General features: G+C 40.6%; 47 protein-coding genes, 2 tRNA genes and 1 rRNA gene (1 of these 50 running past the window's edge). 7 read left to right on the forward strand and 43 right to left on the reverse strand.

All coding sequences use genetic code 11. The features are described 5' to 3' along the window. Positions 1 to 209: 209 nt before the first annotated feature. From BM739_RS15435 to BM739_RS15520, 18 genes are all read right to left on the reverse strand, one after another. Positions 210 to 285 (reverse strand) — tRNA-Ala (locus tag BM739_RS15435). Positions 286 to 423: 138 nt separating this feature from the next. Further along, a tRNA-Ile gene (locus BM739_RS15440) sits at positions 424 to 500 on the reverse strand. Positions 501 to 700: 200 nt separating this feature from the next. Further along, positions 701 to 2,173, reverse strand: a 16S ribosomal RNA gene (locus BM739_RS15445). 592 nt (positions 2,174 to 2,765) lie between these two features. Beyond that, on the reverse strand, positions 2,766 to 3,761 hold the full coding sequence (locus BM739_RS15450) for a lipopolysaccharide assembly protein LapB (RefSeq protein WP_254843564.1): 996 nt from the start codon (positions 3,759 to 3,761) through the stop codon (positions 2,766 to 2,768). Between the two features lie 53 nt (positions 3,762 to 3,814). Further along, positions 3,815 to 4,786: a type II secretion system F family protein gene (locus tag BM739_RS15455; RefSeq protein WP_076542197.1), complete on the reverse strand. Its 972-nt coding sequence runs from the start codon at positions 4,784 to 4,786 to the stop codon at positions 3,815 to 3,817. A 1-nt stretch (position 4,787) separates the two neighbouring features. Beyond that, positions 4,788 to 5,765 (reverse strand): type II secretion system F family protein, encoded by a 978-nt coding sequence (locus BM739_RS15460; RefSeq protein ID WP_076542199.1) that lies wholly within the window; start codon positions 5,763 to 5,765, stop codon positions 4,788 to 4,790. Positions 5,766 to 5,774: 9 nt separating this feature from the next. After that, positions 5,775 to 7,103 (reverse strand): CpaF family protein, encoded by a 1,329-nt coding sequence (locus tag BM739_RS15465; RefSeq protein WP_076542200.1) that lies wholly within the window; start codon positions 7,101 to 7,103, stop codon positions 5,775 to 5,777. A 3-nt stretch (positions 7,104 to 7,106) separates the two neighbouring features. After that, positions 7,107 to 8,354, reverse strand: a complete 1,248-nt coding sequence (locus BM739_RS15470) for a pilus assembly protein CpaE (protein WP_076542202.1) — start codon at positions 8,352 to 8,354, stop codon at positions 7,107 to 7,109. A gap of 71 nt (positions 8,355 to 8,425) precedes the next feature. Continuing rightward, positions 8,426 to 8,860, reverse strand: a complete 435-nt coding sequence (locus BM739_RS15475; RefSeq protein ID WP_076542203.1) for a TadE/TadG family type IV pilus assembly protein — start codon at positions 8,858 to 8,860, stop codon at positions 8,426 to 8,428. Beyond that, positions 8,857 to 9,330, reverse strand: a complete 474-nt coding sequence (locus BM739_RS15480) for a TadE/TadG family type IV pilus assembly protein (RefSeq protein ID WP_076542205.1) — start codon at positions 9,328 to 9,330, stop codon at positions 8,857 to 8,859. Before BM739_RS15480 ends, BM739_RS15475 begins: the two co-directional genes overlap by 4 nt. A 9-nt stretch (positions 9,331 to 9,339) precedes the next feature. Continuing rightward, a complete protein-coding gene (locus BM739_RS15485; RefSeq protein ID WP_076542207.1) occupies positions 9,340 to 10,644 on the reverse strand; it encodes a pilus assembly protein TadG-related protein in 1,305 nt (434 codons plus the stop codon). Positions 10,645 to 10,665: 21 nt separating this feature from the next. Next, entirely contained in the window at positions 10,666 to 10,953 is a 288-nt protein-coding gene (locus BM739_RS15490) for a hypothetical protein (protein ID WP_076542209.1), read from the reverse strand. Positions 10,954 to 10,968: 15 nt separating this feature from the next. Further along, a complete protein-coding gene (locus BM739_RS15495; protein ID WP_076542211.1) occupies positions 10,969 to 12,426 on the reverse strand; it encodes a type II and III secretion system protein family protein in 1,458 nt (485 codons plus the stop codon). A 50-nt stretch (positions 12,427 to 12,476) separates the two neighbouring features. Further along, entirely contained in the window at positions 12,477 to 13,316 is an 840-nt protein-coding gene (gene cpaB, locus BM739_RS15500) for a Flp pilus assembly protein CpaB (protein ID WP_076542217.1), read from the reverse strand. A gap of 44 nt (positions 13,317 to 13,360) precedes the next feature. Further along, entirely contained in the window at positions 13,361 to 14,701 is a 1,341-nt protein-coding gene (locus BM739_RS15505) for an AAA family ATPase (protein WP_175609536.1), read from the reverse strand. Position 14,702: 1 nt separating this feature from the next. Beyond that, positions 14,703 to 15,275: a prepilin peptidase gene (locus BM739_RS15510; RefSeq protein ID WP_076542219.1), complete on the reverse strand. Its 573-nt coding sequence runs from the start codon at positions 15,273 to 15,275 to the stop codon at positions 14,703 to 14,705. 93 nt (positions 15,276 to 15,368) lie between these two features. Continuing rightward, positions 15,369 to 15,569: a Flp family type IVb pilin gene (locus BM739_RS15515; RefSeq protein WP_076542221.1), complete on the reverse strand. Its 201-nt coding sequence runs from the start codon at positions 15,567 to 15,569 to the stop codon at positions 15,369 to 15,371. A gap of 532 nt (positions 15,570 to 16,101) precedes the next feature. Then, positions 16,102 to 17,652, reverse strand: coding sequence for a L,D-transpeptidase family protein (locus BM739_RS15520; protein ID WP_083698194.1), 1,551 nt, complete (start codon positions 17,650 to 17,652; stop codon positions 16,102 to 16,104). Positions 17,653 to 17,941: 289 nt separating this feature from the next. Here BM739_RS15520 and BM739_RS15525 point away from each other — a divergent pair, with 289 nt between their 5' ends. Together BM739_RS15525 and BM739_RS15530 are read left to right on the forward strand one after the other, a co-directional pair. Continuing rightward, positions 17,942 to 18,322 carry a hypothetical protein gene (locus BM739_RS15525; RefSeq protein ID WP_076542223.1) on the forward strand — a complete coding sequence of 127 codons (381 nt, stop codon included), beginning with the start codon at positions 17,942 to 17,944 and terminating at the stop codon, positions 18,320 to 18,322. 32 nt (positions 18,323 to 18,354) lie between these two features. Further along, a complete protein-coding gene (locus BM739_RS15530; protein ID WP_076542225.1) occupies positions 18,355 to 20,454 on the forward strand; it encodes a sulfatase-like hydrolase/transferase in 2,100 nt (699 codons plus the stop codon). A 180-nt stretch (positions 20,455 to 20,634) separates the two neighbouring features. Here the strand turns inward: BM739_RS15530 and gmhB are convergent, their stop codons facing one another. Then, a complete protein-coding gene (gene gmhB / locus BM739_RS15535) occupies positions 20,635 to 21,189 on the reverse strand; it encodes a D-glycero-beta-D-manno-heptose 1,7-bisphosphate 7-phosphatase (protein ID WP_076542227.1) in 555 nt (184 codons plus the stop codon). A 156-nt stretch (positions 21,190 to 21,345) separates the two neighbouring features. Here gmhB and BM739_RS15540 point away from each other — a divergent pair, with 156 nt between their 5' ends. Together BM739_RS15540 and BM739_RS15545 are read left to right on the forward strand one after the other, a co-directional pair. After that, on the forward strand, positions 21,346 to 22,017 hold the full coding sequence (locus BM739_RS15540; RefSeq protein ID WP_076542229.1) for a GntR family transcriptional regulator: 672 nt from the start codon (positions 21,346 to 21,348) through the stop codon (positions 22,015 to 22,017). 87 nt (positions 22,018 to 22,104) lie between these two features. Then, positions 22,105 to 23,178: a ketoacyl-ACP synthase III gene (locus BM739_RS15545; protein ID WP_076542233.1), complete on the forward strand. Its 1,074-nt coding sequence runs from the start codon at positions 22,105 to 22,107 to the stop codon at positions 23,176 to 23,178. A gap of 96 nt (positions 23,179 to 23,274) precedes the next feature. Here BM739_RS15545 and BM739_RS15550 read toward each other — a convergent pair whose 3' ends face one another. The 4 genes from BM739_RS15550 to BM739_RS15565 form a co-directional block, all read right to left on the reverse strand. Next, complete coding sequence (locus tag BM739_RS15550) at positions 23,275 to 23,952, reverse strand: exonuclease domain-containing protein (protein WP_076542237.1); 678 nt, start codon at positions 23,950 to 23,952, stop codon at positions 23,275 to 23,277. Between the two features lie 73 nt (positions 23,953 to 24,025). Then, on the reverse strand, positions 24,026 to 25,876 hold the full coding sequence (locus BM739_RS15555) for a DUF294 nucleotidyltransferase-like domain-containing protein (protein ID WP_076542239.1): 1,851 nt from the start codon (positions 25,874 to 25,876) through the stop codon (positions 24,026 to 24,028). Between the two features lie 245 nt (positions 25,877 to 26,121). After that, entirely contained in the window at positions 26,122 to 27,840 is a 1,719-nt protein-coding gene (locus BM739_RS15560) for a sodium:solute symporter family protein (protein ID WP_076542241.1), read from the reverse strand. Between the two features lie 10 nt (positions 27,841 to 27,850). Continuing rightward, positions 27,851 to 28,117 (reverse strand): DUF4212 domain-containing protein, encoded by a 267-nt coding sequence (locus BM739_RS15565; RefSeq protein ID WP_076542242.1) that lies wholly within the window; start codon positions 28,115 to 28,117, stop codon positions 27,851 to 27,853. A 445-nt stretch (positions 28,118 to 28,562) separates the two neighbouring features. Between BM739_RS15565 and BM739_RS15570 the strand changes: the two genes are divergently transcribed. Beyond that, positions 28,563 to 30,683: a diguanylate cyclase gene (locus tag BM739_RS15570; protein WP_083698195.1), complete on the forward strand. Its 2,121-nt coding sequence runs from the start codon at positions 28,563 to 28,565 to the stop codon at positions 30,681 to 30,683. 65 nt (positions 30,684 to 30,748) lie between these two features. On the opposite strand, the gene BM739_RS15575 is transcribed toward BM739_RS15570, so the two are convergent. After that, positions 30,749 to 32,194: a carboxylesterase gene (locus BM739_RS15575; protein WP_076542246.1), complete on the reverse strand. Its 1,446-nt coding sequence runs from the start codon at positions 32,192 to 32,194 to the stop codon at positions 30,749 to 30,751. Between the two features lie 118 nt (positions 32,195 to 32,312). Between BM739_RS15575 and BM739_RS15580 the strand changes: the two genes are divergently transcribed. Beyond that, complete coding sequence (locus tag BM739_RS15580; RefSeq protein ID WP_254843565.1) at positions 32,313 to 32,900, forward strand: hypothetical protein; 588 nt, start codon at positions 32,313 to 32,315, stop codon at positions 32,898 to 32,900. Positions 32,901 to 32,933: 33 nt separating this feature from the next. Here BM739_RS15580 and nadE read toward each other — a convergent pair whose 3' ends face one another. The 9 genes from nadE to BM739_RS15625 form a co-directional block, all read right to left on the reverse strand. Then, positions 32,934 to 33,764, reverse strand: a complete 831-nt coding sequence (gene nadE / locus BM739_RS15585; RefSeq protein WP_076542248.1) for an ammonia-dependent NAD(+) synthetase — start codon at positions 33,762 to 33,764, stop codon at positions 32,934 to 32,936. 191 nt (positions 33,765 to 33,955) lie between these two features. After that, the gene (locus BM739_RS15590; protein WP_076542250.1) at positions 33,956 to 35,260 is read right to left on the reverse strand and encodes an inosine/guanosine kinase; all 1,305 of its coding nucleotides are present in this window, start codon (positions 35,258 to 35,260) and stop codon (positions 33,956 to 33,958) included. Positions 35,261 to 35,509: 249 nt separating this feature from the next. After that, positions 35,510 to 36,154 carry an adenylate kinase gene (gene adk / locus BM739_RS15595; RefSeq protein WP_076542252.1) on the reverse strand — a complete coding sequence of 215 codons (645 nt, stop codon included), beginning with the start codon at positions 36,152 to 36,154 and terminating at the stop codon, positions 35,510 to 35,512. Positions 36,155 to 36,274: 120 nt separating this feature from the next. After that, entirely contained in the window at positions 36,275 to 37,147 is an 873-nt protein-coding gene (locus BM739_RS15600) for a tetratricopeptide repeat protein (protein ID WP_076542254.1), read from the reverse strand. A 74-nt stretch (positions 37,148 to 37,221) separates the two neighbouring features. After that, positions 37,222 to 39,135, reverse strand: a complete 1,914-nt coding sequence (htpG, locus tag BM739_RS15605; protein ID WP_076542256.1) for a molecular chaperone HtpG — start codon at positions 39,133 to 39,135, stop codon at positions 37,222 to 37,224. A gap of 296 nt (positions 39,136 to 39,431) precedes the next feature. Beyond that, on the reverse strand, positions 39,432 to 40,031 hold the full coding sequence (gene recR, locus BM739_RS15610) for a recombination mediator RecR (protein WP_076542258.1): 600 nt from the start codon (positions 40,029 to 40,031) through the stop codon (positions 39,432 to 39,434). A gap of 281 nt (positions 40,032 to 40,312) precedes the next feature. Next, a complete protein-coding gene (locus BM739_RS15615; protein WP_076542259.1) occupies positions 40,313 to 40,543 on the reverse strand; it encodes a helix-turn-helix transcriptional regulator in 231 nt (76 codons plus the stop codon). Further along, positions 40,536 to 41,033, reverse strand: a complete 498-nt coding sequence (locus BM739_RS15620; RefSeq protein ID WP_076542336.1) for a hypothetical protein — start codon at positions 41,031 to 41,033, stop codon at positions 40,536 to 40,538. Before BM739_RS15620 ends, BM739_RS15615 begins: the two co-directional genes overlap by 8 nt. Positions 41,034 to 41,146: 113 nt before the next feature. Further along, a complete protein-coding gene (locus tag BM739_RS15625; RefSeq protein WP_076542261.1) occupies positions 41,147 to 41,542 on the reverse strand; it encodes a GFA family protein in 396 nt (131 codons plus the stop codon). 308 nt (positions 41,543 to 41,850) lie between these two features. Between BM739_RS15625 and BM739_RS20035 the strand changes: the two genes are divergently transcribed. After that, positions 41,851 to 42,363 (forward strand): DUF3127 domain-containing protein, encoded by a 513-nt coding sequence (locus BM739_RS20035; RefSeq protein WP_083698196.1) that lies wholly within the window; start codon positions 41,851 to 41,853, stop codon positions 42,361 to 42,363. A gap of 357 nt (positions 42,364 to 42,720) precedes the next feature. On the opposite strand, the gene BM739_RS15635 is transcribed toward BM739_RS20035, so the two are convergent. From BM739_RS15635 to BM739_RS15680, 10 genes are all read right to left on the reverse strand, one after another. Then, positions 42,721 to 43,647, reverse strand: a complete 927-nt coding sequence (locus BM739_RS15635) for a DUF4861 family protein (protein WP_076542262.1) — start codon at positions 43,645 to 43,647, stop codon at positions 42,721 to 42,723. Positions 43,648 to 43,680: 33 nt separating this feature from the next. Then, on the reverse strand, positions 43,681 to 45,330 hold the full coding sequence (locus BM739_RS15640; protein ID WP_076542264.1) for a glycoside hydrolase family 88 protein: 1,650 nt from the start codon (positions 45,328 to 45,330) through the stop codon (positions 43,681 to 43,683). Positions 45,331 to 45,754: 424 nt separating this feature from the next. Next, a complete protein-coding gene (locus tag BM739_RS15645) occupies positions 45,755 to 48,769 on the reverse strand; it encodes a TonB-dependent receptor (protein WP_076542265.1) in 3,015 nt (1,004 codons plus the stop codon). Between the two features lie 514 nt (positions 48,770 to 49,283). Then, complete coding sequence (locus BM739_RS15650; protein WP_076542268.1) at positions 49,284 to 50,654, reverse strand: NAD(P)(+) transhydrogenase (Re/Si-specific) subunit beta; 1,371 nt, start codon at positions 50,652 to 50,654, stop codon at positions 49,284 to 49,286. A gap of 9 nt (positions 50,655 to 50,663) precedes the next feature. After that, positions 50,664 to 50,939 (reverse strand): NAD(P) transhydrogenase subunit alpha, encoded by a 276-nt coding sequence (locus BM739_RS15655; protein WP_076542271.1) that lies wholly within the window; start codon positions 50,937 to 50,939, stop codon positions 50,664 to 50,666. Further along, positions 50,939 to 52,177 carry an NAD(P) transhydrogenase subunit alpha gene (locus BM739_RS15660; RefSeq protein ID WP_083698197.1) on the reverse strand — a complete coding sequence of 413 codons (1,239 nt, stop codon included), beginning with the start codon at positions 52,175 to 52,177 and terminating at the stop codon, positions 50,939 to 50,941. Before BM739_RS15660 ends, BM739_RS15655 begins: the two co-directional genes overlap by 1 nt. A gap of 143 nt (positions 52,178 to 52,320) precedes the next feature. Then, positions 52,321 to 53,151 (reverse strand): 5-dehydro-4-deoxy-D-glucuronate isomerase, encoded by an 831-nt coding sequence (kduI, locus tag BM739_RS15665; protein WP_076542274.1) that lies wholly within the window; start codon positions 53,149 to 53,151, stop codon positions 52,321 to 52,323. 189 nt (positions 53,152 to 53,340) lie between these two features. Next, the gene (locus tag BM739_RS15670) at positions 53,341 to 55,761 is read right to left on the reverse strand and encodes a glycoside hydrolase family 2 TIM barrel-domain containing protein (RefSeq protein WP_254843566.1); all 2,421 of its coding nucleotides are present in this window, start codon (positions 55,759 to 55,761) and stop codon (positions 53,341 to 53,343) included. A 7-nt stretch (positions 55,762 to 55,768) separates the two neighbouring features. After that, the gene (locus BM739_RS15675; protein ID WP_076542277.1) at positions 55,769 to 56,542 is read right to left on the reverse strand and encodes a glucose 1-dehydrogenase; all 774 of its coding nucleotides are present in this window, start codon (positions 56,540 to 56,542) and stop codon (positions 55,769 to 55,771) included. Positions 56,543 to 56,593: 51 nt separating this feature from the next. Then, a protein-coding gene (locus BM739_RS15680; RefSeq protein ID WP_076542279.1) for a TRAP transporter large permease crosses the window boundary here: on the reverse strand, positions 56,594 to 57,671 show its 3' portion. It continues 215 nt past the right edge of the window; 1,078 of the gene's 1,293 nt are visible here — the last part of the coding sequence; its start codon lies beyond the right edge, outside the window; it ends in the stop codon at positions 56,594 to 56,596.

Consider the following 57,671-nt stretch of genomic DNA (forward strand, 5'->3'; position numbering starts at 1 on the left):
GTTTTGAGAACTCAATGTATTATTAGAAAAGGATTAATTTCCCAATAATACGATTTGTAATTAATACAACGACAGACATCATCGTATTAAATACTATCAGCTTTCCAAATTGTTAAAGAACGGGCTAAAAAAAGCCAAAGATAATGGTTAGATTATCTTTGGCATCTCTTAATTGCATATGTCGACTCAAATTATTGAGAAGATGTAAATGGTGGAGCTATGCGGGATCGAACCGCAGACCTCCTGCGTGCAAGGCAGGCGCTCTCCCAGCTGAGCTATAGCCCCATTTACATGCAGTTGAGTTGGATATCAAGGTACCAATTATAGTAATTGGCGAAGCCAAATCGAATTTTAGCCAGTTAATTCAATGCGACGTTTAGTTCACTAAACGAGTATTTAATTAACGCAGATAAAATGAAGATTTGGTGGGTCAGAGTGGACTTGAACCACCGACCTCACCCTTATCAGGGGTGCGCTCTAACCAGCTGAGCTACAGACCCATTCTTTTTGGTTTTTTAACCGTTACTCAGCGTTGCTTTCGTCGTTCAATCGTCATGTAGTGTACTACACGTCCTCTTTCACTTCTCATGCGCCTTGATTAACAATCAAAATACTCAAAAATACCTTTCGATATCTTTCTCTTTCTTTCTATCAAGTAATCTGTGTGAACACTCAACAAACATTAAGTTAGTCGTATAGGTAAGGAGGTGATCCAGCCCCAGGTTCCCCTAGGGCTACCTTGTTACGACTTCACCCCAGTCATGAACCACACCGTGGTAAACGTCCTCCCGAAGGTTAGACTATCTACTTCTGGTGCAGCCCACTCCCATGGTGTGACGGGCGGTGTGTACAAGGCCCGGGAACGTATTCACCGTAGCATTCTGATCTACGATTACTAGCGATTCCGACTTCATGGAGTCGAGTTGCAGACTCCAATAGCACGTGTGTAGCCCTACTCGTAAGGGCCATGATGACTTGACGTCGTCCCCACCTTCCTCCGGTTTATCACCGGCAGTCTCCCTAGAGTTCCCACCATAACGTGCTGGCAAATAAGGATAGGGGTTGCGCTCGTTGCGGGACTTAACCCAACATTTCACAACACGAGCTGACGACAGCCATGCAGCACCTGTCTCAGAGTTCCCGAAGGCACTAAGCTATCTCTAGCGAATTCTCTGGATGTCAAGAGTAGGTAAGGTTCTTCGCGTTGCATCGAATTAAACCACATGCTCCACCGCTTGTGCGGGCCCCCGTCAATTCATTTGAGTTTTAACCTTGCGGCCGTACTCCCCAGGCGGTCTACTTAATGCGTTAGCTTGGGAGCCCAGTGCTCAAGGCACCAAACTCCGAGTAGACATCGTTTACGGCGTGGACTACCAGGGTATCTAATCCTGTTTGCTCCCCACGCTTTCGTACATGAGCGTCAGTCTTTGTCCAGGGGGCCGCCTTCGCCACCGGTATTCCTTCAGATCTCTACGCATTTCACCGCTACACCTGAAATTCTACCCCCCTCTACAAGACTCTAGTTCACCAGTTCCAAATGCAATTCCCAGGTTGAGCCCGGGGATTTCACATCTGGCTTAATGAACCGCCTGCGTACGCTTTACGCCCAGTAATTCCGATTAACGCTTGGACCCCTCGTATTACCGCGGCTGCTGGCACGAAGTTAGCCGGTCCTTCTTCTGTAGGTAACGTCACAGCTAACGGTTATTAACCGTTAACCTTTCCTCCCTACTGAAAGTGCTTTACAACCCGAAGGCCTTCTTCACACACGCGGCATGGCTGCATCAGGCTTTCGCCCATTGTGCAATATTCCCCACTGCTGCCTCCCGTAGGAGTCTGGGCCGTGTCTCAGTCCCAGTGTGGCTGATCATCCTCTCAGAACAGCTAGGGATCGTCGCCTTGGTGAGCCATTACCTCACCAACTAGCTAATCCCACCTAGGTTCATCCAATCGCGAAAGGCCCGWAGGTCCCCTCCTTTCCCCCGTAGGGCGTATGCGGTATTAGCAGTCRTTTCCAACTGTTATCCCCCTCGACTGGGCAGATCCCTAGGCATTACTCACCCGTCCGCCGCTCGTCAGCAAATTAGCAAGCTAATTCCTGTTACCGCTCGACTTGCATGTGTTAGGCCTGCCGCCAGCGTTCAATCTGAGCCATGATCAAACTCTTCAATTAAAGTTTGTTGAAACATTCACTCTTATAAATAAAAGTAAAGCTTCGGCTCAATGAATTCTGATTTCGATTTAAAGACTCGGAAGAATCTCTAAAACGTTTGTTACATATTGCTATGAACACTCATCGTTACATTGAGTAATAATTTTGATTGCATCATTCTTTACGAAAAAGAATGAGCAATTTCGATTAACTCAACACCTGTGAGTGTCCACACAGATTACTTGATAAATTGTTAAAGAGCGGACTCGGTAACTAGCGTTAAGACGCTGCGTTCCGTGTCAGTGGTGCGCATTATAGGGAAACTAAATTTTCGCGCAAGGGCTTTTATAAACTAATTGACAAATATCGATTCAAGTGCGTTTTTTTTAAGCGTATCGATTCAAAACCAAGCAATAAAGCTGTTTTATGGCGGTTTAATTGCTTTTAATCCCCGATTATAGCTTCTGTTCAATATAAGCTGGCACGTCTGCAATACTATTAATTAACCCAGTGACTCATTGGTAGCTGCTTAATCCATTACTTAAGTGCTTTTATTCGTTATCGCTGCTGACTGGTTATCCCAAAGCCATTTCATAGTTAATAACGGTCAGTTTTAGTTAATCTTAGATGCTAAGGCTATTTTTAGATTTTTATGTGCTCGCTCAAAATAGGTCGGTGAAGTATCAATGGCTTGCTTAAACAAACTTATCGCTTGTTCGTACTTTCCTTCTAGCATCAAAAAATAACCAAGATCATTCAAAGCATCGGCTGTTGTCATGGTTTGCTCAAAACTTGCCAGTGCCCTTCTGTAATTTCCTTGACGGATATATACAAGGCCTAAATTTGACCATGCTCGGGTAAAACTCGGATCTGCTCTTAGTGCTTGCTTGAGGTATGACTCTGCATTATCAAAGTCTCCCACAAGATAAAATGAATACCCTAAATTGGTAGCGATAATTGCTGATTGAGGTTGGAAAGCTAATATCAGTCTAAAATATGTTCTCGCAGCTTCATTGTTATTCTCTAGATCTTCTAATATCGCCAGCGCGTTATAGACCCTTAATGGTGATAGTTCATCTAAAGGGAGGAATTTAGCTGCAACCGACTTACTCTTAATCGATGATAGGCGCTGTTGATCAAGTAATACGGTTTTTTCAAGATGCTTTCTTGCTAACCTATATTGCCGTCTATCTATCTCGAGGATTCCAAGCTCTGCATTTGCTAATCTATGGTCAGGGTTAATTGTCAGCGCTTCGTTATATGCCTTTAATGCAATTTCTTTATTACCTTTAGCAACGTGTATTCGTGCGATTTGATAAAATGTGTCAGCATTTAGCTGATTGAAGTCTAGTGCTTGTATGTAAGCGTACAATGCTTTATCTAAATCACCAGAACGTTCTGCATCTTGAGCTTGATTAATCGCTTCCATTTCTGATTGTGGTGCTCCACCCACTGCAATCTGAGACTTCCCTTGATATAAATCTTCACGTTGCGGTTTTTTTGTTACTTCAAGATCATCATCTACTGATGCACAACCTACCAAAAAAAGGCTGCAACTAAACATTGCCAGCATGAAAAAATAATATAGATTACGTTTCATCATTGACATATAGCCCACTCCTTGCTGAACCTTGTGTAAGAAATATCGATATAACATTCATGTTAAAAGGCTTGCCCCCATACTTTCATTACTTTAAGTATCGCTGGGCCTACAGCGACAATAAAAAAGGATGGCCAGATACAAAACATCATCGGAAAAATCATTTTTACCGCCATTTTTGCAGCTTGCTCTTCTGCTTGTTGTAACCGCTTATCTCGATATTCTTCTGAAAACACTCTTAATGTCGCAGCAATCCCCGTACCTAAGCGCATACTTTGTGAGATTGCTGAGTTAAGGCCTTTAATATCTTCTAGACCTGTTCGTTCGGTAAATTCACTTAAAGCCACCTTAATCGTGAGACCTGCTCTAACTTTATTACACACTAACTCTAATTCACCGGATAAGTTGGGATGACTTAATGAGAGTTCACGAGCAACACGTTGCATTGCTGCTAATAGTCCTAAACCCGCTTCACAACATACCACTAGCAAATCAAGCGCATCAGGAAAGCCAACACGTAAAGAGCGCATACGTTTATTAGCTAAGTAGGTCAACACTAAAGAAGGCGCCAGAAAAAATCCTCCCATAATTAAACACACTAGGTAAATGCTAATTAATGTCGATAAATCTGGGAATAATTTCAAAACGGCAATAGAAAGTACTGCACCTATAAGTAACAGTAGTAAGCGTATGGCGCTGAAGACAGCCAATGCACTATCGGAATGCAGCCCTGCATGGATTAGCAGCCGTCTCGTTTCATTATTAGATAAGTTTAAAAATGGCACTTTACCTAATCGGCCAATGCCATGCTCTAAGGTTTTATTTACCTCATGACTTTCAGCCGCTGCAGCCTGATTATTACCCCCAGATATTTGTTGCAAACGTTTACGAACGGGTGAGTAAACACCGCTCACTAACAAAGAAATTGAAAGAGCAAAGGTAATACCTACTATTGCTGCAACAATGTAAATAGCCCACTCAACATGCTGAGGATTGTCAAATGTTTGATTAATAAGTCCAATTAAATAGTCCATATCACATATCAATCCTAATCAATTTACTGATCCAAAAGCCACCTATGGTCATCCCAATTGCGCCCCACATCAGCAAGCTCTTACCATCTTCAGTGCCGGTCAGCTCTCCTACATAGTCAGGAGTTTGTAAATAAATAACCGCAAATAATACAAACGGTAATAAAATTAAAATCCACGCAGATAAACGCCCCTCTGCCGACAATGTTCTTACTCGACGCCTAAACATAAAACGTTTACGGATCACCTGTGCCAAGTTATCAATATTCTCAGCTAGATTACCGCCGGTTTCTTTCTGCACCATAACGGCACTGGAGAACGCCATCGCCGAAACACTTGGTACTCGCTCAATGAAGCCAAGAATCGCCCTTTTGGTATCTTTACTGTAATTGATGTTGGCAAACATCAAGCTAAATTCTTTGGCTAATGGGCCTTCCATCTCTTCTGTAACCAGTTTTATCGCATCTGAAAACGAGTAACCGGCTTGTAAAGCGCGTCTTAATACATCAAGCGCATCCGGAAAACTTGCCTCTATCGCGTCCATTCTTTTTGCGATATCACGATTTAATTTCAAATAAAACAATAAAAATACTATGCATACAGCAAAAATAACCATTAGTGGCTGACGAAAATACCACCAACTTGCTAGCCCTATTGACGTTGCAACAAACAATGCTAAAAATAAAAATTGATGCCCTAACAGTCGATAATCGGCCAACTCGAGACGGTAACTTAAGTCTTCAATGAAACCTATGCTTTCTAAAGCTCGTCCCAGTTTGCCGACTTTACTTAACCGATTTTTTCTCAGTAAAGAAGTTTCAAGTACACCATCACCAGACTCTTGGGATAATTGCTGTAATCGTTTACGTACTTGGGCAGTATTTGCTCGTTGTGGACTATAGACAGGTAAAAATAACGCCTGAGAAAGAAAAATAACTGCGATAAAAATTAAACCTAAGAAAATAATTTCATTGGAAGGCATAAAAGACTCCTAAAAATTAGCGAATGGGTCACCGCAATTAAATAGCTTAAATGGCAGATCAATACCATGCTGCTTTAATTTAGAATGGAAGTTGGGCACAACACCTGTGGCATTAAAATGACCAATAATTTGACCTTGTTCATCAACGCCTTCACGTGAAAAGCGAAATATCTCTGACATGGTTATGATGTCGCCTTCCATACCATTGATTTCTTGGATACTTATCACCCTTCTGCGGCCATCTTCTTGCCTTTCAAGCTGTACAACCAAGTCAATTGCCGATGCTATTTGTGTCCTGATATTACTCACAGGCATATCAAATCCGGCCATACAAACCATATACTCCAACCTGCCGAGGGCATCTCGTGGGCTGTTGGCATGCAATGTTGTTAGTGAACCTTCGTGACCGGTATTCATTGCGGTCAGCATATCCAACGCTTCTCCACCACGCACCTCACCAATGACAATTCTGTCAGGGCGCATTCGAAGGCAATTTTTTACCAAGTCACGTTGGGTGATTTCGCCGCGACCTTCGATATTTTGTGGTCGAGTTTCTAAACGGACAGTATGCTCTTGCTGGAGTTGAAGTTCTGCTGAATCTTCAATGGTGACAATGCGTTCATTAGCTGGAATATAGCCCGAAAGCATATTCAGTAACGTGGTTTTACCGCTACCAGTACCGCCAGACACCAGTACATTTAATTTACCTTTAACTGCACCTTGTAATAACTCCACCATATCGGCAGTGATTGAACCAAACTCAATTAATTCAGGTGCGGTTAATTTATCCACTGCAAATCGACGTATAGACAGAGATGGGCCATCTAACGCTAGAGGCGGGATAATAGCATTAACCCTTGAGCCATCAGCGAGTCGAGCATCAACCATAGGGGATGATTCATCGATACGTCTACCGACGCTAGATACAATACGATCGATGATATTGAGCAGGTGAGCATCGCTATGAAACTTGATATTCACTTTTTCTAACTTACCTAGTCGTTCGACATAGACTCTGTCAAAGGAGTTAACCAAGATATCTGAGATAGTTGGATCGGCTAATAATGTTTCTAACGGGCCTAGCCCCAAGACTTCATCAATAATTAATTTTATTAATTTCTTTCTAGAGGTCAGATTGATTGGTACATGCAAATCATTAATAAGCCTTTCGCATATTTCACTAATTTGAACACGTGCTTGATCTGAAGAAACCGTTTCGATTAAAGACAGGTCCATTACGCTCAGTAATCTGTCATATAACTTAATCTTAAGTTGCTGCTCTTCAATAGTTAGTGGCTGATACACGTCAGTGCTAGTTAGACTCGTTTGATTATCCATACTTTAATTTCCCATTAAACGATCCCACAAACTCGATGATTTTTTTTGTAGATTACTGTTAGAAGGAATTAACTCTTGGGTTAATTTTTGCAAATCTAAATACATTCGTTGTTTTTTAGCAATTGATGTAATCGGTTTACCAATATCGACACATTCACTTGCTAACTTATAGTCATTCGCAACTACGGAAATCGAATCAATGCCAAGCGCTTTTTTTATATCATTTAACTTTATTTGCGTATTGGATTTATCATAACGATTAACAAGGATATGAATTCGGCTTCTTTCAATGCCGATAAGATTCACCAATTGCTGTATTAACGCATTGACTTCTCTGATAATAATCAGGTTTTGCTGGGCAACGACCAAAATCTCTGCATTGCGGAGTAATTCAATATTCCAATATTCTGGTCCACGAGAGTAATCTAAAATGACTTGTTGATGATGCTGCCTGCATTTGGTTAACAGGTCATACATGTTCTCTAATTTGATATCGTTATTTAAATTTAATAATGAAAACGGCGCAGCTGCTAATAAATGTAACGACCCGATGGATGTCATTGCGCTTTGTAATGCAACCTCATCAAGATCGTCTAACGCTTGTAATGCATCCGAAAGATAATAATTGGGTTCCACCCCAAGAATGTGGGCTAAGGCCCCGTGATGCAGATCTGTATCAAGAAGCGCCACATCAACATTACCAAGTTCTGCTGAAATGGCCGCTAAGCATGAGGATATAAAGCTCGCTCCTGAGCCCCCTTTACCATTTATCACAGCTAGAACGGGTGCTAGCTCTGCTTGATCACTTTGCTTTACTGCAATTTGCTTCAGTGCATTGAGTAATTCTACATCAGGAGCATCAAGAGGAATAAAATCGCTTACACCAAATTGAAATGCATGACGAAGCACATTTTGAGGAGTGTCTTGTCCCAATATAATGACATCGGTTTGATAACTGGAAGCACAAGCTAACACTTGTTTTGCTAACTCTTCGTCGTTAGGTATAACAAGTAATATCAAATTAAATGGCTTACCAGTGACATCGACATTTTTACTGCCGCTTAAATCTGACGTTTTTTCCCAGTTTAATTTGACACATTGTGTCAAATTAGCCTCTATCTGAGGTAAAAACGCCTTTTGTGCATTAATTAACAGCACATTAAGTGGCGAGGACATATAAAAATCCATTAAGTCACCTGCTTTTGAAGGAGCACTTGATGTTGTTGAAAACAATTCTAGTGGTTTTTCCATTTAATCAACCTTTGACTTACTTCTGTCAGTCATATATTTACTATAGTCGTTAATTTTATTAATAAAGTTATTTATTGACATACCGTCGTTCCTCCAGGAAATACACCAAGACTTTCCCGTGGAAGAATGGTGGTAAATACTGGTGAATTTAAGTTGATAGATAACCCAGGTATCCAAAAATTAAATTGATAATCTTTTATCTCAGCCTTTACCAGTTCAATATCAGCGCCGGTAACAGGGGTGCCAGTCCGCGATAAATAGCTAATATCAAGGTTAGCAGCTGATAAATTAGGCACTAACTTAGCACCGTTAAATAACGCTAAATTGTCGATATTGGTGATTGGCTGACAAACAATCGCCAGCCGCGCTGCTCGCCTCGATGCTTCTTGCAAAACACTATAGGTGTATAGCAACCTACCAACTTCTATCGCGCTAAACAGCAATAGAAAAAATACACCGGCAACAATGGCAAACTCAACAGAGTAGATCCCCTTGACACGTTTCATAATGCTGTCACCGCGTAATGAGTATTCAAATTAAAACTGAGATCGACATCATCACCAAAACCAAACGACACCAACTTCTCGCCGAATAATGGCTGCCAATCATAAGACACCGAAATCACTAACCTACGGCTTCCTGCTGGAGATTCTGTAATAGTAATATCGCTAGTTGTTAACCCGCTTAATTGAGGCGTTGTCCCTGTATTAGTAGAGCCATATACCAAGAGGTTTTTTGTTTCAGCAATGCAGTTCCCACATTCCGCATCAATAAACGGGTTTGGTAAATTGCTAGTCTGACGAGTGTCTGCATGGGCACCTAAATACACTCCGGCATCACGTACCAATTTTGTCAGGGTATTATATTGATATAAAAAGCGTCCTAATTCAGCCGTTGCAAAAATCAGTAACAACATAATAGGCAATAGAATTGTCATCTCTACTGCCGCTACCCCTTGTTGTGATAAACACTTCATAGCAATCTCCTAGGAATCAGGGCTATCGGGATCTCTATACAGCACAATGGTGTAATTGTTGCTGACAAAATTAGGGTCAACAGACGCATTACCAGTGCCAGGACATTCATTCACAAACTCACCCACTATGAACGACTCTTGACCACCATTGGCAACATCCTGAACCAAGAAAAAACAACCTATCGTTTTAACTTCTATATCGTTGCGTCCGTTAGTCATACCATCACAAACACCAATAACCACTGGCATTGCGCGGCGATTATTTGCGGCAATACTGTTATCAATACAACTATTGGTATCGGTATCAGCTTGGTATTGAGAATAGTTATAATATGCCGCTGTTGGATTACTGATATTGCCATCGCCGTCAAGATTAATTCGGTCGCCTTGACAAATATTCCTATCTCTTGGGTGATCGGTTGAGTTCAGCCCTCCCCCTTGCCATTCACCAAAGCGGGTATTGATACCTTGAGACACTGGGCCGACATTATTACCAGGCTCGGTAGGAACAATATCGCCCGCGCCAATACAAGAATTAGGGGAATACTCACCACCAAGGGATGAGCGCAGTACACTTGCACCTGTACCATCTAAAGCTAGAAGCTGAAAATTACCTGGGCCTATAGCAGGATCACTTGCTTGTGCCGAACCGGACTTCATGGCATATAAACTATTGGTTGCGATACCGTAAGGGGCAGGTACCGTTACGCCACTAGCATTTGTGGTCGTAAAATTAGGGTCATCATTAACTGCGCACACCAACAATGGCACCAACCTATTATTACAAACAATGTCGGTACTGCGCCCCGCCACTGCCGAAGCTCTGACCCGTTTATTAAAACTGAGTAACTGTGCGAAAAAATTATCTAATCCGACATCTTCGACTCTGACGCGGACATATTCACTGTCAGCATTTGCAACGGGGATAAAAGGATCTGGTAATAGAGAAAACTCGACGACAATATTCGTCGTTACCGCATTATTGCTGTAATTAGCTGGCGAGAAACTGATATTGGTTTCAAGTTCATTGTTTTCTTTAAATGCCATATTTTGTGACAACATACTCACTGCTGCTTGGCGGGCTTCAGCAAGCGTTGCGCCACCGTCAAGTGTCTTAGCAGCATGCAATGCCGATGCATCGACAGCATTTTGAAGCCGCCCTTTACTCAGCAGCAAATGACCGCCATCGAGTGCTAATGCCGCAACGGCCAATAATGAAAATAAGCCGATGGTAAACATCACTAAAATCGCACCGCATTGACGTCTTTTGTCACCTAAGGTTCGCTTAGAATAACAATGAGTCGTGCTATACATTGCAACCCCCAATACTTTTGACTAATCCATGATGATAGATGACGAGCCCATTTCTTTTGCACTAATGGGAGCTTCGCTACTTTGACGGTATTTGAGCATCACCTGACGACCATAATTGCCTTCAAGGCTTAATACCAAACCATCGTTTCGCTCTGAGGCGTCGGGATCAAGTATTTGGACATTTTTTAATTGGTGATAACTGTCATTCATAGTGAAATTATGGACACTCTCACAAGCAGATAAGAGCAAGACCATAGACAGCAATGCCAGCTTATTTATCAAGCTTGCTGTTACATTTAAGTTACTCATATTCAACGCTCCAATCTAAAGTGAATGCCCATACTTTTGTTGGGTACCACTGTTTTCAATTTTGACATTAGACATCACGGGTTCGTATGGCGTATCGACTTTCTGCTCAGGTTGCTTTTTGGTTGAAATCTTACCTAATAAGTAAAACTCCATATCTGATGGGGAAACAAAGCCATCTGTTGGCAGGGCGATATCCTTTTTATTAAAAGGTCTAACAAGCCGAGGGGTCACTAAAATAACTAATTCAGTTTGGCCACTTCGAAAACTTTTACTGGAAAAAAGTTGACCTAAAACAGGAACATCGCCTAGACCGGGCACCTTATCAATATTTTCACGTAAGGTGTCGCTGATAAGGCCACTGATGGCAATGGTTTGCCCATCAGCTAATTCAACCGTAGTAGCAGTGCTGCGCTTAACAAGTGACGGCACCACCATAATTGCCGAGGTATTACTACTCTGTATTGACACAGCGTTAGCATTACTGATTTCACTCACCACAACATTTAAATTTAGATTTATCTGACCAGAATCGAGAACCGTTGGGAGAAACTTAACCCCGACACCGAAATCACGATACTGAATGGTGGTACTGCCATCCCGATCGGGTACCGGAATAGGAAATTCGCCACCAGATAGAAACTCTGCTGTTTGACCGCTCATTGCCGTCACGTTGGGCTCGGCTAATACTTTGGCTAAACCATTTTGTTTGGCGACATCTAACGCAAAGTTCATTAGCAAATCATTATTAATGTATTGGGCAAAAAAGCCTTTACTGATGACGCCGCCAATACCGGTGTCGACAACACCTCCTCCGCCACCAACAACACCACCTGAAAGGTTATCCCCTTGATTAAAAATTAAAAACTTAGAGTCAAATTGACGGGCAACCTCTCGTTGAACTTCGGCAACAACCACCTCAAGCATCACTTGATGGCCTCCGCCAATCGTCATCATGTTCAGTACGGTACTTTTAGGTTTCCCTACTGTGGGGGCAGAATCTACATAGGCTTGCGCTAACTCAACTGCCGTATTCATTTTCTGTAAATTTGAGGCTTGCCCACTGAGTAATAGTTGGCCTTGTGAAGTTTGCACCGCTAGTTTCTCAGCAGGTAAAAACTCGTGTAATCGCAGCTTTAAACCATTCAAGTCATGGGTTACTTCAATATCCATTACATTGGTAAGTACTTCGTTTTTGCCCCAAACCATGATGTTGGTACTGCCCAGTTTTTTACCTAATACATACAGTTCATTTTTAGGTAGCAACTTTATATCGGCAATATCAGGGTTACCCACTGACACTCGATGAACTGATTTAGGCAATACCAATACTCGTGATTTAAAAATAGGGATCAGTTTTAGTTCTTTTTCACCATCAATTGGCCCACCAGCCTGCGCTGATTGATTCACCGATATAGAGATGACTACTATTAGTAGGCACCCTAGCTGCCAAAGCTTGCCCGTTAAATGCAGCATATCCGTCTCCTTTTCAACCCTTGGGTTGTATAAATTAAGTTTTCAAGCGACTAATTATTTACCTTAATCTCTTGTTCATTCATTCCTTTAAGGACTAACACCTTGGCTTTAGAATTAGACTGAACAAATACAACTTTCTCTAATGGTGTGGAGGATGGAATAACTTCCTCCTGTGGAATAGCCGTGGTTGATGAAAGCTGTTCTTGAAGCTGGTTGTCGTCATCGAGCGACGCAACCTCAACTTGCGCATCATCATTAGGGTTTCTTAATGCTAACTGCAACGAGCCACGTCCTTTGGCAATTAACAGTAGCTCAGCTTGCTCCATGCTTAATTCCAATGTCACCGCACGCACTAACATTGGTTTATTCTCATCATTTGATGCGCGCTGATCGATGGCTAGAATCTTGACATTAGACAGTACGATATCGGTTTTATAATTACCTTCTTTATATAGGTTAATTACATCAACTCGATTACCCGGTAATAAAAAACCTGCAACCCCGACAACATCATTGACCCTTATAGTCACGGCTCTCATATTATGTTTAATAAGGCTGGCTAAGGTACTTCCTTCACCTTTAGTGGTCAGTTTTTCATGACGTAGGATTTCACCAGGGTAAAGCTTTTGATTAACGACCTTGCCTTCAGCGTCTTCAAAATTAGTAACTGATCCTTTTGGCGCGATATCATCAGGCACAGCTGTTAACACCAAATGCTTCCTATCAATAATGGTTCCCATTGGCACCAAGCTAGATAAAGTCACCACCGTAGTCGTTTGACCAGAATTCGTCGTCGGGGTATTTGACTTGAGCCAGTTTTGAGCGAGGAAAACGGCAATCGCACCAAATACTAGCGACAAGACGATGAAAAGAATCGTTTTGCTATTCATAGTGAACTCCTTATGTTAACTATAAAGTGCTATCTTATTGTTTATTAAACAAAGTAAATTGACCAAGCTGAGTCAATGAGCGACTGAGTTACTACTGATTCAAGTTTCATAAAGCAAATTTGATCTGACATGATCCCAAGTAGATCTCTTGGGTAACAGGGAATGAGAGGTTTATGGTATTTAATATGATATTCCCTGATGAGGTACTCATAATTGGCGTCACTACAAACAAGACCTAATTCATCGCAAACCCGAAACCAAATTTTTCGATATAACTCACTGTCTAGAGCATCAAAATGAATTTTATAACCAAGGCGACGTAAAAATGCTTCATCAACTAACTCCTTGGGATCAAGGTTAGTTGAAAAGAGTAAAATCAATTCAAATGGAATTTCAAAATGCTCACCAGACTGCAGACTTAAAAAGTCTCGGTGCTCTTCCATCGGAATAATCCAACGGTTAAATAATTGCTTCGCGCTGATACGTTGGCGCCCTAAATCATCAAGCAGCAAAATACCATTGTTGGCTTTGAGTTGCAGTGGTGCCATATAAGTACGACTATGGGTATCAAATTGTACTTCCAGCATTTCCGCTGTGAGTTCACCACCTGTAATCCGCAGTGGTCGCTGGCATTTAATCCACCTTGGATCATGACCACTGTTCAAATCTAACGGGTTATCACCTGAGTCCATTTCACTGCGGTGATGTAACTCAGGGTCGTACACCTGAATAATTTCATTACCTATCGCAATGGCATAAGGAATCAATACATCATCCCCTAAGGTTAAATTAAGGTGGCGACATAGGTAACTTTTACCGGTTCCTGGTGGGCCATAAATTAATACAGGCCGACTGGAGTTCATCGCAGGGCCAATCTTAAAGAGTAAGTCTTCAGGCAAAACCAGATCTTTGAGCCCTCGTTCTAACATCTCGTAGGTTATCGGGCGTGCTCGACTCGATTGCTGCTTACAAATAGGAATATATTGCTTGAGAGGAATAGGCGCTAAACCGATGTAACCACTGCGGCTAAATACCAACTTTGCATGAATTTCACCAGTATGGCTTAATGCGTAACGCATTTGTCCATCAAGGGTGGTTTGTCGATTTTCAACCCAGCCCAATTTCTTGGCGGTATCCAGTAACTGTTGCAAAATGCCGCCTGTAATACCGATTTTTGCAACCATTTGCTCTTTGGTGAGTACACCTGAAGTAAAAATATGTTTGGTGACAAGATCAAGTAATAAAGACTCCGACAGCCCTGTCGCTTCGATGGTGATAGGTTTAGGCGCTAACTTACTAACATCATTACTATCCGCTGTCTCAGTTTGGATATCATCAGATTCACGGTTAAAATCCGCAGTGTTATTTGATTCAGATTGCAACATATCAGGCCTCCATTCCCAAATAATGACTTAGCTGAATATACACATTCTGTAAGTCATAATTTATGCTACACGCCACAGCCCAGCCAATAGCTAAAGCAGGTGCGTAGGGGACTTTTTGACCCGCGGCCTCACCCATTTCGGGCTTAAAATAAGTTTTACAGTAAATACAATCCCAGTAACGTTTCAGTGTCTTTGCTAATCCTGCTATCCCAGTTCGCCAAATCACTAACAATAAGCTGGTGATTGAGCCTGCGGCGATGCCATACAATATGCTCCAAAGCAGCAGTTCTGGTCCCATCAAGGCGCCAATCCCCATCATCAGTTTGACATCTCCCGCCCCCAATACCCGTATAACAAATACTGGAAAAAGCATTAAAAATGCCAAGCCAAAACCAAAGCTTGCAAGCAACAAACCATTCAGCTGTGCGTAATAACCATTAATGGCAAAACCAGTAAAGATAGCAATTAAACATAATAGATTGGGAATACGCTGGGTCGCTAAATCTGAGGCTATGGCGATTAAAAAGAATAGCCCAGCTAAACACAACTGCAGTAAGAGTTGATATTCACTCATGGCGTTAACCTGATTCAAGGGAAATAAATGAGAGAATTGCCCAGATAAAAAGCGAAGCTGGGCAAATTTATAGCTTAAAATTAACTACCGTAGCTAACCACCAGTAGTACAATCTGTGCTTGCGCCATTCACTGCTGACGCTAAACACTCAATTTTAGTTGTTGCGTTATCACCTAAAAGGTTAAATGCTGCAATCATACCGCCAACAACTAAGCCACCAGCAATTGCATACTCAACAGCAGTCAAACCACTTTCATCTTCAACAAAATCTTTCAGTAAATTAGTAAGGTTCATAATATTCTCCAAACAGCTAAATGGGGCACCATAATACGGGTATCCCACCCCTTTACTTACTTGATCCTTAATGGCGGTGCCATTGTTTATTGCCGACAGCTAAATATTGATATTTTAGACCGTCTTTTTAACCAGCAACCTTAACAACGCACCACTAACACTGGGTTGTCACACCGTCATTACATTGCCGCTACATTTAAAGGTAGCAAAGTATTGTTTATTTAGTAGGCGATATTGAAAATATATTTTAAATATTCACAACTTTTTTTGAAATAATTAAAATTAGAAAATTTCCATAGTAGTAAAGTCTATAAATTACACTTTGCTGATCTAGATCAATGACAGCAGCAAGGTTAAATCTACAAATTAAACGTTATCTTTAGCTAGATAAATTAAAGCAAAAATGACGACTGCCTTATATCTAATATTCATTAGGAACTGTTGAAGTAACTTTGTGCCATTTCAAAAATAACAGCATGAAAACGATGATGATTAATGCGTTAAATATCCATCAACTCAAGTTATATCAGCATTACAGCACATCTGAGTTAAGCTGATATATATCTGGCCGAAACTGTAAAACGCCCTTGCCATCAATCCAAGTCGTTAGGTATGTCATTAAAACGGGTAGAGGCTTTGATAACGAAAAAGACTTTGGACGCTTTTGCTGTATCGCATTATCGATAGAGAAAGCTGGTTGATTAATATGACGACCCAGCAAGTAATTGACTAGGCCGCGCGCATTTTCTAGCCGCACACAACCATGACTCAGGGCTCGCTGCGAATGAGAAAACAATGATTTTGCTGGGGTATCATGCAGGAATATCGCTTCATCGTTGGGTATTGAAAATCGATATTTTCCGAGAGAATTATTGGTACCAGGTTGCTGCACCAACTGATACTCCTTTAGTAAACTAACGACTTGCTGACGCGGGATATTTCCTATAGGCAGCACAGACGAATGACCAGCTGAGTGCTTACGTAACTCAAACCCATGGCTGGCTAAATAACCGGGTGACTGACTATTTTTAGGTAATAATTCACCATAGACAATACTAGCAGGTGGCGTCCATGTGGGGTTTACGGTAAGCAAGGTTAATTGGGTCTGCATTGGCGGCGTGGGGGTATCAGGTTTACCTACAATGACCCTCATACTCATAATGCTCGCTTCATTTTCCATCACATGTAGCTGATATGATGGAATATTTACCCAAATGTAGTTGAAAGGTAATTGAGCTGGTAATTCAAACCAACGATATAGCGCTTGTCGCATTTGAGCAATACGATGAGATGGCGGCATATTTAAGGCCTGCAACGTTTGCTTGTCTAATTCCCCACTAACATCCAGACCATGCCTTGATTGAAAATGTTTAATTCCGTTTGAAATTATTGGATCATATATCGCATCTCGATAGCCATTGGACTCCTTGGGCGGAATATCCTCTAGCTGGGTGAGCATCCATCTTAGTTTAGCAATATCAGTATTTCGCTGCCCTAATCGAAAATCCATTTGAGTGATTGATGGCCAAACATAGGCTTCGAGTTGTTGATATTGCCTAATTTTTTCGCGGAGTAATATTACCTGCTTATGCTCGGGCAACATATTTGCAAGTAGTATTGGCAACTGCTGCCTATCTGATGCTTGCTGTAACTGTTCAAGGCTGAGTAGGTTTTTAGTACTGCCTTTGACTGTTGGCTGATTAAGTATATTAATTAAAAGCTGTGAGTAATGGCGATCTAAATCACTCAAAGAAGTACTATCTGTCATGGCTAACATAATCGACTTTTGCTCGCTAAGCCCCATGTCCTTAGCTAAGGTAAAAAGTTTTTTTACAACAGGTTTAGGGCCTTTATCATTAAACCAAATTAGCGCTGTATTGCTATTGAGTGAAGAAAGTTGCTGTTGAGGTAGATTAAGATCTCGCTCATTTTCTACAGCGGCGAATAAAAAGTGATTAAAACTGAATAATAAACAGGTTGTAATAAAGACATTTTTAAAAAACCAAACGTTGTTCAAAACCGTGCGATTAACCAGATTATAAAAATAACAACCAATAAGACCGCTAAGCAGAGGTAATTTCATAGCACCCAACCTTAATATAACTATGCTTAAGCATAACTAATTAGCATAACTGCACTGATTAATATAATAGGCTAATAACCAGGTTCAGCCGTAGTTCAAGGTTTAGTACACAACAGGGTTTATCACAAGGGTGCTCGCTAATTAGCGTCTTTATAACCATTTTAATGACTATTTTTAAATCGTTTGTCCGTTGTTAATCTATACTTTGATTATTATTTCCCAGTTTGAGTGATCCCTAGTCTATTTACTTGGGCGGATATTTTTACATCAGATGAGTGAATAAACGGGTATGTTGAAAACTAACCTTAATACAGATCATTTTATACAAGCGGCATTAATTGCGTTGATCAGTCTATTGTTAATGCTAATCCTTTACCCTGCATGGACTGTTGCCGATGCAAGACTGACGCTTAAGACAGAAAAAGCATCAGGGGCAACATTGGCCGAAAGATACCTTATTCTCGGTGATTGGCCTTCGGGTAATGAAGATATATTACTCACACATTTCGATGATTTTCAGATTAATATTGACTCTAACGCTAGCCAATCATCTCTCAGTAACATGCCAGCATCGCAATTCAGCCAAACACAAGTTCAATCAAACATGCAGCATCAAGCCAAAGATGATGTCCGAAGGCGACACCTAACAACTAATGAAACTCCAGATTAAAATGACTCGCTATAAAACATAAGAGATAAGCCATGCCTAAAACCGCAACAAGCAAAGCTCAGCATAGCGCCCCATCGATATCTATGATGCGCACGTATTTTAGAACGCTTGCGGTATTAATTTTTCTTATTGTGATTGCATTTAACTATAAACAGTTAATACAGGATCACTCTCCCTTCTCCATTGCCACTGCAATGACACATATCAAAACCCAGCACTTGTTAAGTCAAGGTTTACTGTTCGATCTAGGATTCTTCGCTGCTATGGTCGTCACCTTACATGCTTGCTGGGCGGCAATTATCACCCTCTCATGCCGCCCTTGGTTTCAGTATTGCCACAATGACAATATTAAGACCCAGATCTGGATTGTGATCCTATTACTTCACTGTATTTTGGTCGTTGCGGCAAACTCTTATTTATACCCCACATCTTTACTGGGTATATTTAGAGGCACAATTTTAGTAGAACCTTGGCTGCTATGGGGGCTGTTATTTTTACTCCTGAGCAACTTTATGTATGCCCTTTTCAGCAGCTTATCCAGTTATAAAACCCGTGCTTTATTAAGTTTACTCATTATTACCATTGGCTCTGTTTACGTGTTTAGTAACAACACACTTTCAAGCAGTAACAAGCAGGTTAATGAACTTCCGAATATTTTTGTTATCGGGATTGACGGACTGCGCCCTGACCACCTTGCTCACAGAGGTGCAGATTATGCAATCGCGCCAAAACTCAATCAGCTATTAGCAAAATCATTAATCTACGATAAAGCATATACACCTCAAGCTCGAACATATGTGGCCTGGATGGGGATATTATCGGGACAATATCCTGTCAATAATGGAGCAAGGTTTAACTTAGCCCCACCGGAATTAGTTAATACAAATTTGCCACTCCTTAATTCACTTTCAAGTAAAGGCTATCAAACAACCTATGCAATGGATGAGCGCCGCTTTAATCAAATAGATGAGCAATATGGCTTTGATAGGATTGTTGGTCCTAAGGTTGGCGCAGCTGATGCCATAATAGCCAATGTGGCTGATATTCCTCTGGTAAACCTAGCCATAAACACCCCAATTTCTGGCTATATGTTTCCCTATTTATATATTAATCGCGCCTATGGTAAAGCCTATGATCCTATGCGGTTTAATCAAGAAGTACTCAATGCGTTATCTACTGAATCGCCTAATTTTTTAGCAGTACATTTTTGTCAGCTACATTGGCCATTTACCTCAAAAGACTTCATTGAATTAGATAAGTCACGCTGGGATGGTAACTACAATCATTATATGCACCGAGAATTGATCAAAACGGTCGATGTACAAATAGCCGATTTCATCAGCGGCTTACGCCAACGTGGCATGTTAGATAATGCCATTGTGTATCTATTATCAGACCACGGTGAAGGTTTTTTATTACCTCAAGATAGATTGACTGCAGCAACGGAAATACAAGATGACAATAACAACCCTAGGGATAAAATTGAAAAGCTCAATGTGGCCGCATGGGGCCATGGCACCAATATCTTGTCTCAAGAGCAATCACAAGTCTTGCTTGCAAGTTTGCGATATCACCATGGCGAACCGATTAACCACACAGGTAAGGTGCCAGGGTTATTCTCTCTTATTGATATTGCGCCCACTATCGTGGCTAGTTTTAAATCAGATTCGACAAATAATGATTGGCAATTTGACGGGATAGCGCTTCCACAGATGCAGACAGCTTTAGATGATAGCCGATTTGTTTTTGTCGAGTCTTCACTACCTGTTCGCGCTATCAATACCAGCTTCATCGATGATAATAAAGTCATGTCAGAAACCGCGTCACAATATGAGGTAAGAGACAACGGCCGAGCGGTGATGAAACCCGAGTTTTATAAAAACAACATCGCTTTAAAGCAGCGTTCTGTATATGCAAAGCAGTGGCAGCTCGCCATGTTGCCTAAGGATGAACGGCTCATTTTAATCAATACTGACACCATGCAATGGCACAACCTAGCCAATTATCAAGGCAATGCCCCGTGGCAAAAAATGTTAACCGCTCTGTGTAACCATTACCAAACTGATTTGGTTAACATGCCAAAAACGCCATGTCAGAATGCATTGGGGTTATACTCTCAGTTAGAGAATTAAGGATGAGTTTGCAAGGCTGTGGACTAAAGTTATTTAGTTACAGCGTAAATAGACATAACGCGCTTTATTAGCGACCTAATTAGCAACCTAAGCCGTTAGGTTTATGGTAACGAATTAACGACAAGGCTAGCATCGGCAAGCTAGCCTGTTTGTCGTGAAAATAGCCATGTATCAGTAAAACTATAACGTCTGCTCAATATAAGCTGGCACGTCTGCAATACTATTTACGACTGCAGTGGCTTCATTGATCCCGGCATCATCAACTACTTTACCTGTTTTAACTAAAATCGATGTTGGAATTCCTGCCGCTTTAGCAGCGCGCATATCATCGGCTTTATCACCCACCATGATAGATTGACTCATATCGATTTTTAAAAATTCTGCAGCACTATTTAGCATACCGGGTTTAGGTTTACGGCAATCACAATCTTGTTTGTAATCACCAAGGCCTTTTTCTGGGTGATGTGGGCAATAATAGATGCCGTCCAACTCCACACCTTTGTCTGCAAAGTTCCAATCCATCCATTCAGTTAAATGGTGAAAGTCATCTTCACTATACATACCGCGAGCAATACCAGATTGGTTTGTCACCACCACGACCATGTAGCCCATTTTTTTAAATGCTAAGCATGCTTCAAACACACCTTCAATGTATTCAAAGTCATCAACCAAGTGCACGTAGCCTTTATCGATATTGATAACGCCGTCACGGTCTAAAAAAATGGCTTTATTCACGGTACTACTCCTAAAATTTCAATTACAGTGATTATCCCACTACTTAGTTAAATATGCACATGTATTATAAAAGGAAGATTTTTTACATCGATACTTTATAATAACGCCAGTAAAGGTTACCCTTCCGTAGATATTTTGTGACAATTATAAGAAGTAATGAGTCAAATAACGCCAATAATTCATAAAACTCGTACCCAAGCTGTAGTAGAAGTGTTGAGAGAACAATTACTTTCAGGCTATATCAAAGCAGGTGAACCGCTTAGACAGTCAGCGATTGCAGCACAACTTAATGTCAGTCGTATTCCTGTTCGTGAGGCTTTAGTACAGTTAGAGGCTGAAGGGTTAGTCAAGTTTGAAGCCCATAAAGGTGCCACTGCGACAATGCTTTCTGTTGAGCAGGTCACAGAATTATTTGAGCTACGCGCTATGATAGAGAGTGATTTGCTTGCAAAAGCAATTCCTAATCTACAAGATGATGATTTTGAGCGGGCTGACAAGGTGCTAGCCAAACTCGAGTCGGCTTTTAAGCAAGAGGACTCAGTTGCTACTTGGAGCGAACTCAATATCCAGTTCCATACGTGCTTATATGAAGCAGCTAATCGACCTCATACTCTCGACGTTGTACATGGCTTAAATAATAACTGTGATCGTTATATCCGCTTACAGCTACTTTTAACCGGTGGCATACCAACGGCGGAACGAGAGCATCGCGAACTCTTCGAATTGTGCAAACGCAAAGATATAGACAGCGCGACCCAATTATTACAGCGGCATATTTTACATGCGGCAGAAGCCATTAAGGCACTTGTTGTCCAGCATTTAAAGTAGGTTTAAAGGGGCAATGACAGTAGTCCCTAATAATAAAGACATTTTATTACCAGATTATTTTTTAATTTTTATTTGAGAGATCACCACATGCAGTATGCTCATATTACCGGCTGGGGAAAATGTGTCCCACCAGCAACTCTGACCAATGACGATTTAGCCACATTTATGGAAACGTCAGACGAGTGGATTAAAACTCGTACCGGGATCAGTGAAAGACGTATTAGCCACGTTAACACCTCAGAACTTGCAACCGTTGCGGCGCAAAATGCGTTATCAGCTGCAGGTATTGATGGCAGTGAGATTGATTTAATCATTCTAGCAACAGCAAGCGCTGACACTTTAATTCCAAACATCGCTTCTACAGTGCAAGCTAATATTGGTGCAACTTGCGGCGCGTTTGATATCAACGCAGCCTGCAGTGGCTTCTTATATGGTCTTGGTCTTGGTAGCTCGCTAATAAAAAGTGGCCAAAATAAAAAAGTGTTGGTGATTGGTGCTGAGCGTTTGTCTTTTTACCTTGACTGGTCTCGCCGTGAAACCGCGGTATTATTTGGTGATGGCGCCGGCGCGGTTGTTTTAGAAGTAAGCGACCAACCAGGTGGTGTTTTAGGTTACGAGTTAAATAATGACCCTGCAGCACGTGATATTTTAGCCTCTGGCTTTGGTACCAAAATGGATCGCTTTGATTCAGCATCTTTAGACTTCTTTATTCATTTAAATGGCCAAGAAGTGTTTAAACGCGCGATTCATGGCATGGGTGGTCTAAGCACTAAAGTGCTTGAAAAGTGCAATATCAATAAAGAAGACGTGGATTTTGTTATTCCTCATCAAGCTAACGAACGTATTATTGATACCTTAATCGGCCGCATGAAAATTCCAAAAGAAAAAGCCTTTGTTAATATTGCAAAATATGGCAATACCTCAGCAGCCACTATCCCTATTGCGATTTGTGATGCCCTTGAGCAAGGTAAGTTGAAAGCGGGTCAAACTGTTTTATCATGTGCCTTTGGCGCAGGTTTAACCTCAGCGGCAGCATTAGTTAAGTGGGGCGAGCGTACTACACCCATTAACCCACCGACTGCCGAGCTTCCACCTTGTGAAGTCACTGCCTTAGAGCTTATTAAGCCAGCGGTTGATTTTTTCATGAATAAATCAAAGTAAACTCAGCTTGCTAAACCATTAAACCAGCCTTGTGCTGGTTTTTTTATCTATGATTACTGGAATTAATCTGCTTGATTTACGTTCAGGGGACTAAAATTACATACTAATAAATTGCGCCGCCTTCATGGTTTTACTGTCGCCAATCGAGGCTATTTGCGCCACAAATAATTCAGCGCACGCTAGTGCATCAGTAAGGGCATCATGACCATAATAGGTTGGTAGACCGTATCGATTTCGACAAGCATCCAGTCGTAAACTACCTTCTTGCAGCACATCATGTTGGCGTAAAAGTCGTTGTTTTTCTATCGCTAAGGTATCAATAAAAGGTAATTTAATGCTTCTTTTATAGACTTTTTCTAAATGGGTTTGGATAAAACTGATGTCCATTGGTGCATGATGAGCTAACAAAATTGAACCTTGAGTTTGTGCAAGCAACCAGGCCATGGCTTGTGTTAGTGATAACGCTTCGGTTAAATGATTATCGATAATCCCATGCACTGCTGCGCTCTGCCCTACACTTCCATCTATGGTTACCATCACTTGCTGGGCTTTTGATAACGGAATGGCGCCATGTTCAATCGGCACGATACCAATACTGATTATTTGGTCGTGGTGAGGATCTAACCCAGTCATTTCTAGATCTATTGCCATAATCGGTAGATCCGAAATCGTGGCACTAAGGCATGGCTTAACGCTCGACTGGTAAGCGGCAAGCTCGTCTTTTTGACCGAGAAGTTCTAACTGTAAGCGCGTTTTAAGCCATAACTCATTCACTAAGTTGTTTACTCCACACTATTAACATCACAAGCTAAATTAACATCACAGGCTAACCCACATAGAAATACCATTAATAACTTCGCATAAACTTCATTCTTAAGCCCGATTGCGCATCATGGACTACTTTAAAAGCATCCCTGAGCTGATGTCGCAATAACGATGACATTTGCTGCGGTTTTAAGTAATTGGTGACTTCTTGCTGTTGTGTATGCTGCAGGCCTTGATTGGATAAACGCATATGCGCAATAAACTCTAAGGCATCCGCTAGATTAAGGGCATCTTTACGGTTAATGATATTGGCTTCCATCAGTGCCCTAATGCGTTTTGGGGTATTCACTTCAGTAATGCCGGCGCTTAATGCATACACTCTGGCGATATCGTTAATTAACGCTACGCCTTTATGTTTCAAATCCATGCCTTTTACTTCAGTGCCATCACGCTCTAAGACAAACTTTCTAAAAAAGCCTAGCGGCGGCGTCTCAACCAGTGAGTTACCCGCCATTCCCGCAAGAAAAATATCATTGTCTTTGGTGTTACTTAAGACGTGCTGTTGTAATTGATCAAATAAATTCTGCGGCCCATAAACGGAGCGCATATCAAAAAATATACTGGCATGCATTAAGGCTTTAGGTTCGGGCGATAGCACCCACTTTTCAAAGTGTTGTTGCCATTGGGACAGCGACAAACGCCATTTGGGGTTTTGCGCCATAATATCCCCAGGGCAATATATATAGCCGCATTGATCTAGCCCTTTACAAACCGCATGGGTTAAGGCGTCAAAATAGCCTTTTGCATGCTCATCGGGCTCATGAGCCAGTAAAATACCGTTATCTTGATCTGAACAGGCCGCTTGATCTTGCCTGCCTTGTGAGCCAAACGCTAACCAGCAAAAGGCCATTGGTGCTTCACCTAAAATTTGCTGATTTAAAATAATTAATCGCCGAGTTAATGCATCAGTAACCGAGGTTAATACCCTGCCCACTTCTTCAGCTCGGGCATCTGCACTGATCAGATTTTGCAATAATACTGGAATTTGTTTACTGACATTGATCAGGCTATCGATATTGGTTTGCCGCTCGATTTCGCCGATTAATAACAAGGGCTGTGAACTCTGGCCGCGTAAAATATCAGTGCTGGTTAATATCCCCACCACATTGTCTTGCTGCATAATCGGTAAGTGGTGAATACCATGTTCACTCATCAACAGCATAGCTTCAAACACTAAGGCATTGGCTTCAAGTTTGGTGGGATTGGCAGTCATCGCTTGATGAACCGGCAAGTTGCCATCAAAGCCTTCAGCAAGCACTCGATTACGTAAATCTCGGTCGGTAAGAATACCAATCAATTGCTGATTATCCATCACTAGCACTGATGACACTCTGGCTAAACGCATTTTCTTCGCCGCTTCACTGACACTGGCATTACAATTTATAATTAGAGGATCGGCAGACATTAAACTATTGATACGATTGGTCGTGGTTAACTCTTTTGCTTTAAATCTAGCTTGATGACGCATTCGTCTAGCAAAGGCGCGATTAAAAAAGCGATCGAAGCTGCGGCTTTCACTACGCAAAAAATCAAAGGTTTCGGGATCTAAGTGATACACCAAACTGTCTTCTAAAACCTGCACTTGGTTACTGACTTTTTCACCAGATAGCAAAGACGGAAAACCAAAGTAGTCTCCTTCGCCCAACCTATCTAATAACTCACCTTGATTATCTCTGACCTCAAATGCGCCTGAGCGAACGATATAAAGTTGCGGGTGACTGGCATCTAAGGGCACCACAGCCGATGCCTTACTGTAATAACCAATGGTGATTTGCTTGCAGCAGCGGGTTAAATTTGCCTCTGAAAGACTATCAAATGGCACTAACTCTTTTATAAATTGAACAATGGGTTGCAGTTCACTGGCATCTTTCATCGCGGGCCTCTTACTTGCTGCCAAATCATCTTCTGTCTTATTAATTTAATATACGTAAATTCTATTGAGGCTGATATTCGACCAATGGCCATAAGTGGCATTATTTAACTCACTGATATTAAACACTTGCTAACAGCATTTGCTCATAACAATAATTAATCTCTGTCACCAATAAAAAAAGCGCCGAAGCGCTTTTTTATCCGTGAGTTAAATACTCACATTTTATAGCTCATATTGTATAAAGCTTAATGGTCGTGCGCTTCACCTGAGCCTTTCGGGAATCGAATAGACTCAACCATAGCAACCACGTCAGCAGGAACCGCAGCAGTGACTTTGCTAACAGCAAATGCAACACCAAAGTTAATCATCATACCTAGCATACCAATACCTTCAGGCGAAATACCTAAGAACCAGTTTTCACTGCTATTGGCACTTGGATTAACAAATTTAAAGTACACGATATAACTAGCGGTAAATAGTAAACCTAATACCATCCCTGAAATCGCACCTTCTTTGTTAACGGTTCTTGAGAAGATCCCCATAACAATGGCAGGAAACAATGACGATGCCGCTAGACCAAATGCAATCGCAACAACCGCGGCCACAAACCCTGGTGGATTAATACCAAAGTAACCCGCCATGACAATACCTAGCGCCGCTGCAATGCGTGCAAATAAAAGCTCTTTCTTATCTGAGATATCTGGCATGAAGTTTTTCTTCAGTAAATCATGGGATACCGAGGTAGAAATAACCAATAATAAACCCGCAGATGTAGACAGTGCCGCCGCAAGACCACCAGCAGCAACCAATGCAATGACCCATGCTGGCAGAGATGCAATTTCTGGCGTCGCTAATACCATGATATCGCGGTCAATTTTCATTTCATTGCTATCGCCTTTAGCATAATAGATATTGCCATCAGCATTTTTATCATCCCAAGTAATTAAGCCGGTTTTTTCCCAGTTTTTAATCCATTCAGGCGCAGTTTCATATGAAACCCCAGTAGAGTCAGGCCCATTAATGGTTTCAATCATGTTCACACGAGAGAATGCCGCTAATGCAGGAATAGTGGTATACATAATCGCGATAAATACTAATGCCCAGCCTGCAGACACACGCGCATCTTTTACCTTAGGTACTGTAAAGAAACGCACGATAACATGGGGTAAACCTGCAGTACCAAACATCAAGGCACCAGTAATAAAGAACACATCAATCATGCTCTTTGAGCCTTCGGTATATTGAGAGAAGCCAAGTTCTGCTGACAAGCCATCAAGCTTATCTAACAGGTAAACCCCTGTTCCATTACCTGCTGCATCAACAAGTTCAGCACCAAAGCCAATTTGCGGTAACACATGACCTGTCATCATTACCGAGATAAAAATAGCTGGCACCATAAAGGCAAAAATAAGCACACAATACTGCGCAACCTGAGTGTAAGTAATCCCTTTCATGCCGCCTAATACAGCATAAAAGAACACCACTGCCATACCAATATAAACCCCAGTTTCAACTTCGACTTCTAAGAAACGGGAGAAAACCACCCCAACACCACGCATTTGACCAGCGATGTAAGTGAAACAGATGAAAATCGCACACACGACTGCAACAGTTCGCGCAGCTTGTGAGTAATAGCGATCACCAATAAAGTCGGGCACAGTAAATTTACCGAACTTACGTAAGTATGGAGCCATGCAAAGCGCTAGCAGAACATAACCACCGGTCCAGCCCATTAAATAGACTGAACCATCATAACCAGTAAATGAAACAATACCGGCAAGTGATATAAATGATGCCGCAGACATCCAATCCGCCGCTGTTGCCATACCGTTCATAACTGGCGGCACGCCGCCACCAGCGACATAAAACTCTTTAGTTGAGCCAGCACGAGACCATATGGCGATACCGATGTACAGGGCAAACGTCAAGCCCACGATAATATAAGTTAAAGTTTGAACATCCATGATTTATTCCTCAGTCTTCGTGTACGTTATATTTTTTATCTAAAGCATTCGCTTTCGCTACATACACAAAAATCAGTGCAACAAACACATACATGGCACCTTGTTGTGCAAACCAGAATCCCAATTTAAAGCCCATGAAGTGGACTTCATTAAGAACATCAACCAGTAAAATACCGCAGCCAAATGATACTGCAGCCCAAATTGCCAGCAGCCCCAATACTAAACGTAAATTCTCACGCCAGTACCCGCTTGCTGTATCTTGATTTTCAAAACTCATAGTGACTCCCCAGTGCTAATTATTTTTTAAGTCGATAGTTAATCTAACAACTCAAAATGTGACCACAATCACGACCTTAGTCTAAGATTTGCTTTAGCTCGCCATAGAAAAAACAAAATAGTTGATTATTAACAATAGTTTAACTCGATAAATACTTAAGTTATGTCTAGATCCCCAATTAGGCTAATGTAGACCAAGGTCGAACTGAATTTAGTGATTGACTAAGATAAACAGCAGGAAAGTATTGCCTCAAATGGCTATTGAGCTCACAAGCAGAATTCAGATTTTTCACATTACCGGGGCCACAATATCGTTTCCACTTGAGTTAAATGCTTGACGAGTATAAAATTTTTACATAACAGTTCGATCACATGGTATTCGATTGCAGTTTCCTATAATAAATAAAAAAAACCTCCTGATTGCACTCTGTTTTGGCCTATTAGGAATGGTAATTAATTGCTACCCCATTCCAATATTCGCCAATGTCCAATTAGTGCTAGGTAATACTTTTACCGTTATTTCAGCTGTGCTTTTAGGCCCTTGGTATGGTTTAGTCACCGCCATACTCAGCGCAAGTGGATTAATGCTCACTTGGGGTAGCCCCCATGTATATTTACTATTTTGTACCGAAGCAATATTCATTGGCATTGCTCGCAGAAAAGGCCTGTTTCCCTTATATAGCAGTGGTATTTATTGGTTAGCTCTTGGTATGCCATTAACCTATATATACATGGTGACACTTGCTGATTTTCCAGATAGCCACATGTTATTCGCCATTATCAAGCAAAGCATCAACGGTTTAATTTACGCTGGCTTGGCGTCACTGTTCATCTTGTTTATTCCTAATACGTGGCAGTTAAACGACACAAAAACCAACCAAAAACGTCGTAGTTTTAACGCTCAAGTCACCTACTTTATGACGTTAATGATCACCCTTTGCTTGTTATTATCAGCACTGACTTTTAATTATTTGTTTCTTGAAAAACAACAAGAGTTACTGAAGCGAAATTTAACTGACACCACCGAACATATTAGTACGGCAACCGAGCAATACCTTAATGAACATAAAATGGTCATTGATTATGCGGCAGATTTAATCAGCTTAACGACGTCATCCTACAGTGAATTACAACAAGTTTTAATCAAACTGCATCAGCATTATCCTAGTTTTATTACTATGCTGCTGGCAGACACTGATGCTCAAGTGATTGCCGCAAGCCCCAGCAGTATTATGCTCAATAAAACAGGGCAACCACTGGATTTATCAATTTCAGATAGAGACTACTTTATTGAGTCTTTTTATAATCAGCGCTTGTTTGTTTCGCCTGTGTTTAAAGGCCGCGGTTTTGGTGACGATTCAATTATCGCCATTAGTGCGCCTTTTTATCACAATAATGATCAATCAAAGGTCAGTGGAATTATTGAAGGCTCGCTGGATTTAGCGTTCTTTTCTAAGATAGATAATCAAAATGGAACAGGGGATAAAGAGTTTATTATCATCGTTGATAACAATAACAACATCATTTATTCCACCCCTTCTCTAAACTTAAGCACTCACGTAGAATTTACCTATTCAAATGAAAAAGGAAATTACCGCACCAGTTTAAATGTGATCAATATTCACAACTTAACCGCCACATCACCTGAATACGTGTACATCAGTAATCGACTAAACAATGGTTGGAAGTTGTATGTATTACAGCCACTGTCTCCGTTAGTTAAAACCGCCGAAACACAAATGCTAGGCACCTACTTGATGCTATTCATCTCCATCATTTTGACCTTTTTAATCTCCTCCAGAGTGTGTCGTTTACTCACTAACTCATTAGAAATTGTGGCTAATCAATTCGGACAAATCAGTGGTACTGAATTAAAAGAACAAATTGATAATGAAAGTACATCAGAGGAAGTATATAACCTGTACAAGAGCCTCACCGCCAGTAAACGTGACTTACTTAAGCACCAACTGGAGCTAGAAGAAACTGTCGCGATTCGCACCGATGAGCTTGAAAAAGCCAATCAAAAGTTATTGGCATTAGTGGATAAAGATCCACTAACTGGGCTTTATAATCGCCGTTATGCAGAAGATAGATTTGATAGCTTGCTGGATTTTTGTCTGCGAGGTGAGCATGCCATTACCATTGCTATCCTTGACTTAGATTACTTTAAACAGGTCAATGATAGCTACGGTCATTTGGCTGGGGACGAATGCTTAAGAGTCGTATCTAAACTATTAAAACAGCAATTTAAACGCGATACCGATATCGTTTCTCGCTATGGTGGTGAAGAGTTTATTTTGATATTGCCTTTATCCAATGCCCTTAAAATTGAGCAGCATCTCAATCATTTTAGAGAACAGTTAGCCAAAGTAATAATTAACTCGCCAACGGATGAACAGCACTTTTCAGTCACCACCAGTATTGGCGCGATAACGGCTAACGCCAACTTTTCTAAAGACATTGATCACTGGATAAAAGTTGCAGATGACAACCTATACAAAGCAAAAGAGCAAGGGCGAAATAAAGTCATTATTGATGTGATTAATGATCCAAGTGACCCAGAGTAGCCCACTAACGTTTCATATCAAAACCATAATCGCTAAGCTAGTGACGAGTTTAGCTACCGCGATAATCACGGCTCAATAAACTGCTCCAATCTATCTAACATATACGGATAAAATGGATTCCATTTCTGTCTTAACATTTCTGCGGCGGGGATCCCAAACAAGCCCCGCTCACCTTTAAAGATTGCCTGCCCTATCTGAATATGCTGACTTTGAGGCTGATAATGTGGCCCGTATAAGGGATCATTTTCAGGAAAAGGTAAGGCAACATGGGATAATGAAAACACCCCAGCAGGCCACTTCAGCGCTAACTCTACAGCATCTAGCTCCTTGCTCTCAATCAAGTTTTGCTCTTGCACTCCATGCTCAGATTGCTGGCTATTTTCAATTAAACTTAAACGGTAGTTCATGGGCATATTGAGCCAAAGTGGCCCCATTTCGTTTAACAAGTTTTTAGTGATCAATTGATGATTATTACGGTTACGATTGATATCAAATATCACTAAGCTATGCTTATCTGAGGGTAAATATTGATACAAATGCTCGACCACCGCGTTAGTAGAAACGGTATCATCTGCAATTGACTGGAAGGTTAAAATAGGAGGAATATTGGCTAATTGCTGCTTTTCAAATTGTTTTATTAAATTTTGATTTCTTTCAGCCAGTTGATAAACAACGTCACCGGCATTGACTGCAAATGAGATATATTTAAAAGGGTCGTATTCAACCTCAATGGTATTCCAAAACAGCTTTTCTTGATTGATTAAACGCCCTAACCTCGCTTGCCACTTTGCGCCTGCAGCAATGGGCGCTAAGCCTATGGCTGGCGAAAGAAATATCATTGCTTGATAATCTGTAGGGTTATTTACAGCAATCGCTTCCAGTTGAAGATTTAATGCCAGTGCTGCACCGGTAGAAAAGCCCACCACATATAAAGGTTTGCCGGCCAGTTTTTGCTTCATGTGCTCGGTCGCTAATGCTACGGCACTGGCTAGATCTGGCCAAGTGATATCTGCCAAGCCTGCAGGAATAGTGCCGTGCCCTGGTAAACGTAACCCTAAAACATCGGCTGAAGCGCTAAAATGTCGCGCTAGGTTTGAAATCGCATAAGGGGAGTCTGACATACCATGGATAAATAAAATGCCATATTTGGCATCGGGGTTTGACCACTCAAAAGAGCGATTCCAGTTTATATCCCATTGATTTGGATCAGATAAGCTATTGGCTTCGTAACGATTAATAGGTGAAGCCAGCTTAGGAGTGTATTGCTGGTATATTTTGCGGTCTAACTCATCAAATAGCTTTTGTTCAAGGTCAAGGTATTGGGAAAACGCTGTTAAGCCAGACTGTTGATGATATTCACTTTTCAAGCGTGTTGTATGCCAAATCTCTAATTCTGAGCGAGCCGTTAAAAACCACACCACGGCGGCGATAAAAAGCAGTAAACTGGCAATAAAACCATAAATAGCAAAAAATAACAGATGTTTAGTCGAACCGATTACTATTGCTTTCATTCGCCAGTCCTATGGAATTAATTTTTGTCCGTATAGTTTTAATGATAGTCTAAAAAGAGTCTGAATTTACAAATAATAATATGCCATCAGGCCGAAAATATTGAGTAGCAAACCCACAATGAAACCAACTCAACCAAGCATTCATACAAAGCCTGCTGATATCGCAAATAACGCGACTAAGCCAAACGCCGAGCTTAGCTCAAAAGCTATTTTATTAGGCTCTGAAAAAGCTGAAATCACATTCTATTTGCCAACGCCACCTAAAGTCTCCAAAGCATGGCATTGGCAAAATACAAATGCTATCGAGCAAATCATTAACGATAATGGCAATCATTGGCGAAAAATATTTACTATCATGGCTAAGATTGCTGTTACTGCTAAAGCACCAGATACATGGCGAGATTGCCGCAACCAATTATTTAATCCGCACGCTGCTGATGATTTAAAGCGGGTAGATTTTAGTCAATGTAACATTATCATTAATGCCACTAAGCTTAGTGTGAATAGCCAAATTCATATCATTTGTGGCCAAGCGGCATTGGCTAATATAAGCGATAAATCGTTTATAGCTGCGTTAACTGCCATAGACGAAAGCCAAAAAATAATGGCGCATGAGCAGATACTCATCACGCCATATTTAGATTACCGCCAGTTTCCCAATGTATTAATTGAGCAGCTTAGGCGCTATTTATTTAAGCTCACTTAAACAATCATTGCTCTAAGCTAGTGGGAAGTTAAATTAGTCATAAATCGTCGGGATAGGTTGACGCTTATGTTGAGTGCGCTGGTAAATCGCAATAAGTTTATCTTCAACATAGCTATCAACCTCTTTGCCTTCTAGGAAGTCATCGATTTGATCATAGCTTAGCCCCAATGCCACCTCATCTTCTAATTGCGGTTTATCCTCTTCTAAATCCGCCGTTGGCGCTTTGGTTACTAATATCTCTGGCGCGCCAAGGTAACTGGCTAATTGGCGAACTTGACGCTTATTAAGACCAAACAAGGGCGCTAAGTCACAGGCGCCATCACCAAATTTAGTATAAAAACCGGTAATATTTTCAGCGCTATGATCGGTGCCAATCACTAAGCCGCCAGTCAGGCCTGCAATATGATATTGAGCAATCATTCGCATACGGGCTTTGACGTTACCTTTAATGAAATCAACATTATCATTATTAGCGACTTGAATGCCGGCATCCTCAAGACCTGAAACCGTTGCGTTATGCACACCAATAACCCCATCAGCAATATTCACTGTTACCTGCTTTGAGGGTTGTATAAATTGACATGCAAGCTGAGCTTCATCTTCATCTTTTTGCACTTGATATGGTAAACGCACCGCAATGAATTGGTAAGCCTGCTGTGGGTTTTCAGCATTTAAGCTGTCTACCGTTAACTGGCATAATCTGCCGGTTACAGATGAGTCAACACCACCACTAATCCCTAATACCAAACAATGGCTATGAGCCTCTATAAGTTTGGTTTTAAGAAATGCTACTCGGCGCTCGACTTCATAAGCAGGTTCAATCGCCTTAAGTACTTTCATTTCTCTTAAGATTTGTCCCTTCACAATGCTCTCCAATGTATTTTTAAAACCAGAATTACTTAAAATGAGGTATGTTTCTGTATATTCAACATCCTACTGAATTTTTCAGCGTCTACCAAGTACTTGTTTATCTTGATGCAAACAAAAAGGGCAATCACCACTTGGTGATTGCCCTTGATTTTGTCACTGATTATATAAGTATAAAACCTGTCTGGTTATCTTTCCCAGTATGACTCTTCTAAGCTATCTTCGCGCTCAGGTAAACCACGAGATAATCGTGGGCTATGCTGGGCTAATACTTCATAAGCAACGCGGTTAGCATATTTACAGACTTGCGAGAAAGATGAGTAACACAGGCCATCACGCTGATGCTTACTTGAACCCGGCACATTGGTTTTATGGAAGGTATTAGCAGCTAAATCATGGAGTAACGCTGATAGCGCCCCATCACCGGCACCGTTGGTATTGCGAATATAATCTGGTCCACCCATATAAGGCGAGATATGAGCGTACACTTTAATCGGTGTGGTGCAATCAGCTTTACGCTTAGGGCGCGAGAACTCATAACGGTTAAATTCAGGAATTGCGCCCGGTAATAATAAATGGGCTGTGGCTCTTTTTTCAGAGTCTTCAGTATAGCCTGCGGTATATAAGCCTAACGGCCCTGCGGTACACAACACCATATCACACCACTCTAAGGCCGCTTCGCTGGCTAATAGCGGATCGCTGAAACCCGTTAAGGCTTCGCCTTCGTCTTCATTCATCGCCAAAATTGTCACATTATCACGAATGAAATCTTGCCACCATTTAGGGTCTTCTTGAATTAAGAAGCGGGTACCTAAGGTCAATACCACTGGCACATCGGCTTCTTTGGCAAATTTAATTGCTGTCATTGCCGCTTCAGTGATTAAATCACCTTCGCTGGCACGCATTAAATACGCGGTTAAAACTAGCGCTGAACTACCTTGAACCACGTCTTTATTAATATATTCTGGGGTTAGCTTATCCATTGCACCTTTGCTAATTGCAAAGGTACGTTCACCTTCAGCAGAGATCAAAGTAAAACAACGACCGATAGGGCCATCGACTGGCTGCAGGTAGTTTAGATCCACTTTAGAGGAGGTATTACAAAGGTAGCGATAGGCATAACTACCGACCATGATATTTTGGCTCATCACGCCAAATAATACCGAACGGTCATCAGCTAAAATAGAGTAGTTATGAACGGTATTACCAATGGTGCCACCAGCAAATTCATCGCTGATCATCTCATTGTTTTTTAGTTCATTATAAAGTTCGTGAGCTTGCTGATCATCAATAAGAGTTGAGTTGCCTTTTGGAAGCCCATAACGGCCCAATAGCTCATCTTCGACTTTTGCTTCAATATCCACAAGAGTTTGGTCAATACCACAAATATAGGTCGATACAGACTGCTCTTGCTGGGTTAACTGAGCCAACAATGGGTCTCGGTTGTTTACTGGGAAATAGTGCTTAGATTTGCGTTGACCAGGGAACTTCATCTTAAACTCTCTTGAGTAGGCATCCATGCAATAAGGATTATGGGTTATTCACAGCTTTTGAAAACAGTAACGCTTTAATAGAAACGTTCTTATTACCAAACGCTAATTTTAACACAAATACAATCAACACCAAGATAGATGTCAATCATTCTCAGTTTTTGTGACGACGATTTTATTTATGACATAAAAAAACCTGCAATGCAGGTTTTTTTTATAATTCAACAGTATAAAAATACTACTTTGTAGGTATTAACCTAGTAACTGCTTTACTTGCGCGCTAACAGCGGCAACAGTTTGAGTACCATCATACTTAGTGTATTGAGTGTTACCAGCAGCTGCGACTTTACCGTAGTATTCTACTAGCGGCTTAGTTTGCTCATGGTAAATACCAAGACGTTTACGTACAGTTGACTCTTCATCATCTGGACGGATAGATAAGTCTTCACCAGTGACATCATCTTTACCTTCAACTTTAGGTTGGTTGAAGATAATGTGATAAACACGGCCAGAGCCTGAGTGAACACGACGACCACTCATACGCTTAACAATTTCTTCGTCTGGCACATCAATTTCAATCACGTGATCGATTTCAATTCCGTTAGCAACCATAGCGTCTGCTTGAGGAATTGTACGAGGGAAACCATCAAGTAAGAAACCCTTTGCACAATCATCTTGGGCAATACGTTCTTTAACTAAACCAATAATTAGGTCATCTGATACTAACTGGCCCGCATCCATCACTGATTTAGCTTCTAATCCTAACGGAGTGCCAGCTTTAATTGCTGCACGCAGCATATCACCAGTTGAGATTTGTGGGATACCGTACTGCTCCATAATGAACTGAGCTTGTGTACCTTTACCGGCACCAGGGGCACCCAATAGTATAATGCGCATCTCAAAAGTCCTCTATATTGCTTTCATATTTTTAGGCGGCGATTTTCGCACATTTAGACTGTCTTTAGAAGGTAAAACCTCAAGATTTAGACCAATATCTAATACGAAAATTTTCCGTGTTTAATACAGTAAACTGTATAAACGGCGGCGATACTGACTGGCTATGGCGTTGCCTTGCCCTAGTGCTGTCAATATTTCCATAAACACTTGTTTAACTTTTCCATCCGCAGCGGATAAATCTTTTTCTAAAATGGCAAATAAACACTCAAGTGCCTCTTCGCCGCGATTAGCTTGATTCAATGCTTTGGCCAAATCGATACTCAGTTCAATATTATCCGGCTGCTGTTGTAATGATTGTTGTAACTGACGAATTTCAGGGGTATCAGCGGCGTCTTCAGCTAAGGCTAACTTGGCTTTTAAGTTTTGATAGTAACTGTCTTGATCTGCAAGGCCTATGGTATCCAATAAAGTCTTAGCTTCAGCCAGTATGCCTAATTGTAAATAGACATCGATGAGCACTAAGGCCACTTGCGCTTGTTGCTGAGATTCAGCAAAGGCACTTTTCAGTAATGCTAAGGCTTGTTCTAGTTTTTCATCGCTTGGCTTTTCAATACCTGCTTCAACCAAAATCGCTTTGGCAGCATTAAAATCTGTTACCCATAACGCAGGAAGATGCTTATCAAGTAATTCATTCACTTGCGCTGCACTTTGCACCCCAGCAAAACCATCAACCGGCTGACCTTTACTCAGCACTAAGTGCGTAGGTAAACTCTGAATTTGGAAGTAATTAGCAATTTCTAACTCAGCTTCACAGTTCACTTTGGCAAGGATAAAGCGCCCAGCTTGCTCATTGGCAATCTGTTCCATCACTTGTAGCATTTGTACACTTTGCGGTTGCTGCTGTGCCCAAAATGACATCACCACAAAGTTATCCATCGAAGCATCAACAATCTGCTGAATGTTTTCTTTAGTTAAATTAATAATATGTTCCATATTGATTCCTTTTAACTATTTCGTGATAGCTAACAAAAAGCGGGCCTAAGCCCGCTTTATTGCAATACTAATGACTATTTTAAGCTCGCCACTAGCATTTGGTTGGTTAACTTAATGAATGCAGATGGATCCGCTAAGCTGCCCTTTTCTGAAAGCTGAGCTTGTTGTAATAACAAATCTGCCCAGTTAGCAAATGCTAGCTCATCTTGCTCGTCGTTTAGACGCTCAACCAGCGGATGCTGCGGGTTAATTTCAAATGTCGGCTTAGACTCAGGTACAGGCTGACCAGCTGATTGCATAAGCTTAATCATTTGCGATGACATTTCACCTTCACCGGCAACCACACATGCAGGGGTATCGGTTAAGCGAGAAGTCACTTTAACGTCTGATACTTTACCTTCTAGCGCAGTTTTAATACGTGATACTAATGACTCAGCTTCGCCAGCTAACTTTTCTTGAGCTTCTTTTTCAGCAGCATCTTCAAGTTCACCTAGCTCTAAATCACCACGCGTCACTGAATGCAATTTCTTGTCTTTAAATTCTGTTAAGTGGTTAATTAGCCATTCATCGATTCGCTCTGACATTAATAGCACTTCAATGTCTTTCTTACGCAGTAGCTCTAGATGCGGGCTGTTTGCTGCCGCTTCATAGCTATCAGCCACGATATAGTAAATCTTATCTTGGCCTTCTTTCATGCGGCTGATGTAATCATCTAATGACACATCTGTCACTGCTGAATTGTTATGGGTTGAAGCAAAACGCAGTAAACCAGAAATACGCTCACGGTTTGCGAAATCTTCAGCTGGGCCTTCTTTTAATACTTGACCAAATTCAGCCCAGAAAGCTTGATACTTTTCAGCATCGTTTTTAGCCATTTTTTCTAGCATGCCAAGTACGCGCTTAGTCACACCAGTGCGCAGTGCTTTCGTTACACTGTTATCTTGTAAGATTTCACGCGATACGTTGAGTGGCAAATCATTTGAATCGATTAAGCCTTTAACAAAACGTAAGTAAGTTGGCATAAACTGTTCAGCATCATCCAGTACAAATACACGCTGTACAAAAAGTTTTAGACCATGCTTAACGTCGCGGTTAAACATATCCCAAGGGGCTTTAGTTGGGATGTATAATAAGCTGGTATATTCTTGCTTACCTTCAACACGGTTGTGAGACCAAGTCGCTGCATCAGCATAGTCGTGAGAAATATGCTTGTAGAACTCTTGATATTCTTCATCTGAGATATCTGATTTGCTACGAGTCCAAAGCGCAGTGGCTTTGTTCATTGGCTTCCACTCGCCTTCAGTCGCTGGGATTTTCTCGCCATCTTCGCCATCAGTTTCTGGTAGGCCAGCTTCAAACATTTCTACTGGTACTGAGATATGATCAGAGTACTTGGTAATGATTGAACGTAGACGCGTATCATCAGCGAATTCTTTTTCTTCATCACGTAGATGAAGGGTAATTTCAGTACCACGGCTGTTTTTAGTGATGGTATCAACGGTAAAGTCACCTTCACCTGCTGACTCCCACAGTACCGCTTGATCAACTGCTGCAGCTGCTGCGCGGGTACGTACAGTTACTTTATCAGCAACGATAAAAGCAGAATAAAAACCTACACCAAATTGACCGATAAGCTGCGAATCTTTTGACTCTTCACCTGATAAATTTTTAAAGAAGTCTGCAGTACCTGATTTTGCAATCGTACCTAAATGTTCAATCACACCATCACGTGTCATACCGATACCGTTATCTTCAATAGTAACAGTGCCTTTTTCTTGATCGGTACTAATACGAACACGCAGTTCAGTATCGCTTTCGTATAATGCGTTATCAGTTAATGCTAAGTAACGTAGCTTGTCTGCTGCATCCGCAGCATTTGAGACTAGTTCACGTAAGAAAATTTCTTTATTTGAATATAAAGAATGGATCATCAGATGTAGAAGCTGTTTTACTTCGGTTTGAAAGCCATGCGTTTCTTGTTGAGACATGAAAATTTCCCTTGTTTACGTTAATACATCAACCATGTTGTAACCAACACGGTATAAAAATCTTTGTTACCTAGGAAATGGGGCGCGATAAATAGAATTCAAGGGGAAATTATTTTATTGCTGAAAAAAAACCATGAACTGGCGAAATAACTAGCGATTAGCAATCGATTTAAGCTAAAAACAGCCAATTTTGAAAACAAAAAAGCCCAGCTTACTAACTCATAAGCTGGGCTTTAAAATAAGATACAAGTTCACAACTACAGTTCGCAACTACAGTCCGCAACTATCATTCATAACTACAGCGGAATACGGCCATTAAATGATAATGCTAACGTGGTGCTATCAACATACTCAAGCTCGCCGCCAACAGGTACACCGTGGGCGATTCGGCTGATCACTACATTATGTCTACGGGCCATATCGGCAATAAAATGCGCCGTGGCATCACCTTCTACTGTCGGGTTAGTCGCTAAAATCAACTCTGTGACATCATCTGATGCAAGGTGTTGCTCTAATAACGCTAAGCCAAGCTCTTCAGGGCCCACACCATCAAGGGGTGATAAATGCCCAAGTAACACAAAATAGCGGCCGCTAAAATGGCCACCGGCTTCAATGGCTAACACATCCGCTGGGGTTTCAACCACACAAATCACTTCTGAATTACCCCGTTTAGGGCTACTACAGATCGGACAAAGCTGCTCTTCTGTAAAGGTACGACAGGCTTGGCAATGCCCCACTTCACTCATTGAACGTTCTAACGCACTGGCTAATTTATGGCCTTGTTTGCGGTTACGCTCTAATAATTGAAACGCCATGCGTTGGGCTGATTTAGGTCCGACACCCGGTAAGCAGCGCAAAGATTCGATAAGCTCATCAACCAGTGGACTAAATTTCATAAATACTTCATTGCCTTATTTTATTAATTAAGCGTGCTGTTTTAAGTTAATAAACCATTCAATCAGCATCAATGTGCGTATGGTACTGTAATTATGATTGCGACAAAAGAATGATGTTATCGCTAATGCTATTCACAACACCGATCTCGTCAGCTCGGTTAGCGTTTCTTTGTCAGTATTAACTGGTCAGTATTAACTGTTGCCAAGGCTAGCTTGCTAACTATTAGCGCTTGGTATTAGCGCTAGCTATTGGTGCTAGCTAAAATCACTAGGACTTAGCACTAGGAGTTAGTATCACTTTCGGGGTGATAACTGAATACCTGATCTAGCGGCAGTTCAAACACTTCAGCAATTTTAAAAGCCACTTCAAGGGTGGGTGAATACTTATTAGACTCAATAGCCATCACCGTTTGCCTAGTGACACCAATTAATTCAGCAAGCTGTTTTTGTGTCATTTCACCATTTAAAAAACGCAAGGTGCGGATAGCGTTAGAAATCGCCGGTTTACTCATAAATATCCCCTGTACGCCCCTTGTATAGCTGCACCCCATAAAATGCCAGCTCAGCACACAAAAAAGCCACCACTAAAATATGCAGCGGCGCATGGGCAAAGCCCAATTGTGATAGACCAAGCTCATTGGCTTCAACACTGTATTGCACTATGGCCAGTATCACGCCCACATTCAAAATAATCGCTGAATACTTATAGCCAATGAGATTAATTTGTTTTTCGCGTACATCCATAGGTTGTGACAGTTCATCATCTGTGATTAGCGCCAAAGCAATGTAGCTCACCACCATTAGCACTACTGAATAGATAATAATTTCTAAGAAAACACCAGAGAGCCACTGTATTGAAGCTAATTCTTCTGGGCTAGCATGAAATAAGCTGCTGCCATAAAAATAGAAAATATAGCCCGTTACCAGTAAATCAACGGATAAAGTGACTTCTCTAAAACTGGTTTCTTGCAGCCATTGTAGCAATTTTTTTGCATTACTCATGTTAATTAAACCCCACTTGATGTTAACTATTTTTGACATGCGTTTAGTTTAGGATAATAAATAACCATGTCAAATATTTTTAACCTCGGGTTAACAAATTAATACTTTCTCACTTATCTATCTGCGGGGTGATTAACGCCATCATTGAGGACAACATCATCAATATCAAAAGGATTAACGCCTTCTAAGCAGCCAATATTATAGCCATATTCAGTGGGGTTAGAGCGGCGTTGATGGTGGGTATAAATGCCGCAATGGCGACAAAAATAGTGTTTAGCGGTGTGGCTATTAAATTGATATAGCTTAAGCGCATCTGCGCCTGTTATTATTTGAATTCCGTCTAATGGGACAGAACCTACAATGGCGCCTTTTCTGCGACAAATTGAACAATCACAGCGTCTTGGCTTTTCAATTCCATTGGGTAAACTCAGCGCAAGTACCACTGCACCGCAATGACAACTGGCTTGATGTGTAGGCTTGATAACGGTTTTACCGACCTGCTTCAACATACAATATCCTTATAATTATCTTATATTTATCTGAGCGTTATCTGAATTCTGCTCTAAGTCATTTTTGATTTTCTGCTAACACAATTATTACTAACTCGCGTCCCTTTAGAGTTCACTTTATCATCATTGTAATTGTCACAAATTCTAAAAAGTTTAAATTCTTTTCCACTCACTAAGTTCTGAGCAAAATTATTAGAATAATGATACCCGAATAAAAACATCGACATAAAAAGTCGCCAGTTATTGACTTAATTGTGAGAAAATACCTTAAAAGCTACATCAACTGAATAGTTAACAGAGAAACACCTATGTCTAAAACATTTGAAATGACCGGTATCATCCATAGTAAAGGCGATACTACAACCTTCGGTAATAACGGCTTTACCAAGCGCGAGTTTGTCTTAAAAGCGACAGGGCCGGATGAAAATTCGAGTTACCCTAACTATGTCGCTCTTGAACTGATTAAAGATAAATGTGCTTTACTAGACCAATATAATATTGGCGATGAACTTGAAGTCTCATTCAACATCAGTGGCCGATTATGGCAGGGACAAGGTAAACCTGAAAAGTGTTTTACAAGCCTACAAGCATGGAAAATCAGCCACGCTCAACAATCAAATGATCAGTTCAACAATGACAATCAAATGGATCAGTCATTTGATGAACAAATGGACCAGTCATACGATGAACAATCATTTAGTAACCAACCAGCTGGAAATCAATCATATGGTAATAAAGCATCTCAAAATACACCATCGCCTTCCAAGCCAATAACTACCCCAAGCTCAGATAACATTTGGGAAGACGATATCCCGTTTTAACAGACGGTTAATTTATAAGTGTCAAAACAACAATGTTATACCTTTGCTGATGGGTAATTATATTCAACTAGCGAACCCTTAGGGTTCGTTTTTTTTATCCAAAAATGATGTTCTGCCATCAATCTTCAAACTAGTCCAAACCAACTAAGTAATGATGCGAGTTATTTACGCAAACAAAAAAGCTCAAGCAAATTGCTTGAGCTTTTTTTAGCTAGTTTGCCCCCCTATTTGACCCCAACGCTACGAACCTGCTGGCATAACTAATAGAAACAACACGATAGCGATTATAACGGCATTTTCATTCCTGTTAGTGACATAGTTTTAAAGCTATCCAATTTTCAGTAAAAGCTCAGTTAATTATTGGTTATCCAGATAACGATTCCATTGTGAAGCCTTGATGATCTCATTAGCACCAGCCCATGCAAAGCCTGCCCGATAACTAAAATGACCTTCAGTATCGCTGGTAGTCATTATCCACAGGTGACTTTCATCTTTAACATCACTTGCGACATGTTTAATCTCGTTCACTAATTTGGGCTCGACTATTGCGCCAGTGCCAACACCTATCCCGTCAATTAATTCCCATGTTGATATACGCCCGGTTTCTGGGTTGCTAAAAACGTTAGCTTTTTCATCATGAGTGGTAACACCCAGTGCGATGGGTAAAACAGCAGCTTTACCATTTAGTAAGAATACCGAGTTAACTTCAAATAACTGCTGCCCTAACTTTAATGAAATATTCTTGCTCTCATTAACCAAACCAAGCGGAGTATCCCACTCATATAACAAGGTAAAGTTAACTTCAGCACCCTTATTCTTATGTATATTATAGCTTTTATAACTATGAGAATAATAAGGTTTACCTTCGAACCAAATAGCAGTACTGCCCACACCTCGGCTTGTTCCTGTATGGTATGGATCATAGCCTTCGCCGCGGTCAGTATGGTATGACAGCCCCTCTAAGTGTGCTTTATACCACTTATCGATAATCGGATAATCCACTTTTTTAAACCATGCATCGACACCACTTGCATGACCTTTAAGTGGCGCCGCTGGCCCATAAACCCTAAAAGCAACTTTGTCATTTTCCCAAGCAAAATCATCACTTCTTTCAGGTACAAAACGTCCGTAAGCCATTACCTTAGGCTTTACGATATTAGCCTCGGTTGTATCTAGTTTATTATTTACAGATTGGTTATTTACGGATTTATCGTAACTACAGCCTACAAAAGTTAAGCCAATCAATACCGTAAAAACGCAGCTACAAAATTTATTAATAGACATGTCTATTATCTCCATGCTGGATAAATTGAAGCTCTATTGAGCTAATGCTAATTTACGGATATTGGCCTCTAAGAAATAAAAATCAGCGTAAACAATAGAGGTATTTATTTCACTCGCATTGGGCATGTTGCCAGTGGCTTGTACCAAGGCAAAACCCAGTTCAAAGTCACGACCTTTGTTGCTAAGCGTTAAATATTTTGCAGTTAATTCAGCCATAATTCTATCGCCAAGTTTAATGGATTGATCACGAAGATCTGTATTAGTCGTAAACTTTGCTAGACGATAAAGAGCTGATGCATAAAGTGCTGCTGCTGAGGTATCTTTTGGAATATGATTAGCATTTCGTTGATAGGACTGACTTCCACAAGGCAATACTTTATCGCCTTGAATGAATGGCTGATTATAAGCTGAAGTCATAGTTGATAATTCATTAATAGTCGCTGTAGATAAAATGTCTTTATCTATTTTTACCGGCTTATAGCCATTATATGGCAAAATATCAGCAGCTATTTCAAAGTCACACAAATCTAATATCCGAGAATAATGTGTGGTATCACGACTTTGATCTTCGGCTATTTCAAAAGCATTCTCTGCCGAAGCATAATAATCCCAAATAGGCACTGGATCATTTTTCAAAAAATGTTCAATAGCGTTAACTAAGTTTGCAACATGGATATCAAAATTAGGCAAAGACATTTCAGCGTCTTGTTGTTTAAGAGCCTCAATTACAGTGACATAACCATATAATGACCAGCCCTGTCCTCTCGCCCATGCTGAAATATTGCCTACCCCCTGCCAGTTTCCAGGACGCATAGAGTCATAGTCAAATAAATGGTAAGCGATGGGATATTGATCTTTTTTGTCATCCGCAGCATAAAAATATTGGTGATAATAAGTTTGATCTGCATGGCTAAAGGCAAGTTCTCTATATTCAGTGTTACTGCTACTCATTAAGAACTCTAAATTCATCATATTGTCTACGATGACAGGAAAAGTCCAAGGGTCTGCCAGTTCCATATTTTTACTTAATACTTTACCGTTCTCTAGGTAATGAGCTGGATATGTCGGCCCCCAATCCCATGATTTAATCACACCTTTATCTTTATCAAACCTCGACGCCAAGGTGGCTCGGCCTACATCTAATGCTTTAGTGTACGCATTCCTTTCAGCAGTCGTTAGGCCATCATATTCAAGTGCTTCACCAAAAGAGTCATACAATATAAAACCCAAATCATGAGTTGAACCTCTTTGTGTTTCAGGCATTAAGGCATCTTGATAGAATTTAGCTTTTGCTAATACTAATTGTTGTTCGTCAGCAGGAAAGTTCTTTATTTTATCGTTAGCAGCTAATAGCTTCCATAATAAACCGGGATAAAAACCATTAGTCCACTTTGCAGGCTGCTCTAGATATATTTCTCCGTCCTCTTCTGCACGCGGAAAACATATATTGTTGTCATTAGCACAGGCAGCAGCAAATTTTACATGGTTATTATTATCTATATGACCAATCATTTTCACATATTGATCTTTTATAAACGCTAAATTTTCCTTAGCCATCGTATCTGTAAATTGTGTTTCTAGAATAGAATCACTTTTTATACCCAATTGAGAAGTATATTCATTATCATGATTTGCACATCCCCAAAGACTGATACTGATAAGTAAACAAAGTGTTTTTTTCATATTATAGACCTTTATTAATACTTTAATTTTGTAATTTTTACGATGTTAATATTGGTAATACCACCATACCACACGACCCAATTAATTAACAAGCGGATAGCATTACGAACTTCATATAATTTACTATTAATTCATACAGATAGCTTTCACACACTGCACATAGAGGTGTAGTTATCTTATTTGTGGTAGTGTGTTTTAATGAAAGATGGGGATTCACCACGTTTAAAAACTGATTTCATTTAAAAGAACGAAAATATTGAGATATAAAATAATACCTTATGATTATAAAGATATGACTTCATTAATTTAGAGGGAGTAATTAATAATAAGTAATACTTAATAACAGTGCTTTAGACGCTATAGGCGGATGTTTATATTAAAACAAACTCACCTATAACGAATAAAGCATATTAAGAGTTAGTGCTTATAAAAATTTATATTTCATCGATAGCGCATATACTCGTCCATCATAATTCGTAGCACGTGGTTGCCATTCATTATTTTGATACTCTTCATAAAGGGTATCTGTTAAGTTATATGCTTTTAAACTCACGGTGAAACTGTCAGTGAAGTTATAATATGCAGAGGCATCTAAACGCCCAGCGGCTTTTACACTTCGATCACCTGAACCATTTGACGTTCCTACTGTTCTTAAATCATATTCAGAACGGTAGTTATAGGCTAAACGAACACCGTAGTTCTCTTGCTCGTAATAACCAATAACATTGAAGGTGTCTTCAGAAATCCCTGGCACACGAACTTCATCAGAATCATCTTGGGTTGTTTTTGAGTAGTTAAATACACCACCAAAGCCATTCCATGGATACGATAAAAAGTCTAGATTTTGCTGTATAGATAATTCATAACCTTGAACTTTGATCGTGTCTTCGATGTTAACGGTTCCACTTAGGCGTACTTCATCGCCTGCTGAAACTAAATCTGCATCACTTAAATTATCATTGCCATCTGTACGACAAGTACCATCAGGATCTAACGTTAATGCCCCTAAATCTACCCCAGTTTCACTTAAGGCTGATGAGTCGCAAATAGATTGTGAATCAAATAAGTTTTCAATTTCTTTTTGGAATACCGCAAAACTGATTGAGCTACCTGGGCGGTTATACCATTCAAGCGATAAATCAAACGATTCAGCTTCAAATGGCTTAATACCAACCCCTGGTAAACTAACCGTAGTAAGTCCTGGAATATAATTGAAAGAGGCTGATGGATTTGCTGCGCGTAAATCCGGACGAACAAGTGACTGCCCATAGGCAAAACGTAACAGTAAATCATCGTCTTCATCTAAGTTGATCGCTGCATTGAAGGTCGGTAAGAAATGATCATAATCATCAGGGTATACGCCCTCTTCTAAATCATTAATATCACCTTGGCCTGCAAGTGGTGCTCGAGATTCAGTTTTAGATTCAATATAGCGACCACCTAAATTACCGCGTAAATAGTGATCACCGAATTCGAACTCATAATTAGCCATTAAATAGGCTGCATTGGTTTCAAGAGTGGATGAATACACTAAACCATCAGCTTGACGCCCGCCTCGAGTAATATAACCCGTTGGCGAAAATACTGGCTGCTCACCATCATTTGATGGTGAAATTTGATTAATATCAATGGTTGATAGCAACGCATTATTAACAGAATTAAAGTCAAATGAACGCCAACCATCTGCAGCACTTACAAAACCAGGAGCATCACCACCAAAAAATGAGTTTTCACTAACATAAGACGGATCAATCATCGCGTCTGACGTTAAAATACCAGTAGGGTCTACGCCAACTGGAGAACCTTTAGCATATTCAGAATCTAATGACGTATCAGCATAACGGTAACCAAAACGAACACTCTTGATGAAGCCCTCTTCGAAATCACGTTCAGCATTAATTTCAAATGCATTGCTTTCATGTTCAATTTTTTCATAGTTACCGGTTAGTAACATGTACAAGCCATTGGCACCTGTGGTGTTAGTCACTGCAGTATTTGCAACTTGTGTTTTAGGTACCCATGTTGCGCCATCCCAATCCATTGAAGTATCGGTTCCGGTCAAATCCATGTTGAAGTCACCAATATCACCTTCACCAGTATAAATACTGCCATCAACGCCTGATGGACTATTTATACGTGAAGAAATAAGGACTTGAGACCACTCATTCTCAGCAGATGATAAGGTTAATGCACCATCAAGCTTCCACATCCCGATTACGTATTCAGCATCAAAAATATAAGCTTCAGCTTCTTCTTTTTGACCTTCACCGCGATTATCAAAGTAATAACGGCTATTATTAAAATCTACCCCTGATAATGTGTAAATAGGTTCACCATCGGTACCTACTTGACCTGTATCACGTGGAGCATATTCAGAACGCGGTGTAATACCAACCGTTTTTTGGTCCAAACGCATTTCAAGTTGCTCAAGGCGAGACTCATCAAGTTCACGTTTAGTGATAATGGTATTAAAACCCAGTTTTAAGGCATCAGTCGCTTGGTATTCTATACCGCCTGAAAATGAGAAACGGTTACCTGAGTTGGTTTCGCTTTGTTGGCGATATTCACCAGGCATTTGTATAATAGCATTGTCAGGTAAATTGTTTGCAGCTTTATATTCTGCAAAAGTGCCGCTGTTATTACCTTGATCAAATTGTTGTTCTGATATGGTGTCATAAGCATTAATACGTACAACATCACGTCTAAAAGATTGATCTGAATAAGCAAATGTACCATTGATGGCTAATTTATCTTCGATAAGGTGCTTACTACCTGATATAACGCCTTCACCATCGACTTTATCTGCTAATTCTTCGTAACGGCCACCAAGCTGTAAAACTAACGAATCTTTTCGGCTTAATGCACCTTTTAAACCTTGGTCGATAGTACCTGAGATACCACCTTCAATCATATCCGCAGACAGTGACTTAACCACTTTTAGGCCACTAAATACTGACGGGTCATATGCACCAAAAGGGTTACCTGGACCAAATGCGTTACCGCTAGCATTTCGGGTTGGTGTTGCGATTGCTTGACCATTTGCTGTCGTTAATACAAAACCAGAAGGTAATCCGCGTAAGTTAACACTAGATTCTCGTCGAGAACCTTCACGGTTTAATTGCACACCGGGAACGGCTTGTAATGCTTCGCCCATATCTAGAGCAGGCAAAGAACCAATGTCTTCTGCTGAAATACTATCGCTAATTTCATCAGAAGATTTTTTATCAAAAAGTGCTGATTCTAGATTTTGCTTAAATACACTTCTGACTTCTAAAACTTCAATATCATCTTGTTTTTTTGTAACTGACTTATTTTCCGCATCGTTGACGACATCGGTAACAGCATCAGCTGCGAAGCCATTACAACAATAAAGTGCGATTACACTACTCAGTAGAGTGCGTTTAAACGTCATCGACTTTTTAGGTTTAATTAAATCCATTACATTCCCCATTATTTTTGTTTAATTATCATTTCTATGCATACAGCTCCCCCTGCACATAGGTTAATTTATCACCTAAAAAACAAAAGGCAAGGCGGCCGTATGGCAAAGTGGCCTTACCAAAATACAAGTGTAACGATAACTACATGATATTAATTAACATTTAAAGCTAAAAAAATTAACATTTATTTTCTGTTTTTAAGCCGATTTGCGTGAATTTGACATTTTTAGCTGTAAAAACGTTACTTGGGAGTGTTTAAAATGGTCAATAAAATGTATGAAGCCAGGCAATAAAAAAATGTTAAGCCCTTGAGGTAGGTATAGTCATCATTGATAATATTAATGATTAGAATAATTAAAGGCTGAGATGAGAAGCAGATATAAGGGGAAAATTAATTGCTGATGGTATTAGTTCAAATGGTACTGGAACAGATGATACTAGAACAAATTCATAGCTAGGCTAAAAGTTATAAAAACAGCAGCCAATCAGATATATAAATTGGCTGCTTGTGTTTTAATCTGCAAATTGGTGCACAAGCTTATTAAGGGTCTCTTTCGCGTCACCAAAAATCATCCGGCAATTGGGTTTAAAAAATAATGGATTATCAATACCAGCAAACCCTGTTGCCATACCGCGTTTCAACACAAATACATTTTTAGCTAAGTCAGCATTAATGACAGGCATTCCATAAATAGGACTACCTTGCATTTCTCTGGCAGCCGGGTTTACCACATCATTGGCGCCTATCACGATAGCAACATCATAATGTGCTATCTGCGGGTTGACGTCATCCATTTCAAACAGTTGCTCATATGAAACATCGGCTTCTGCCAATAGGACATTCATATGTCCAGGCATTCGTCCTGCGACTGGATGTATCGCATAAGCGACTTCAGCACCATTTTTTTCAAGTATCTCCTGTAGTTCTTTCATTGCATGCTGCGCTTGTGCAACCGCAAGACCATAACCAGGAATGACCAATACCGATTGAGCCGCCTCAAGTACAAAAAAAGCGTCATCAGCTGATAGCGGCTTTATTTCTCCTTCTATTTTTATGTCATTGGTGACAACAGCTTTAAAACCAGACGTTAATACATTAACCAAAGAACGATTCATCGCTTTACACATAATATTGGTTAAAATAATCCCACTGGCGCCCACCAGAGCTCCTGCGACAATCAATAAGTTATTTTCCAAGGCAAAGCCTGCTGCACAGGCCGCTAAGCCAGAATAACTATTGAGTAATGAAATGACGACCGGCATATCCGCCCCGCCAATTGGCAATACCAACATCACGCCCATTAACAATGCCAAGCCAATGGCCAAGTAATGCCAGGTTGTTAACTCAGGCTGTGTAATGACCAAATAACCTACAACACAAATCGCAATAATTAGGGCCACATTAGCAAATGCTTGACCTTTAAATACAATGGGTCGACCCACTATACGTTCACTAAGCTTTGCCCATGCAACAATACTCCCAGAAAACGTAACTGCGCCAATAAGTAAGGCAAGGTAACTCACAAAGAGCACAAAATAACTCAACTGGCTTTCGCTAATAATCGCTGCGTAAGCTATCGCTAAACTTGCTAAACCTCCAACGCCATTAAATAATGATACCAGCTCAGGCATAGAGGTCATCGCCACTTTTTTTGCTGCGAAAACGCCTATCGCAGACCCAACAACGATAGAGGCTAAAATGAGTTCAAATGAAATAATACTACGGTCGAGTAAAGTCACCACCACCCCAACGAGCATGGCTAGCGCAGATAACAAGTTGCCCTTGCGTGCCGTTGATGGATGACCTAACAACTTTAATCCAAAAATAAATAGCAAAGTACATATAACGTATACTGCATTGATAAGTATAGAAAAATCATTCATGTCTTTATCCTATCGCTTTTTAAACATGGCAAGCATGCGATCTGTAACCAAATAACCACCCACAACATTGACTGTTGCTAGCATTACTGCAAAAGCACTTAACCATGTAGCCATCTCATTAGATTCTCCACCTGCTAAGCTCAATGCACCGACAACGGTGATACCAGATATCGCATTGGCACCAGACATCAGTGGTGTGTGCAAGGTAGCGGGCACTTTTCTAATAAGTTCAAATCCAACGAAGATGGTTAACAATAAAATTAACGATAAATAAATAGCTATCATTATGCTGGCTCCACAGTTTTTTGATTTAATGATTCAGCCATAAGCGGAGTCAAGGTAGTTAATTCAATCTCTGAGTCTTTAATAGATGCCACATCTAATGGTGGCAAATGAAGAAATTTACGGATGGTCTCATTGGTAATATGACCTTGATGAGTTATGACAGCGCTTTTCAGAATGTCATCGTTTAAATCAATCTTCAGTTGATTCGATTCTTTGTTCCAAAACTCACTAACCAAACTCATAAGGTTGTTAGCGTACATTTGTGAGGCATTGAGTGGAACTTCATTGGACCAATTACCAGTGCCAATAATTTTTACTCCGTAAACAGAGTTCGTTTTACCCGCTATAGAACCATCAACATTACCACCGCTTAACGCAGCCATATCGACGATGACAGATCCTGGTTTCATCAAAGCAATTGTAGATTGATTGATAAGCTGTGGCGGTTTACGACCAAATAATTGTGCTGTAGTGATTACAATATCTGATTCCGCAATGCACTTTTCTTGCGCTTGTTGTTGTATTTTAATCTGTACTTCAGTTAACGCTTGCGCATATCCTTGCGCAGTTTGACCCGTCTCACCTAAATCAATATCTAAAAATTTTGCCCCGAGTGAACGCACTTGTTCTGCCACAATTTCTCGCGTATCAAAAGCGGTGACTGCAGCGCCTAAACGTTTCGCTGTCGCTATAGCCTGTAGCCCAGCAACCCCTGCGCCGATAATAAAAACCTTGGCTGGTTTAATCGTTCCTGCGGCCGTCATCATCATAGGCAAAATGCTATGTAGTTCAGCAATGGCTTTGGTCACCATGACGTAGCCCGCAAGGCTTGCTTGGGAACTTAAGGCATCCATTTTTTGACAACGAGTACTTCTTGGGATCATTTCCATACTCAAACTTGTAATCTGTTGGCGACATAACAAATCGGTATAACCGCTATCATTAAATGGGTCTAAAAAACTAATAACAATTTTATCGCTGATATTGTCAATATCAGCTTCAGTTAATGGATTAACTGACAAAATAACATCAGCTAACGATAAAACTTGTTGACGATCAGCTAATACACTCGCACCAGCATTAATATATTCTTCATCTGAAATATGAAGGCCTTTTCCAAGGCCTGATTCAATAATAACGTCAGCGCCTAAATGCTTGTATGCTTTTACATTTACAGGCATTAATGCGCAACGCCGCTCATTAGCTGTCGCTTCTCTAACACAGGCAATGGTTGCCATATAATTGTCCTCATCGTTAAATTAATGATGCAGTTATCCCTCCGACATGTTCAATGTCAGATAAGGTCAAGTGTGGTGATAAACCTGCTGACGGCCGCCAGCAGGTTATTAAATCAAGTGAGGTTTACTTATGTACCTCAGCGTTAACGCAGTGTCTTAACTTCGATATGGTCCATATCGTCAAACTCTTGGTTTTCGCCGCCCATCGCCCAGATAAAGGTATAGTTTGATGTACCAACACCACTGTGAATAGACCAACTTGGTGAAGCTATTGCAACTTCACTATCAATAGGTAATGTACGAACTTCAGTAGGCTCACCCATTAAATGAAAAACCTTCTCTTCTTCAGGTAAATCAAAGTACATATAGACTTCAGTACGTCTGAAGTGTGTGTGTGGCGGTTTAGTGTTCCAGACACTGCCTTTTTTAAGCTCTGTAATCCCCATCACAAGCTGACAGCTATCTACAATACCAGGACGAATAGATTGAAAAATGGTCCGTTCATTAGAGGTTTCTTGTGAGCCGAGCTCTATAAACTTGGCTTTACTTTTTGGTACATGTACCGTTTTAGTCACTCTATGAGCAGGGTATGACACTAAATAAAACTTAGCAGGCTCAGCTGAATTATTTGATGAAAATATTATTTTTTGGCTTTCTTTGGCAATATATAAACTATCGCGGTTCGCCATAGCATATGAAATACCATCAACCTCAACAGCACCTTCACCACCAATATTAATAACCCCAACTTCTCGGCGCTGGCAGAAATAGTCAGCAGCAAGTTCTTTATGTGTTGGTAGTTCGATTGCTTGTGCTAATGGTGTTATTCCACCAATAACTGCGCGGTCAACATCGGTATATGTAAGGTTTATTTTACCGCCTTCAAACAAAGGAGCTGTGGTAAATGCCTCACGTAATTCGTCATTACGCATTGTTTTGTAACTTCTAATGTCTGCCGAGAACATAAAATCCATAATGAATCCTTAATCATGCTTAACTAGTTTATTTTAGAGAGAACTGAGACCGCAACAGCGAGGCAACTCAAGCACTCAAAGTTATTAACAATATACTTCATGTGAATTGGTAATGCCACTTTACCAGTGTGTTTTTTTGAAAAAAAATGACCCATATTTAGGCCATTTTTCAAAAATATATATCACTCATTAAAGAGCTAAATAAACCCCTTTAACATTTTGATTTCTATATTCGATTGTTGTTGGTTTTTGACCTGGAATAAACTCTATCGCCGCGTAACCACTGGTCATTTCAATAATGCTACTCCCCGTTGGTGTTCCTTGATTCTCAATTAACTGTCCATGGCTGGTCATATTAAAAAAATAACTACGTTTATTATAATCCAGTACACGATTACCTTTAGTATCTACAGCTTGTGCTTCAATCAATACATTGCCATTAGATAATGGTTTAGAGGATAGCTTTATTTGGGCTATTTCCCCGTGTGAACCAATCAAATAGTTAACATTAAGAGTATCTTTAACTTCGACACCATTAGCAGTGCGCCCATGGACTCGTAAGGTATTTTCACCATTTTCAAAAGGAACCTGCCACACCAAACCGCCAGCAGGGAATTGTTCAGCATCACGCTTTTTTTTCCCTAAACTTTTATTATTTAATGATAGTTCTGCAGTCTCGGTATTACAGTAAACGGTGACCTTTTGCCCTTCTTTTGGTCCATTTCTATGTGTCCAAGTTTTAGATTCGATATAACAAAATGGCTTAGTTGACCAATGGCTGGCAAAAACATAATAAGCATCTTTTGGATTACCGTTACGATCAACTAAGCCTTTTTGATTCATATAAGGAATAGGATTCTCTGGTCGTAATGGTGTACCGAAGTCTTTAAAGGCCCATTGTGCATTACCTGCAAAATTATCGGTATTTTCAGTCACTATGGTGTGCCAATCAAATAAATCTACCGCATAATTTTCATTCCAATCGCTATCTTTAGCGACACTTTTAACAACGGCTTGATTCATTGCTTCATCAACACTGACTTGCGCCCCCTGCATACCATCTTTACTAATCGGGGTTTCGGTATGGCGCCCTACATGGCTTGATGCACCATACTCCATATGTAAAAAAGTGGGATATTTCTGCATCGATGACTTTATAGCATCTGCATACTGGCCGTAAGATCCACCATACCAACCAGCCCAAATAGAAGGTGAAAAGGCATCAACGATATCTGCACCAGGATAATATTTACGTATCGTGGTAATACGGCTGGGATCGAGCTGCTTGGTTAATTGATTAAGCTTTTCAAGGTATGGTGTAATTTTAGCCGGATCACCACCGCCTTCAAAATCTTCTTCCCAATACATCTCATTCCCTAATGACCAAAATGCGATACTTGGCTCATTACGGTTTTGTTTGATTTGTGCTTTTAATAAATATTCAGTATTGCTTTTCCACTCATCGCCGCCAATACCTCCACGACACCACGGCAACTCATCCCAAATAACCAAACCCAGTTCATTAGCGGCTTTGTAAACTTCAGGATCCTGAGGGTAATGCCCTAAACGGACAAAGTTAGCTCCCATATCTTTAATTTGTTGCATATCTTTATAATGCAATTTGTTGGATAAGGCGGCCCCTATCCCTGCATGTTCTTCATGCCTATGGGTACCACGGATAAGCATTTTTTCACCATTGACATAAAAACCTTTATTAGGCTTCATTTCAAACCAGCGATAACCTACAACTTGATTAATTGTTTGTAGCTCTTTGTCATCGGCTGTTAACGTTATTGCTAAGTTATAGAGGTTAGGAGCAGCAGGAGACCACAATTGAGGCTTATTGATTTGATTCAATGCTTGGCTAACTTGCTGCTTCCCTAAGCGTAAATCAACCTGTTGATTTTGTGATAAAACCTCTGTACCCGATGGATCGGTTAACGAATAAGTTAATTTAACAGTCTGATTATGTTCAGCATCAATCTCAGAAATAATCAAGGTATCCGCAGTTTCGGTAGAGACTTTGGGCATATCCACCTGGACACGACTAATAAAGTTTTGTGGCAATGTTTTTAACCATACATCACGAGTTATGCCACCGTGTATAAAGAAGTCAGACTTCTGAGATGGGATCAAGTCTCGGTTATATTCATTACTGGCGCGGACGAGAATTTCGTTATCGCCCGTTTTGCTTAAGAACCGGGTAATTTCAACATCGAACCCTACATATCCACCTATGTGTTCAAAGGCTTTTTCACCGTTAACAAAAACCTCAGCCTGCATATTTACCCCTTCAAAATACACAACAAAGCGATTATTAGTATTTTTAGGTAAAGTGAGGGTTTTACGATACCAACTCGCATCACGGCGGTACCCAGGCATCGAATCGACTGTATCGGTGGCATTCCATGTATGCGGTATCACAACAGTTTGCCATTCAGAATGCTTCAATGCTTCTGATACACTTTTTACGTTACTTTCTAGATATTGCCAGTCACTATTTATAGTAATATTTTGTGCATTTGAATAAAAAGAGAACATTGCCGCAAAGCTTAATACAATCGCTTTTAATGCTGGTAATGACACTAGGTGTTTAATGTAATTCATCATCTTTTCCTTAGCGTGCCATCCATCCGCCATCAACCAGCATAATATGTCCGTTCATGTAATTAGCTGCTCGTGACGATAAAAAAACTGTTGCGCCAGCTAAATCTTCCGGTTTGCCCCAAACACCACTCGGTATACGATCAGTAATACTTTTTAAGCGAGCCTCATCTTTTCGAATATTGACAGTATTGTCAGTTTCAAAATAACCGGGTGCAATCGCATTAACCTGAATATTATGTGCCGCCCATTCATTGGCTAATGCTTTAGTAATTTGTGCTACACCGCCCTTACTTGCTGCGTAAGCCGGTACTGTAATACCACCAGAAAAACTTAATAAAGAGGCGATGTTAATGATTTTACCGGAGCGCTGCTTAAGCATATGTTTGCCAGCTTCACGGCAAAATTTAAATACCCCGTTTAAGTTAACGTTGATGACTTCGTTCCAATCTTCATCTGTAAATTCATGGGCAGGCGCGCGCTTAATGGTACCGGCATTATTAACTAAAATATCAACACGACCATACGCTGCTACTGTGGTTGCAACAGTTTGCTTAATTTGTTCAGAATCAGCTTGATTACAACCCAGTGCCAAGCACTCAATACCTTTGCTTTTAAGTTGTTCAATGGTGGTAGCCACATTTTCAGCTTTAGAGCCTACCGCAACAACAACCGCGCCAGCTTCACCCAGTGCAATGGCCATAGCTTGCCCCAAACCTCGACTTGCACCAGTGACAATCGCGACTTTGTTTTCTAAACCAAATTGTTGTTGTAAATATGTATTCATTGCTTATTCCTACTAATCTGAAATTAATGATAAAGGTGAATATTTAACACATTAAATCAACCCTAAAACTTGAGGTAAAAACTCACTAATTGCAGGGAAAATTGTCACAAGAACCAATGCTAAAACCATTGCTGCATACAAAGGAAGAATAGGTTTAACGACTTGACTGATGGGCACTTTACCAATACTACAACCCACAAATAACACGCTCCCAACTGGTGGCGTACAAAGACCTATGGATAAGTTTAAAATAACCATAATGCCAAAATGTAAGGGTGATATACCTAGGCTTTCTGCAACAGGTAAGAAAATAGGGGTAAAGATAAGTACTGCAGGCGTCATATCCATAAACGTACCAATAACAAGCAAGGTTAAGTTTATAATTAATAATATGATTAATGGATTTTGTGATAGCGCTAATAAAGACTCGCTGATTGTTTGTGGAATTAATTCATAAGACATTAACCAAGACATTGCTGAAGATGCGCCAATCAGTAACATCACTATTGCAGTGGTGTTAACCGCCTTTAGTAAAATTGGAAAAAGGTCTCTAACACTCAATTCACGGTAAAAGACCAGTGACAATGCCAATGAATATAATACCGCTAATGCGCCGGCTTCAGTAGGCGTGAATATGCCGCCAATAATGCCACCAATAATCAAAAAGATAAGGAACAAACTCGGCACAGCACCAAATAGTGCAGGCCAAAAAGGTTCAATACTTTCTGCAGACAGTGGTTTAATTTTCTTTTTTGTCACATAGATAAAACAGGCAACAATTAACAGTAAAGTCACCAGTAAGCCAGGCAAGTATCCTGCAATAAACAATGCAGCAATTGATACGCCACCAGATGCTAGAGAATAAATAATTAAGATATTACTTGGTGGGATTAACATACCAGTTGTCGCCGCTGTTACCGTGACTGCAGTACTAAATGGTTTATCGTAGCCTTCTTTTTCCATGGCTGGGATCATAAAGCCACCAATAGCAGACGTTGCAGCAACAGCCGAACCTGATATAGAGCCAAAAAGTGCGCAAGATATCACATTCACAAAAGCAAGTCCGCCTGGGAGACGCCCGACCAAAACTTTTGCAAATGCGATAAGCCTCGCCGCAATTCCGCCTTGA

It is taken from the genome of Shewanella sp. UCD-KL21 (genome assembly GCF_001957135.1).
Lineage (GTDB): Bacteria > Pseudomonadota > Gammaproteobacteria > Enterobacterales > Shewanellaceae > Shewanella.

Excerpts from the sequence above, each read along its gene's own strand:
- BM739_RS15450 (WP_254843564.1), bottom strand. The coding sequence starts at position 3,761 with ATGTCAATGATGAAACGTAATCTATATTATTTTTTCATGCTGGCAATG.
- BM739_RS15455 (WP_076542197.1), bottom strand. The coding sequence starts at position 4,786 with ATGGACTATTTAATTGGACTTATTAATCAAACATTTGACAATCCTCAG.
- BM739_RS15460 (WP_076542199.1), bottom strand. The coding sequence starts at position 5,765 with ATGCCTTCCAATGAAATTATTTTCTTAGGTTTAATTTTTATCGCAGTT.
- BM739_RS15465 (WP_076542200.1), bottom strand. The coding sequence starts at position 7,103 with ATGGATAATCAAACGAGTCTAACTAGCACTGACGTGTATCAGCCACTA.
- BM739_RS15470 (WP_076542202.1), bottom strand. The coding sequence starts at position 8,354 with ATGGAAAAACCACTAGAATTGTTTTCAACAACATCAAGTGCTCCTTCA.
- BM739_RS15475 (WP_076542203.1), bottom strand. The coding sequence starts at position 8,860 with ATGAAACGTGTCAAGGGGATCTACTCTGTTGAGTTTGCCATTGTTGCC.
- BM739_RS15480 (WP_076542205.1), bottom strand. The coding sequence starts at position 9,330 with ATGAAGTGTTTATCACAACAAGGGGTAGCGGCAGTAGAGATGACAATT.
- BM739_RS15485 (WP_076542207.1), bottom strand. The coding sequence starts at position 10,644 with ATGTATAGCACGACTCATTGTTATTCTAAGCGAACCTTAGGTGACAAA.
- BM739_RS15490 (WP_076542209.1), bottom strand. The coding sequence starts at position 10,953 with ATGAGTAACTTAAATGTAACAGCAAGCTTGATAAATAAGCTGGCATTG.
- BM739_RS15495 (WP_076542211.1), bottom strand. The coding sequence starts at position 12,426 with ATGCTGCATTTAACGGGCAAGCTTTGGCAGCTAGGGTGCCTACTAATA.
- cpaB (WP_076542217.1), bottom strand. The coding sequence starts at position 13,316 with ATGAATAGCAAAACGATTCTTTTCATCGTCTTGTCGCTAGTATTTGGT.
- BM739_RS15505 (WP_175609536.1), bottom strand. The coding sequence starts at position 14,701 with ATGTTGCAATCTGAATCAAATAACACTGCGGATTTTAACCGTGAATCT.
- BM739_RS15510 (WP_076542219.1), bottom strand. The coding sequence starts at position 15,275 with ATGAGTGAATATCAACTCTTACTGCAGTTGTGTTTAGCTGGGCTATTC.
- BM739_RS15515 (WP_076542221.1), bottom strand. The coding sequence starts at position 15,569 with ATGAACCTTACTAATTTACTGAAAGATTTTGTTGAAGATGAAAGTGGT.
- BM739_RS15520 (WP_083698194.1), bottom strand. The coding sequence starts at position 17,652 with ATGAAATTACCTCTGCTTAGCGGTCTTATTGGTTGTTATTTTTATAAT.
- BM739_RS15525 (WP_076542223.1), top strand. The coding sequence starts at position 17,942 with ATGTTGAAAACTAACCTTAATACAGATCATTTTATACAAGCGGCATTA.
- BM739_RS15530 (WP_076542225.1), top strand. The coding sequence starts at position 18,355 with ATGCCTAAAACCGCAACAAGCAAAGCTCAGCATAGCGCCCCATCGATA.
- BM739_RS15540 (WP_076542229.1), top strand. The coding sequence starts at position 21,346 with ATGAGTCAAATAACGCCAATAATTCATAAAACTCGTACCCAAGCTGTA.
- BM739_RS15545 (WP_076542233.1), top strand. The coding sequence starts at position 22,105 with ATGCAGTATGCTCATATTACCGGCTGGGGAAAATGTGTCCCACCAGCA.
- BM739_RS15555 (WP_076542239.1), bottom strand. The coding sequence starts at position 25,876 with ATGAAAGATGCCAGTGAACTGCAACCCATTGTTCAATTTATAAAAGAG.
- BM739_RS15560 (WP_076542241.1), bottom strand. The coding sequence starts at position 27,840 with ATGGATGTTCAAACTTTAACTTATATTATCGTGGGCTTGACGTTTGCC.
- BM739_RS15565 (WP_076542242.1), bottom strand. The coding sequence starts at position 28,117 with ATGAGTTTTGAAAATCAAGATACAGCAAGCGGGTACTGGCGTGAGAAT.
- BM739_RS15570 (WP_083698195.1), top strand. The coding sequence starts at position 28,563 with ATGGTAATTAATTGCTACCCCATTCCAATATTCGCCAATGTCCAATTA.
- BM739_RS15575 (WP_076542246.1), bottom strand. The coding sequence starts at position 32,194 with ATGAAAGCAATAGTAATCGGTTCGACTAAACATCTGTTATTTTTTGCT.
- BM739_RS15580 (WP_254843565.1), top strand. The coding sequence starts at position 32,313 with ATGAAACCAACTCAACCAAGCATTCATACAAAGCCTGCTGATATCGCA.
- BM739_RS15590 (WP_076542250.1), bottom strand. The coding sequence starts at position 35,260 with ATGAAGTTCCCTGGTCAACGCAAATCTAAGCACTATTTCCCAGTAAAC.
- adk (WP_076542252.1), bottom strand. The coding sequence starts at position 36,154 with ATGCGCATTATACTATTGGGTGCCCCTGGTGCCGGTAAAGGTACACAA.
- BM739_RS15600 (WP_076542254.1), bottom strand. The coding sequence starts at position 37,147 with ATGGAACATATTATTAATTTAACTAAAGAAAACATTCAGCAGATTGTT.
- htpG (WP_076542256.1), bottom strand. The coding sequence starts at position 39,135 with ATGTCTCAACAAGAAACGCATGGCTTTCAAACCGAAGTAAAACAGCTT.
- recR (WP_076542258.1), bottom strand. The coding sequence starts at position 40,031 with ATGAAATTTAGTCCACTGGTTGATGAGCTTATCGAATCTTTGCGCTGC.
- BM739_RS15615 (WP_076542259.1), bottom strand. The coding sequence starts at position 40,543 with ATGAGTAAACCGGCGATTTCTAACGCTATCCGCACCTTGCGTTTTTTA.
- BM739_RS15620 (WP_076542336.1), bottom strand. The coding sequence starts at position 41,033 with ATGAGTAATGCAAAAAAATTGCTACAATGGCTGCAAGAAACCAGTTTT.
- BM739_RS15625 (WP_076542261.1), bottom strand. The coding sequence starts at position 41,542 with ATGTTGAAGCAGGTCGGTAAAACCGTTATCAAGCCTACACATCAAGCC.
- BM739_RS20035 (WP_083698196.1), top strand. The coding sequence starts at position 41,851 with ATGTCTAAAACATTTGAAATGACCGGTATCATCCATAGTAAAGGCGAT.
- BM739_RS15635 (WP_076542262.1), bottom strand. The coding sequence starts at position 43,647 with ATGTCTATTAATAAATTTTGTAGCTGCGTTTTTACGGTATTGATTGGC.
- BM739_RS15640 (WP_076542264.1), bottom strand. The coding sequence starts at position 45,330 with ATGAAAAAAACACTTTGTTTACTTATCAGTATCAGTCTTTGGGGATGT.
- BM739_RS15645 (WP_076542265.1), bottom strand. The coding sequence starts at position 48,769 with ATGGATTTAATTAAACCTAAAAAGTCGATGACGTTTAAACGCACTCTA.
- BM739_RS15650 (WP_076542268.1), bottom strand. The coding sequence starts at position 50,654 with ATGAATGATTTTTCTATACTTATCAATGCAGTATACGTTATATGTACT.
- BM739_RS15655 (WP_076542271.1), bottom strand. The coding sequence starts at position 50,939 with ATGATAGCTATTTATTTATCGTTAATTTTATTGTTAACCATCTTCGTT.
- BM739_RS15660 (WP_083698197.1), bottom strand. The coding sequence starts at position 52,177 with ATGGCAACCATTGCCTGTGTTAGAGAAGCGACAGCTAATGAGCGGCGT.
- kduI (WP_076542274.1), bottom strand. The coding sequence starts at position 53,151 with ATGGATTTTATGTTCTCGGCAGACATTAGAAGTTACAAAACAATGCGT.
- BM739_RS15670 (WP_254843566.1), bottom strand. The coding sequence starts at position 55,761 with ATGATGAATTACATTAAACACCTAGTGTCATTACCAGCATTAAAAGCG.
- BM739_RS15675 (WP_076542277.1), bottom strand. The coding sequence starts at position 56,542 with ATGAATACATATTTACAACAACAATTTGGTTTAGAAAACAAAGTCGCG.